The sequence below is a fragment of the Tsukamurella sputi genome, assembly GCF_007858445.1.
GTDB lineage: Bacteria > Actinomycetota > Actinomycetes > Mycobacteriales > Mycobacteriaceae > Tsukamurella > Tsukamurella sputi.
Genome location: NZ_VIGV01000008.1, coordinates 54,442 through 108,605 on the forward strand (window position 1 = coordinate 54,442; position 54,164 = coordinate 108,605).

The 54,164-nt window shown below is 70.8% G+C and carries 61 protein-coding genes, 2 pseudogenes and 1 riboswitch (2 of these 64 only partly in view); of the genes and pseudogenes, 23 read left to right on the plus strand and 40 right to left on the minus strand.

Annotation, left to right across the window (positions count from 1 at the left end; all coding sequences use genetic code 11):
• The 6 genes in view from FK268_RS18975 to ftsH are tightly spaced (at most 26 nt apart) and all read right to left on the minus strand, a layout consistent with a single transcriptional unit that may run on beyond the window.
• On the minus strand, positions 1-139 hold the start of the coding sequence (locus FK268_RS18975) for a DUF3180 domain-containing protein (protein WP_146436915.1). Its footprint begins 389 nt before the window's first position; only the first 139 of its 528 coding nucleotides appear in the window; it begins with the start codon at positions 137-139; its stop codon lies off the left edge, out of view.
• Entirely contained in the window at positions 136-624 is a 489-nt protein-coding gene (gene folK / locus FK268_RS18980; RefSeq protein WP_146436917.1) for a 2-amino-4-hydroxy-6-hydroxymethyldihydropteridine diphosphokinase, read from the minus strand. The genes FK268_RS18975 and folK overlap by 4 nt, the downstream gene beginning before the upstream one ends.
• Complete coding sequence (gene folB / locus FK268_RS18985; protein ID WP_146436919.1) at positions 621-1,001, minus strand: dihydroneopterin aldolase; 381 nt, start codon at positions 999-1,001, stop codon at positions 621-623. Before folB ends, folK begins: the two co-directional genes overlap by 4 nt.
• Positions 1,001-1,837 carry a dihydropteroate synthase gene (gene folP, locus FK268_RS18990; RefSeq protein ID WP_146437051.1) on the minus strand — a complete coding sequence of 279 codons (837 nt, stop codon included), beginning with the start codon at positions 1,835-1,837 and terminating at the stop codon, positions 1,001-1,003. Before folP ends, folB begins: the two co-directional genes overlap by 1 nt.
• A 26-nt stretch (positions 1,838-1,863) precedes the next feature.
• On the minus strand, positions 1,864-2,460 hold the full coding sequence (gene folE, locus FK268_RS18995; protein ID WP_146436920.1) for a GTP cyclohydrolase I FolE: 597 nt from the start codon (positions 2,458-2,460) through the stop codon (positions 1,864-1,866).
• Positions 2,460-4,895: an ATP-dependent zinc metalloprotease FtsH gene (ftsH, locus tag FK268_RS19000; RefSeq protein ID WP_146436922.1), complete on the minus strand. Its 2,436-nt coding sequence runs from the start codon at positions 4,893-4,895 to the stop codon at positions 2,460-2,462. Before ftsH ends, folE begins: the two co-directional genes overlap by 1 nt.
• Positions 4,896-5,054: 159 nt before the next feature.
• Here ftsH and FK268_RS19005 point away from each other — a divergent pair, with 159 nt between their 5' ends.
• Entirely contained in the window at positions 5,055-5,615 is a 561-nt protein-coding gene (locus tag FK268_RS19005) for a DUF2628 domain-containing protein (RefSeq protein ID WP_146436924.1), read from the plus strand.
• A gap of 20 nt (positions 5,616-5,635) precedes the next feature.
• Here FK268_RS19005 and FK268_RS19010 read toward each other — a convergent pair whose 3' ends face one another.
• The 5 genes from FK268_RS19010 to dacB are packed head-to-tail and all read right to left on the minus strand — an operon-like array spanning position 5,636 to position 10,857.
• Positions 5,636-6,949 carry an amidase gene (locus FK268_RS19010; RefSeq protein WP_146436925.1) on the minus strand — a complete coding sequence of 438 codons (1,314 nt, stop codon included), beginning with the start codon at positions 6,947-6,949 and terminating at the stop codon, positions 5,636-5,638.
• The gene (gene hpt / locus FK268_RS19015) at positions 6,946-7,518 is read right to left on the minus strand and encodes a hypoxanthine phosphoribosyltransferase (protein WP_438696007.1); all 573 of its coding nucleotides are present in this window, start codon (positions 7,516-7,518) and stop codon (positions 6,946-6,948) included. Before hpt ends, FK268_RS19010 begins: the two co-directional genes overlap by 4 nt.
• Positions 7,515-8,453: a tRNA lysidine(34) synthetase TilS gene (gene tilS / locus FK268_RS19020; protein ID WP_146436929.1), complete on the minus strand. Its 939-nt coding sequence runs from the start codon at positions 8,451-8,453 to the stop codon at positions 7,515-7,517. Before tilS ends, hpt begins: the two co-directional genes overlap by 4 nt.
• Positions 8,450-9,481, minus strand: coding sequence for a zinc-dependent metalloprotease (locus FK268_RS19025; protein ID WP_146436930.1), 1,032 nt, complete (start codon positions 9,479-9,481; stop codon positions 8,450-8,452). The genes tilS and FK268_RS19025 overlap by 4 nt, the downstream gene beginning before the upstream one ends.
• 5 nt (positions 9,482-9,486) lie before the next feature.
• Positions 9,487-10,857 (minus strand): D-alanyl-D-alanine carboxypeptidase/D-alanyl-D-alanine endopeptidase, encoded by a 1,371-nt coding sequence (gene dacB / locus FK268_RS19030; RefSeq protein ID WP_146436932.1) that lies wholly within the window; start codon positions 10,855-10,857, stop codon positions 9,487-9,489.
• A gap of 70 nt (positions 10,858-10,927) precedes the next feature.
• Between dacB and FK268_RS19035 the strand changes: the two genes are divergently transcribed.
• The gene (locus FK268_RS19035) at positions 10,928-11,431 is read left to right on the plus strand and encodes an inorganic diphosphatase (RefSeq protein ID WP_146436934.1); all 504 of its coding nucleotides are present in this window, start codon (positions 10,928-10,930) and stop codon (positions 11,429-11,431) included.
• A 65-nt stretch (positions 11,432-11,496) separates the two neighbouring features.
• Here FK268_RS19035 and FK268_RS19040 read toward each other — a convergent pair whose 3' ends face one another.
• The 7 genes and pseudogenes from FK268_RS19040 to FK268_RS19065 form a co-directional block, all read right to left on the minus strand.
• The gene (locus FK268_RS19040; RefSeq protein WP_146436935.1) at positions 11,497-12,138 is read right to left on the minus strand and encodes a hypothetical protein; all 642 of its coding nucleotides are present in this window, start codon (positions 12,136-12,138) and stop codon (positions 11,497-11,499) included.
• Positions 12,139-12,214: 76 nt separating this feature from the next.
• Positions 12,215-13,513, minus strand: a complete 1,299-nt coding sequence (locus tag FK268_RS25070) for a tRNA-ribosyltransferase family protein (protein WP_269434238.1) — start codon at positions 13,511-13,513, stop codon at positions 12,215-12,217.
• Positions 13,514-13,660: 147 nt separating this feature from the next.
• Positions 13,661-15,322, minus strand: a pseudogene (locus FK268_RS25075) (MDR family MFS transporter); the annotation flags it as partial.
• Complete coding sequence (locus tag FK268_RS19050) at positions 15,319-15,795, minus strand: MarR family winged helix-turn-helix transcriptional regulator (protein WP_146436939.1); 477 nt, start codon at positions 15,793-15,795, stop codon at positions 15,319-15,321. The gene FK268_RS19050 and the pseudogene FK268_RS25075, both read right to left, overlap by 4 nt.
• Positions 15,796-15,899: 104 nt before the next feature.
• Positions 15,900-16,382, minus strand: a complete 483-nt coding sequence (locus FK268_RS19055; RefSeq protein ID WP_166443505.1) for a YbaK/EbsC family protein — start codon at positions 16,380-16,382, stop codon at positions 15,900-15,902.
• A gap of 31 nt (positions 16,383-16,413) precedes the next feature.
• Positions 16,414-16,797: a hypothetical protein gene (locus FK268_RS19060; protein WP_146436942.1), complete on the minus strand. Its 384-nt coding sequence runs from the start codon at positions 16,795-16,797 to the stop codon at positions 16,414-16,416.
• Positions 16,798-16,824: 27 nt separating this feature from the next.
• A complete protein-coding gene (locus tag FK268_RS19065; RefSeq protein WP_146436944.1) occupies positions 16,825-18,108 on the minus strand; it encodes an aminotransferase class V-fold PLP-dependent enzyme in 1,284 nt (427 codons plus the stop codon).
• A 53-nt stretch (positions 18,109-18,161) separates the two neighbouring features.
• Positions 18,162-18,273, minus strand: a riboswitch (SAM riboswitch).
• Positions 18,274-18,444: 171 nt separating this feature from the next.
• On the opposite strand from FK268_RS19065, the gene FK268_RS19070 reads away from it, so the two are divergent.
• Positions 18,445-18,918, plus strand: a complete 474-nt coding sequence (locus tag FK268_RS19070) for a Dps family protein (protein ID WP_158636159.1) — start codon at positions 18,445-18,447, stop codon at positions 18,916-18,918.
• A gap of 57 nt (positions 18,919-18,975) precedes the next feature.
• Here the strand turns inward: FK268_RS19070 and FK268_RS19075 are convergent, their stop codons facing one another.
• The 3 genes from FK268_RS19075 to FK268_RS19085 all read right to left on the minus strand — a co-directional run bounded on the left by FK268_RS19075 (position 18,976) and on the right by FK268_RS19085 (position 21,450).
• Positions 18,976-20,142, minus strand: a complete 1,167-nt coding sequence (locus tag FK268_RS19075; protein ID WP_146436947.1) for an RtcB family protein — start codon at positions 20,140-20,142, stop codon at positions 18,976-18,978.
• A gap of 263 nt (positions 20,143-20,405) precedes the next feature.
• Positions 20,406-21,074 carry a DUF3885 domain-containing protein gene (locus FK268_RS19080; protein WP_146436948.1) on the minus strand — a complete coding sequence of 223 codons (669 nt, stop codon included), beginning with the start codon at positions 21,072-21,074 and terminating at the stop codon, positions 20,406-20,408.
• On the minus strand, positions 21,067-21,450 hold the full coding sequence (locus FK268_RS19085) for a hypothetical protein (protein ID WP_193560304.1): 384 nt from the start codon (positions 21,448-21,450) through the stop codon (positions 21,067-21,069). Before FK268_RS19085 ends, FK268_RS19080 begins: the two co-directional genes overlap by 8 nt.
• Before the next feature lie 97 nt (positions 21,451-21,547).
• On the opposite strand from FK268_RS19085, the gene FK268_RS19090 reads away from it, so the two are divergent.
• Both FK268_RS19090 and FK268_RS19095 read left to right on the plus strand, forming a co-directional pair.
• A complete protein-coding gene (locus tag FK268_RS19090; RefSeq protein ID WP_158636160.1) occupies positions 21,548-21,874 on the plus strand; it encodes a DUF4279 domain-containing protein in 327 nt (108 codons plus the stop codon).
• Positions 21,875-22,022: 148 nt separating this feature from the next.
• On the plus strand, positions 22,023-22,694 hold the full coding sequence (locus FK268_RS19095) for a copper homeostasis protein CutC (protein ID WP_146436952.1): 672 nt from the start codon (positions 22,023-22,025) through the stop codon (positions 22,692-22,694).
• Here the strand turns inward: FK268_RS19095 and FK268_RS19100 are convergent, their stop codons facing one another.
• From FK268_RS19100 to FK268_RS19110, 3 genes are read right to left on the minus strand one after another with little or no spacing between them, the layout of a single operon-like run.
• Positions 22,695-23,897, minus strand: coding sequence for an O-succinylhomoserine sulfhydrylase (locus tag FK268_RS19100; RefSeq protein WP_146436953.1), 1,203 nt, complete (start codon positions 23,895-23,897; stop codon positions 22,695-22,697).
• An 11-nt stretch (positions 23,898-23,908) separates the two neighbouring features.
• Positions 23,909-24,337 (minus strand): rhodanese-like domain-containing protein, encoded by a 429-nt coding sequence (locus FK268_RS19105; RefSeq protein ID WP_193560305.1) that lies wholly within the window; start codon positions 24,335-24,337, stop codon positions 23,909-23,911.
• A complete protein-coding gene (locus FK268_RS19110; RefSeq protein ID WP_146436957.1) occupies positions 24,319-24,786 on the minus strand; it encodes an Rv0361 family membrane protein in 468 nt (155 codons plus the stop codon). The genes FK268_RS19105 and FK268_RS19110 overlap by 19 nt, the downstream gene beginning before the upstream one ends.
• A gap of 145 nt (positions 24,787-24,931) precedes the next feature.
• Here FK268_RS19110 and FK268_RS19115 point away from each other — a divergent pair, with 145 nt between their 5' ends.
• A complete protein-coding gene (locus FK268_RS19115; RefSeq protein WP_146436958.1) occupies positions 24,932-26,320 on the plus strand; it encodes an FAD-dependent oxidoreductase in 1,389 nt (462 codons plus the stop codon).
• Positions 26,321-26,402: 82 nt separating this feature from the next.
• On the opposite strand, the gene FK268_RS19120 is transcribed toward FK268_RS19115, so the two are convergent.
• On the minus strand, positions 26,403-27,101 hold the full coding sequence (locus tag FK268_RS19120; RefSeq protein WP_146436960.1) for a hypothetical protein: 699 nt from the start codon (positions 27,099-27,101) through the stop codon (positions 26,403-26,405).
• A gap of 63 nt (positions 27,102-27,164) precedes the next feature.
• Here FK268_RS19120 and FK268_RS19125 point away from each other — a divergent pair, with 63 nt between their 5' ends.
• The gene (locus tag FK268_RS19125) at positions 27,165-27,566 is read left to right on the plus strand and encodes an ArsR/SmtB family transcription factor (RefSeq protein WP_146436962.1); all 402 of its coding nucleotides are present in this window, start codon (positions 27,165-27,167) and stop codon (positions 27,564-27,566) included.
• A gap of 56 nt (positions 27,567-27,622) precedes the next feature.
• On the opposite strand, the gene FK268_RS19130 is transcribed toward FK268_RS19125, so the two are convergent.
• The gene (locus FK268_RS19130) at positions 27,623-27,931 is read right to left on the minus strand and encodes a winged helix-turn-helix transcriptional regulator (protein ID WP_231707160.1); all 309 of its coding nucleotides are present in this window, start codon (positions 27,929-27,931) and stop codon (positions 27,623-27,625) included.
• Positions 27,932-28,006: 75 nt separating this feature from the next.
• Between FK268_RS19130 and FK268_RS19135 the strand changes: the two genes are divergently transcribed.
• On the plus strand, positions 28,007-28,744 hold the full coding sequence (locus tag FK268_RS19135; protein WP_231707161.1) for an SDR family oxidoreductase: 738 nt from the start codon (positions 28,007-28,009) through the stop codon (positions 28,742-28,744).
• Positions 28,729-29,451 (plus strand): siderophore-interacting protein, encoded by a 723-nt coding sequence (locus FK268_RS19140; protein WP_146436965.1) that lies wholly within the window; start codon positions 28,729-28,731, stop codon positions 29,449-29,451. Before FK268_RS19135 ends, FK268_RS19140 begins: the two co-directional genes overlap by 16 nt.
• A 16-nt stretch (positions 29,452-29,467) precedes the next feature.
• On the opposite strand, the gene purT is transcribed toward FK268_RS19140, so the two are convergent.
• Positions 29,468-31,183 carry a formate-dependent phosphoribosylglycinamide formyltransferase gene (gene purT / locus FK268_RS19145; RefSeq protein WP_146436967.1) on the minus strand — a complete coding sequence of 572 codons (1,716 nt, stop codon included), beginning with the start codon at positions 31,181-31,183 and terminating at the stop codon, positions 29,468-29,470.
• 140 nt (positions 31,184-31,323) lie between these two features.
• On the opposite strand from purT, the gene FK268_RS19150 reads away from it, so the two are divergent.
• The 3 genes from FK268_RS19150 to FK268_RS19160 all read left to right on the plus strand — a co-directional run bounded on the left by FK268_RS19150 (position 31,324) and on the right by FK268_RS19160 (position 34,151).
• Positions 31,324-32,736 (plus strand): sugar porter family MFS transporter, encoded by a 1,413-nt coding sequence (locus FK268_RS19150; protein WP_146436968.1) that lies wholly within the window; start codon positions 31,324-31,326, stop codon positions 32,734-32,736.
• 1 nt (position 32,737) lies between these two features.
• Positions 32,738-33,688 carry a PfkB family carbohydrate kinase gene (locus tag FK268_RS19155; protein WP_146436970.1) on the plus strand — a complete coding sequence of 317 codons (951 nt, stop codon included), beginning with the start codon at positions 32,738-32,740 and terminating at the stop codon, positions 33,686-33,688.
• A 115-nt stretch (positions 33,689-33,803) separates the two neighbouring features.
• Positions 33,804-34,151, plus strand: coding sequence for a hypothetical protein (locus tag FK268_RS19160; protein ID WP_146436972.1), 348 nt, complete (start codon positions 33,804-33,806; stop codon positions 34,149-34,151).
• 29 nt (positions 34,152-34,180) lie between these two features.
• On the opposite strand, the gene FK268_RS19165 is transcribed toward FK268_RS19160, so the two are convergent.
• On the minus strand, positions 34,181-35,467 hold the full coding sequence (locus FK268_RS19165; RefSeq protein ID WP_146436974.1) for an adenylosuccinate synthase: 1,287 nt from the start codon (positions 35,465-35,467) through the stop codon (positions 34,181-34,183).
• Positions 35,468-35,551: 84 nt separating this feature from the next.
• Between FK268_RS19165 and FK268_RS19170 the strand changes: the two genes are divergently transcribed.
• Complete coding sequence (locus tag FK268_RS19170) at positions 35,552-36,193, plus strand: hypothetical protein (RefSeq protein WP_146436975.1); 642 nt, start codon at positions 35,552-35,554, stop codon at positions 36,191-36,193.
• Here FK268_RS19170 and FK268_RS19175 read toward each other — a convergent pair.
• Entirely contained in the window at positions 36,186-37,394 is a 1,209-nt protein-coding gene (locus tag FK268_RS19175; RefSeq protein WP_193560306.1) for an FUSC family protein, read from the minus strand. The two genes, FK268_RS19170 and FK268_RS19175, sit on opposite strands and share 8 nt — an antisense overlap.
• Positions 37,354-37,773: a DUF3151 domain-containing protein gene (locus tag FK268_RS19180; RefSeq protein WP_146436977.1), complete on the minus strand. Its 420-nt coding sequence runs from the start codon at positions 37,771-37,773 to the stop codon at positions 37,354-37,356. Before FK268_RS19180 ends, FK268_RS19175 begins: the two co-directional genes overlap by 41 nt.
• 98 nt (positions 37,774-37,871) lie before the next feature.
• Here FK268_RS19180 and FK268_RS19185 point away from each other — a divergent pair, with 98 nt between their 5' ends.
• Both FK268_RS19185 and FK268_RS19190 read left to right on the plus strand, forming a co-directional pair.
• Positions 37,872-40,013: an Rv0361 family membrane protein gene (locus FK268_RS19185; protein WP_146436978.1), complete on the plus strand. Its 2,142-nt coding sequence runs from the start codon at positions 37,872-37,874 to the stop codon at positions 40,011-40,013.
• The gene (locus FK268_RS19190; protein ID WP_146436979.1) at positions 40,010-40,501 is read left to right on the plus strand and encodes a hypothetical protein; all 492 of its coding nucleotides are present in this window, start codon (positions 40,010-40,012) and stop codon (positions 40,499-40,501) included. The genes FK268_RS19185 and FK268_RS19190 overlap by 4 nt, the downstream gene beginning before the upstream one ends.
• 1 nt (position 40,502) lies before the next feature.
• Here FK268_RS19190 and fbaA read toward each other — a convergent pair whose 3' ends face one another.
• The gene (gene fbaA, locus FK268_RS19195) at positions 40,503-41,531 is read right to left on the minus strand and encodes a class II fructose-bisphosphate aldolase (protein WP_146436981.1); all 1,029 of its coding nucleotides are present in this window, start codon (positions 41,529-41,531) and stop codon (positions 40,503-40,505) included.
• A gap of 49 nt (positions 41,532-41,580) precedes the next feature.
• Here fbaA and FK268_RS19200 point away from each other — a divergent pair, with 49 nt between their 5' ends.
• From FK268_RS19200 to FK268_RS19215, 4 genes are all read left to right on the plus strand, one after another.
• Positions 41,581-43,452, plus strand: a complete 1,872-nt coding sequence (locus tag FK268_RS19200; protein ID WP_146436983.1) for a Na+/H+ antiporter — start codon at positions 41,581-41,583, stop codon at positions 43,450-43,452.
• A gap of 70 nt (positions 43,453-43,522) precedes the next feature.
• Entirely contained in the window at positions 43,523-44,206 is a 684-nt protein-coding gene (locus FK268_RS19205) for a DedA family protein (RefSeq protein WP_146437057.1), read from the plus strand.
• Between the two features lie 8 nt (positions 44,207-44,214).
• Positions 44,215-44,850: a DedA family protein gene (locus FK268_RS19210; RefSeq protein ID WP_193560307.1), complete on the plus strand. Its 636-nt coding sequence runs from the start codon at positions 44,215-44,217 to the stop codon at positions 44,848-44,850.
• A 24-nt stretch (positions 44,851-44,874) separates the two neighbouring features.
• On the plus strand, positions 44,875-46,521 hold the full coding sequence (locus tag FK268_RS19215; protein ID WP_146436984.1) for an ABC-F family ATP-binding cassette domain-containing protein: 1,647 nt from the start codon (positions 44,875-44,877) through the stop codon (positions 46,519-46,521).
• A gap of 7 nt (positions 46,522-46,528) precedes the next feature.
• Here the strand turns inward: FK268_RS19215 and FK268_RS25080 are convergent.
• Positions 46,529-46,654 (minus strand): annotated as a pseudogene (locus tag FK268_RS25080) (type II toxin-antitoxin system RelE/ParE family toxin); the annotation flags it as partial.
• 117 nt (positions 46,655-46,771) lie between these two features.
• On the opposite strand from FK268_RS25080, the gene FK268_RS19225 reads away from it, so the two are divergent.
• On the plus strand, positions 46,772-47,695 hold the full coding sequence (locus tag FK268_RS19225; protein WP_146436986.1) for an oxygenase MpaB family protein: 924 nt from the start codon (positions 46,772-46,774) through the stop codon (positions 47,693-47,695).
• Positions 47,696-47,700: 5 nt separating this feature from the next.
• On the opposite strand, the gene FK268_RS19230 is transcribed toward FK268_RS19225, so the two are convergent.
• Complete coding sequence (locus FK268_RS19230; RefSeq protein ID WP_146436988.1) at positions 47,701-48,549, minus strand: alpha/beta fold hydrolase; 849 nt, start codon at positions 48,547-48,549, stop codon at positions 47,701-47,703.
• 16 nt (positions 48,550-48,565) lie between these two features.
• Positions 48,566-49,681, minus strand: a complete 1,116-nt coding sequence (locus tag FK268_RS19235; protein ID WP_146436990.1) for a glycoside hydrolase family 76 protein — start codon at positions 49,679-49,681, stop codon at positions 48,566-48,568.
• A 1-nt stretch (position 49,682) separates the two neighbouring features.
• Between FK268_RS19235 and FK268_RS25235 the strand changes: the two genes are divergently transcribed.
• Positions 49,683-50,159: a type II toxin-antitoxin system VapC family toxin gene (locus tag FK268_RS25235; RefSeq protein ID WP_146437062.1), complete on the plus strand. Its 477-nt coding sequence runs from the start codon at positions 49,683-49,685 to the stop codon at positions 50,157-50,159.
• A gap of 9 nt (positions 50,160-50,168) precedes the next feature.
• Here the strand turns inward: FK268_RS25235 and FK268_RS19245 are convergent, their stop codons facing one another.
• From FK268_RS19245 to FK268_RS19260, 4 genes are read right to left on the minus strand one after another with little or no spacing between them, the layout of a single operon-like run.
• Positions 50,169-50,876, minus strand: coding sequence for a TrmH family RNA methyltransferase (locus tag FK268_RS19245; RefSeq protein ID WP_438696005.1), 708 nt, complete (start codon positions 50,874-50,876; stop codon positions 50,169-50,171).
• Entirely contained in the window at positions 50,873-51,421 is a 549-nt protein-coding gene (gene pyrE, locus FK268_RS19250) for an orotate phosphoribosyltransferase (protein WP_146436991.1), read from the minus strand. The genes FK268_RS19245 and pyrE overlap by 4 nt, the downstream gene beginning before the upstream one ends.
• On the minus strand, positions 51,418-52,113 hold the full coding sequence (locus FK268_RS19255) for a TtfA family protein (protein WP_146436993.1): 696 nt from the start codon (positions 52,111-52,113) through the stop codon (positions 51,418-51,420). The genes pyrE and FK268_RS19255 overlap by 4 nt, the downstream gene beginning before the upstream one ends.
• Before the next feature lie 32 nt (positions 52,114-52,145).
• Positions 52,146-52,589 carry a hypothetical protein gene (locus FK268_RS19260; RefSeq protein ID WP_146436994.1) on the minus strand — a complete coding sequence of 148 codons (444 nt, stop codon included), beginning with the start codon at positions 52,587-52,589 and terminating at the stop codon, positions 52,146-52,148.
• Positions 52,590-52,706: 117 nt separating this feature from the next.
• Between FK268_RS19260 and FK268_RS19265 the strand changes: the two genes are divergently transcribed.
• Together FK268_RS19265 and FK268_RS19270 are read left to right on the plus strand one after the other, a co-directional pair.
• Positions 52,707-53,093 carry a YidH family protein gene (locus FK268_RS19265; RefSeq protein WP_146436996.1) on the plus strand — a complete coding sequence of 129 codons (387 nt, stop codon included), beginning with the start codon at positions 52,707-52,709 and terminating at the stop codon, positions 53,091-53,093.
• Positions 53,090-53,353, plus strand: a complete 264-nt coding sequence (locus FK268_RS19270) for a DUF202 domain-containing protein (RefSeq protein WP_146436997.1) — start codon at positions 53,090-53,092, stop codon at positions 53,351-53,353. The genes FK268_RS19265 and FK268_RS19270 overlap by 4 nt, the downstream gene beginning before the upstream one ends.
• A gap of 148 nt (positions 53,354-53,501) precedes the next feature.
• Here the strand turns inward: FK268_RS19270 and FK268_RS19275 are convergent, their stop codons facing one another.
• A complete protein-coding gene (locus FK268_RS19275) occupies positions 53,502-53,891 on the minus strand; it encodes a PPOX class F420-dependent oxidoreductase (protein ID WP_146436999.1) in 390 nt (129 codons plus the stop codon).
• Positions 53,888-54,164, minus strand: partial view of an alpha/beta fold hydrolase gene (locus FK268_RS19280; protein ID WP_146437002.1) — the 3' end only. Its footprint extends 752 nt past the window's final position; 277 of the gene's 1,029 nt are visible here — the last part of the coding sequence; its start codon lies beyond the right edge, outside the window — the gene reads right to left on this strand; its stop codon occupies positions 53,888-53,890. The genes FK268_RS19275 and FK268_RS19280 overlap by 4 nt, the downstream gene beginning before the upstream one ends.

Below are 54,164 nucleotides of genomic sequence, written 5' to 3' on the forward strand. Positions count from 1 at the left end.
CGACGTTGCGCACCAGCAGGTAGGAGCCGAGCCCCACGCCCAGCACGATGACCAGCAGCTCCACCCAGCCGGTCGACCGCACGGTGGGGCCGCCCGGCTCCTCGGGGTCCCGGTTCGGGTCCTTCGACGGTCCGCTCACAGGCGCGCCACCTCCGCCGTCTCGTCGGTCGGCAGGTCGCGCAGCAGATCGGCGACGACGCCGTGCCCCGGCAGCTCCGCGCCCGGGTCGGCGTCGAGCCACGGGACGAGCACGAAGGCCCGCTGGTGCGCACGCGGGTGCGGCAGGGTCAGTTCGGGGTCGTCCGAGAGCACGGGCGCATCGCCCTGCCAGACGGCGATGACGTCGACGTCGAGCGTGCGCGGGCCCCAGCGGACCTCGCGGACCCGCTGGGCGGCGGCCTCCTGCTCGCGGGCGAAGGCGAGCCAGCCGGCGGCATCGCGGGCAGGATCGTCGACGAGCACCGTCGCATTGACGAAGTCGTCCTGCTCGACTCCGCCCCACGGTGGCGTGCGGTAGAGCGCGGATGCCCGCACGAGGGCCGGTCCGAGGGCGTCGATCGCGGCGCGCACGGCCACGTCGGCCGCACCGATGTTGGCGCCGAACGAGAGCACCGCGCGGCTCACTGCACGCTCCGGGTGCCGGACCGCGAGCGCCGGGCGACGACGGCCACATCGGCGAACGTGAGCGGGATGGGTGCGGCGGGCTTGTGCACCGTGACCTCGACGGCGTACACCTTCTCGTCGGCCGCGATGTCGTCGGCGATCTCCGCCGCGACGGTCTCGATGAGGTTGCGCGGCTCCCCCGCGACGATGTCGTGCGCGCGCTGCGCGAGCGCCCCGTAGTCGACGGTGTCGTTCAGGTCGTCGGAGGCGGCGGCGGGCCGCGAATCGACCCAGAGCACGAGATCGATGATGAACTCCTGCCCGTCCCGTCGCTCGTGGTCGAAGACGCCGTGGTTCCCGCGCACCCGCAGGCCCGTGAGCTCGATCCGGTCCGCCATCAGGCACCGCCCTTCTCGGTCGTGGCCGGCACCGCACCGGTGCGCCAGGCCTGGGTCACGGCGATCGCGTCCGCCGTCGACCGCACGTCGTGCACGCGCACGCCCCACACGCCGGCCTGCGCGGCGAGCGCGGAGACCGCGGCGGTCGCCACCTCGCGGCCCGCGGGTTCGCGGCCGCCGAGGAGTTCGCCGAGGAAGCGTTTGCGGGATGCGCCCACGAGGATCCGGAAGCCCGTCTCCTGCAGGGCCGGCAGCCCGCGCAGCAGCGCCCAGTTGTGGTTCGCGTTCTTGGCGAAGCCGAGGCCGGGGTCCAGCACGATCCGCTCGGGCGCGATGCCCGCGGCGATCGCGGCGTCGGCCTGATGCAGCAGTTCGTCGCGCACCTCGGTGACCACGTCGTCGTACTCGGTGATCTCGTGGTGGATCCCTGCCCACACCGGTCCGGGCGCGCCCGGCGACGGTCGCCAATGCATGAGGATCCACGGCGCCGTGGACTCGGCCACCACACCGGTCATGGCGGGATCGGCACGGCCGCCGGAGACGTCGTTGACGATGGCCGCGCCGGCCTCCAGGGCGGCGGCGGCCACCGAGGCGCGCATGGTGTCCACGGAGACGGCGATGCCTTCGGCGGCGAGCGCGGTGATCACCGGGACCACGCGGTCGCGTTCGACGTCGGCGGGCACGCGGTGCGCGCCGGGGCGGGTCGACTCCCCGCCCACGTCGACGATCGCGGCACCGTCGGCGACGAGGTCCCGCGCCCGCCCGACGGCGGCCTCGGGGTCGAGGTAGCGACCGCCGTCCGAGAAGGAATCGGCGGTCACGTTCACGACGCCCATGATGAGCGTGCGCCCGGGCTCGACCGTCACCGGCGCAGGATCAGCTCGAGCGCCTCGGCGCGCGAGGTCGCACTGTCCTTGAAGGCCCCCCGCACCGCGGAGGTGGTGGTGCTGGCGCCCGGCTTGCGGATGCCGCGCATCGCCATGCACAGGTGCTCGGCCTCGATCACCACGATCACGCCGCGCGGGTCGAGCTTGCGCACCAGCGCATCGGCGATCTGCGCGGTCAGCCGCTCCTGCACCTGCGGCCGCTTGGCGTAGAGGTCCACGACACGGGCCAGCTTGCTCAGGCCCGTGACCCGGCCGCTGGCGCCGGGCAGGTAGCCCACGTGCGCGACCCCGTGGAAGGAGACCAGGTGGTGCTCGCAGGTCGAGTACATCGGGATGTCCTTGACCAGCACCAGCTCGTCGTGATCCTCACCGAAGGTGGTGTTGAGCACCTCGTCCGGGTCGGTGTGCAACCCGCTGAAGACCTCCTGGAAGGCCTTCGCGACGCGCTCGGGAGTCTTCTGCAGACCCTCGCGATCGGGGTCCTCGCCGACGGCGATCAGCAGCTCGCGCACCGCGGCGACCGCGCGCTCATGGTCGAACGGGGCGATAGCCGCCCCGTTGTCGTGGGCCATCAGCTCTCGCTCGGTCGGTCGGTGCCGGACTGCTCCCCGCGCTGATCGGGAGCCTGCGGATCCGCGTTCTGCGGATCGGTGCCCTGCGTCGGCCGGCCCTGCGGGGGCCACCCGGGCGCCGACCAGCCGGCCGGGGCGCCGTAGTCCGGACGGCTCCCCTGCGGCGGCTGCTGACCGTACTGACCCTGCGGCTGTCCGTACTGCCCCTGGCCGTACGGCCCGGGCTGCGACGGGTACTGCGGGCCCGGGTAGGCCTGCTGCCCGCCCCACTGGTAGCCGGGCTGGCCATAGGCCGGCTGGGGCTGCTGCCCCTGCTGGCCGTAGCCCGACGGTGCGCCCGGCGCGGGCCACGGACCGCCGACCGGCGCGGGTGCGCCCCACTGACCGTTCTGGCCGTGCCCGTTCTGGCCGTTCTGCGCGGCCTGGGCGGACGCCTTCTCGAGCTCCAGCTTGCGGCGCTCGGCCTCCTCGTCGACCGGCGGCCAGGGCTCGCCGTTCTCGATCGCGATCTCCTTCGGGGTCTTGATCGGGGGCTTGGTCGACGGGATGCGGCTGCCGAAGTCGTCGAACTGCGTGATCCGGGGTCGCTTCTCGACGGACTCGAAGATCCGCTCCAGATCCTTGCGGACCAGCGTCTCCTTCTCGAGCAGCTCGCCGGCGAGCACGTCGAGGACGTCGCGGTACTCGTTGAGGATCGCCCAGGCCTCGGTGTGCGCCGCCTCGATGAGGGAACGCACCTCCTCGTCGATCTGCGCCGCCACGGCGTCGGAGTACTGCGCTCCCCCGCCCATGCCGCGCCCCAGGAACGGGTCGCCCTCGTCCTGGCCGTACTTCACGGCGCCGAGGCGGGCGCTCATGCCGTACTCGGTGACCATGGCGCGGGCGATCTTCGTGGCCTGGTCGATGTCGCTCGACGCGCCTGTGGTGGGCGAGGCGAAGACCAGTTCCTCGGCCGCGCGGCCGCCCATCGCGAAGATCAGCCTGCCGATCATCTCGTTGCGGGTGTACATGCCCTTGTCGTTCTCGGGCACGGCCAGCGCGTGACCGCCGGTGCGGCCGCGGGCGAGCACCGTCACCTTGTAGACCGGGTCCAGGCCGTCCGTGGCCCATGCGGCCAGGGTGTGCCCGCCCTCGTGGTAGGCGGTGACCTTCTTCTCGTGCTCGGAGATGATCCGGTTCTTGCGGCGCGGGCCGCCCACCACGCGATCCACGGCCTCCTCGAGGGTCGCGGCCGTGATGAGGTTGCCGTTCTCGCGGGCGGTGAGCAGCGCGGCCTCGTTGACCACGTTGGCCAGGTCGGCGCCGGACATGCCGGGGGTGCGCTTGGCGAGGCCGCCGAGGTCGGCGTCCTGCGCGAGGGGCTTGCCCTTCGCGTGGACCTCGAGGATCTGCTTGCGGCCGGCCATGTCCGGGTTCGAGACGGGGATCTGCCGGTCGAAGCGGCCCGGACGCAGCAGCGCCGGATCCAGGATGTCGGGCCGGTTGGTGGCCGCGATCAGGATGATGCCCTGCCGGTCGCCGAAACCGTCCATCTCGACGAGCAGCTGGTTGAGGGTCTGCTCGCGCTCGTCGTGTCCGCCGCCCAGGCCGGCGCCGCGCTGGCGTCCGACGGCGTCGATCTCGTCGACGAAGATGATGCAGGGGCTGTTCTCCTTGGCCTGCTCGAACAGGTCGCGCACGCGCGAGGCGCCGACGCCGACGAACATCTCGACGAAGTCGGAACCGGAGATGGTGAAGAAGGGCACGCCCGCTTCGCCGGCGACGGCGCGTGCGAGGAGCGTCTTACCGGTGCCGGGAGGGCCGTACAGCAGCACGCCCTTGGGGATCTTCGCGCCCAGGGCCTGGTAGCGGGCCGGGTTCTGCAGGAAGTCCTTGATCTCGTAGAGCTCCTCGACCGCCTCGTCCGCACCCGCGACGTCCGCGAAGGTGGTCTTCGGCATGTCCTTGGTGAGCTGCTTGGCCTTGCTCTTGCCGAAGCCCATGACGCCGCCGCGGCCGCCGCCCTGCATGCGATTCATGAGGAAGAAGAACAGGCCCACCAGCAGCAGGATCGGCAGCAGCGTGAACAGCAGCATGGAGATCCAGGGCGAATCCTGCGTCACGTTCGTGGTGTAGGCCTCGAGCGGCTTGCCGTCCGGGGTCTTCGCGTTCTGGATCTCACCAAGGATGTCGCGCGAGGTACCCGCCGGGTACTTGGCGAAGATCTTCTTGTCCTCGGTGCCGGCGATCGGCTTGTCCAGAGTGACGCGCAGGGTCTGCTCGCGGTCATCGATCTGAACGTCGGTGACGTTGCCCGCTTGAAGCTGGCTGATCACCTTGCCGGTGGACACCGGCTTGTACTCCTTGGTGCTTCCGCCGACCATGGTGAACGCCCAGACGAGCAGGACGAATGCGGCGATGATCGCCAGCGTGCGGATGAGTGATTTCCGTTTCATATGGCTTCGCCTCGCGGCTCGTCAGTCCTTCTTCTTCCGGCGCGCGGCGGGCCGCGCAGGGTCGATCTCCCAGGTTACCGTGCACCGACGGGGCCGGGCCGGTCGCGTGGGTGCGCCCTGAGCGAACAAGGTCCGTTTCGCGAAGAATATGCTGCTGTGATGACCGAGAACGGCGTCCCGCCCCAGTACCCGACCGATCCGCAGAACCCGTACGGGCAGCAGCCCTTCGGAGCGCCCGGTTTCGCGCCCGACCCGTACGCCGCAGCGCAGCCGGTTCCCGGCCAGGCCGGCTACCCCGGGCAGCCCGCCTATCCGGCCGACGTGCCGGAACGCTGGCGCAGCCGGTTCGACTTCTTCTCCCGGTACGGCCAGCCCGCGTCCTCGCCCGAGTCCACCGCGGCGTTCAAGCAGCTGTCCTTCGGTCAGCGCTTCCGCCTGGGCTTCAACGGACCGGCGTTCTTCTTCGGCCCCATCTATTACGCGATCAAGGGACCGTGGCGGAAGGGCCTGAGTCTGCTCGGCATCGCCGTCGCGATCTCCCTCCTGATCGGCGTGATCGAGATCGCCTTCGACTTCACCTTCCCCAGCGCCTCCTTCTCGGTCGTCATCGGCCTGCTGTACTCGAGCGTCGCGAACTGGGCCTACTTCCTGCACGTCACCCGCGGCAGCACCAGCTGGAACCCGTTCGAGGGCATGCCGATGTTCCGCAAGAAGGCGTAGTCGCCGGACCGTCGAGCCGGCTACTGCTCGATCTTCGCGGCCAGGGCCAGGAGGTCCGCCTCACCGCCGGGGCGGGCCACGAGCTGCACGCCCTCGCCGTTGAAGGGCACCGTCATCGCGGGCCAGCCGACGAAGTTCCACAGGCTCGGGTACGGCGCGTAGGCGAGGCTGGGGATCGCGCTCGCGGCCCAGGGCAGTTCCGCGTAGGGCCGGGCGGGCGCGGGCCGGCGGGCGAGAGTGGGCGTGACGAGAACGTCGATCGCCTCGGCCGCGAAGAACCGTTCCATCGCGGATTCGACCCGGGCCGCGTCGGACGGGCGGACGAGGCCGCGCCGGGCGGCGGCCCGCCCGATCGCGGCGTGCCGTCGGGTGCGGGCCTGCAGGAGCATCGGATTCGCGCCCCGCGCGACGATGTCGTCGGCGTCGGTCGCGGCGGCGGCCGCCCAGCGTGCCAGGAGCGGAAGCGGCGACGCGGGGTACGGAACGGTCACCTCGCGGACCGGCACTCCGCGCTCGGCGAGCCGGTCGGCCGCGCCGCGGACCGCGCGGACGATCCCGCGAGAGGTGAAAGTGAGCGCCGTCGGGCGGTTCAGCCCGAGCCCCACGCGCAGCCCGGCTCCGTCGCCGACAGCGGCGAGTTCCGGCCGCCCGGCGAGGACGGACAGCCCCAGCGCCGCATCCTCGACGGTGCGCGTCATGGGCCCGTTCTCGGACATGCCGAACCAGTTCGTCGGCCCGAGCTGCGCGGGTACGACGCCCCGGCCCGGTTTGATCGCGACGATGCCGGTGCACGCGGCCGGGCCGCGCAGCGAGCCGAGGCCGTCGTTGCCGTGCGCGAGCGCGACGTGCCCGGCCGCGACCACGGCGGCGCTGCCGCCGGAACTCCCGCCGGCGGTCCGCCCGGGACGGTGCGGATTGCCCACGACTTCGCGGGCGTCGTCGGTCATGGCCCACAGGCACAGCTCCGGCACCCGGGTCAGCCCCACCACCACGGCGCCGGCGGCGCGCAGCCGCTTCACGACGGGGTGGTCGGTCTGCTCGATCGGCAGGCCCGCACCGCAGGCCTCCGAGACGCCGTCGAGGACGCGATGACCGGAGACGGCCACGTTGTCCTTGATGGCGATCGGCACGCCGGCCAGCGGCAGCGAGTAGCGGTCGGGCCGCGCGTCCACGGCGGCGGCCTCGGCGAGGGCCTCGTCGGGCCGCAGCACGCGCCATCCGTGCACGGTGGAATCGTCACCGATGCGGGCCAGCGCCTCCCGGGTGGCCTCGACGGCGGTGAGCCGCCCCGATCGCACCCGGTCCGCGGTGGCCGCAGCGGTGAGCAGGGTCATTCGCTGTAGACCTTGGGCTCCAGAATGCCGATGTAGGGCAGGTCGCGGTAGCGCTCGGCGTAGTCCAGGCCGTAGCCGACGACGAACTCGTTGGGGATGTCGAAGCCGACCCACTTGACGTCGACGTCCACGCGCACGGCGTCGGGCTTGCGCAGCAACGTGACGACCTCGAGCGAGCGGGGCTGCCGCGTCGCGAGGTTGCGCAGCAGCCAGCTCAGCGTGAGCCCGGAGTCGATGATGTCCTCCACGATGAGCACGTCGCGCCCGTTGATGTCCCGGTCGAGGTCCTTGAGGATCCGCACCACACCGGAGCTGGAGGTCGACGAGCCGTAGCTGGAGACCGCCATGAACTCGAGCTGCGTGGGCACGGGCAGCGCCCGGGCCAGGTCGGTCACGAACATGACCGCGCCCTTGAGCACCGTGATCAGCAGGAGGTCGGAGTCGCCCTCCTGGGAGCCGTACCGCTCCGCGATCTCGGCGGCGAGCTCGGCCGTCCGCTCCCTGATCTGATCCTCGGTCAGTACCACCGAGGCGATGTCTCCCGCGTACAAGTCACCCGTGCCGTTCACCACGCTCTCAGAATGCCACCTGTCCGGTGCACCTGCAGCCGCCGCCCCGCACTTCCGCCCGGGATCGCCGTCGGCCCCTGCCCGTGCCAGTCGGTGACGAGGGCGTCCACGGCCGCGAGATGCGCGCCGGTCAGTGCCCGCGCGCCGCGGCCGGCCAGCCAGGTGCGGAGCGCCCGGAAACGCAGGGCCGCAGGCAGTTCCGCGATGTCCTTCACCGCCAGGTCGGGGCCCGACGGTGCCGGCGCGAGCCCGTCCAGGGCGTCGTTGTCGGCCCGCAGGGACGCGGCGGTGCGCGCCAGGGACTCGGCCACTCCCCCGCCGAGGACGTCCTCCAGCAGGGGCAGGACCTCGGTGCGCACTCGCACGCGGGTGTACCGCGGGTCGAGGTTGTGGGGGTCCTCCCACGGCGTCAGGCCGAGCTCGGCGCACGCGGCCCGGGTCTCGGCGCGGCGTACGCCCAGCAGTGGCCGGCCGTAGGGCGCGGCCCACGGCGCCATCCCCGCCAGCGACCGGGCGCCGCTGCCGCGCCCGAGGCCGAGCAGCACCGTCTCCGCCTGGTCGTCGAGGGTGTGGCCGAGCAGGACCGGCAGGCCCTCCCGCGCGGCGTCGAGGGCCGCGTACCGGGCGGTCCGGGCCGCACCTTCGGGACCGCCGTCCCCGTCGACGGTGACCGGCAGCACCGCCGCGTGCCGCGCGCCGACGTCCCGCGCGAGCGCCGCAGCGCGCTCGGCCACCTCGGCGGAGCCGTCCTGCAGGCCGTGGTCGACGACGAGCGCGACGGTGTCCAGGCCCGCGGCGAGCGCCCCGGTGAGCAGCGCGAGCGAGTCCGCCCCGCCGGAGAGCGCCACGGCCACCGTCGGGCCGGATCCGTGGTCGTCGTGCCAGGCCCGGACGGCCCGGCGCACGCGCAGCGCCGACCGGCCGGGGCGGTTCACAGGACCCGCGCGATCCAGCGCGACGGATCGTCCAGCTCGTCGGGCAGCGGGAGCGTCTCCGGGCCGGTCCACACCCGGTTGAACCGCTCCATGCCCACCTCGGCGATCACGGCGTCGACGAACTTCTTGCCGCGCACGTACTGCGCGATCTTGGCGTCCATGCCCATCAGGGCACGGAGCAGCCGCTGGAACGGGTTCGACGGTGCCGCACGCCGCCGGTCGAAGGCGGCGCGGATCGTGCCGACGGTGGGGATCACGTCCGGGCCCGCGGCGTCCATGACGTGGTCGGCGTGGCCCTCGAGGAGAGTGCCCAGCATGAGCAGCCGCTCGACGGCGGCGAACTGCTCGGCGGGGGCCGCGATCTCGAGTACGCCGATGATGCCGCTGTGCCGCGCTCCGCCGGACAGGGCCCGCTGGGTGCGGGCGAGGAGGTCTCCGACGGAGCCCGCGCCGCCGACGCCGGCGAGCGCCGCGACGTTCTCGCGCATGTAGTCCCGCAGCCACGGGTTGGCACCGAACTGCACGCGGTGGGTGACCTCGTGCAGGCATACCCACATGCGGAAATCGTCGGGACGCAGCCTCAGCGCGCGTTCGACGGCCAGGACGTTGGGCACCACGAGGAGCAGCTCGCCGCCGGCGACTCCGAACGGGTCGTATTGCCCCAGAACCGAACCGGAGACCATGCCGAGCATGGCCCCGGCCTGCACGCCCGCGAGGCGGGCGCCGACACCCGGATGTCCGGCGTCCTCAGGCTCGATCAGCGCCTCCATCGACCGGGCGGCCGCGGACACCCACTCGCGGCGATCCACGGTGCGGGCGGGCGGCACGGCCCCCGGGGTGAGCAGACCGGTGACGGCGCGGACATGCTCCTCCGCCTGCGCGGCGTAGCCGAGGAGCTGATCGGCAGCGCGGTCGCGGGTGTAGGCGGTGGTGGCGGGGCCGTCCCCGAGCACGCTCGCGACCCGCCGTCCGGAGGCGGCCGCCAGTGCCCAATCGACCTGCGCGCGTACCGGCTTCGATCCCCGCATGGCGATCAGCGGCACCCGCAGCCGCGCAGCGCGGCGGTCACGGCGTCCATGGCGGGACGGGCCACGTCGACCGGCGTGCCCGAGGACATCAGGGTGAAGGTGAGCACGGCACCGTCGCGCCCGGTGACGTACCCGGCGAGCGTGGAGACGCCCGAGAGGCTGCCGGTCTTGGCGCGCACGTACCCCGCGCCGGGCCGGTTGACGGTGACGTACCGATCGGCCAGGGTGCCGGTGGCGGCCGCCACCGGCAGCAGATCGAGCAGGGGCCGCAGCTGCGGCTTGCCGGATCCGGCGGCGGCCGTGACGATCCCGTCCAGCACCTTCGCCGGAATGCGGTTGAGGTTCGACAGTCCGTCGACGTCGGAGAGCTCCACGCCGGTCATGTCGAAGCCGGCGTTGCGCAGCGTGTCGATCACCGCACGGGTGGAGCCGTCGAAGGACAGCGGCTGACCGGCGGCGGCCGCCACCTCCCGGCCGATGCTCTCGGCGAGCACGTTGTCGGAGTGCACGAGGGCGTCGTGCAGGCGGGTGCTGAGCGGCGCACTGCGAACGGCGGCGAGCTGCGCGGCCCCCTGCGGCGCGCGTCCCGCGGCGACCGCGGTCGGCGGCAGGCCGAGGGCGGTGGCGAGCGCCTGACCGGCGGCGAGCGCGGGGTCGTCGACGCGCGGCGAGTAGTCCTCGCCGGGACGGATGCGGCCCGAGTCGGCGATGAGCGGGGAGAGGGGCGTGATGTCGCCGCCCGCGATGTCGGCGCGCTCCCAGCCCCGGGCGAAGTCCGGGCCGGTGAACAGCGAGGTGTCGACGACGATGCGGGTGACGGGCGGGACCGCCCGACGGAGCTGGGTCGCCAGATCGGCGATCTTCGGCGCATCGGTGAAGATCGAGCTGGTGCCGGCACGGAGCGTGGGATCTCCGGCGCCGACCAGGACCGCCTCCCCCGGCGCGGCGCCCGCGACGACGGTGGTGGTGATCCGCTTGTCGGCGGGGAGCGTCAGCAGCGCGGCGGCCGCCGTGAGCACCTTCGTCGTGGAGGCGGGGATCCGCGGGCGTGCCGCGTCGCGCTGCCACAGCACCTGCCCGGTACCGGCATCGGCGATCACCCCGGTGAAATCGCCCAGGTCGGGATTGCGCAGCGCGGCGGCGATCTGCGTGGTCACGCCGGCCGCAGTGGGGGCGTCCGCGGACGTCACCGCAGCGATCGCCGGCGTGTAGGCGACCTCCGCCGGACGCGGGGGCACCTTCTCCGCCAGGTCCTTGTGATCGCGGTAGACGCCCCAGCCGAGGGCGGCCGCGACGGCGCCGACGACGACCAACGCCAGCACGATCACGGTGATCGCGAGGCGCAGAAGAGTCCGTCGGATCCGCGAGCGTCGCACCGTACCACCCTAACGGCAACCCGACACGGGTATCCTCGGCGTGCATGGTTGACGCGAGCGAAGGGAAACAATGAGCGTCGAATTCGAGGTCACCGTCGAGATCGCCAAGGGCTCGCGGAACAAGTACGAGGTGGACCACAAGACCGGTCGCCTCAAGCTGGACCGCTACCTGTACACGTCGTTCGGCTACCCCACCGACTACGGCTACATCGAGGACACCCTGGGCGAGGACGGCGATCCGCTGGACGCGCTGGTCCTGCTGCAGGAATCGGTGATCCCCGGCGCCCTGGTCGACTGCCGCGCCATCGGCATGTTCAAGATGGAGGACGAGAAGGGCGGCGACGACAAGGTGCTCGTCGTTCCGGCCGGCGATCCCCGCTGGGACTCCGTGCAGGACATCGGCGACATCGACAAGTTCGAGCTGGACGCCATCGAGCACTTCTTCGTGCACTACAAGGACCTCGAGCCCGGCAAGTTCGTCAAGGGCTCGTCCTGGGTGGGCAAGAAGGAGGCCGAGGAGGAGATCGCTCGTTCGGTCGCCCGCGCCGAGACCGCAGGGTCCGACGCGCACTGACACCGGTACGACGAAGCGGCGGCGAGGTTCTCCTCGCCGCCGCTTCGTCCGTCTCGGGGTCCCGCCTACAGCTTGGCGGCCACCCGCTTGACGACCTCGTCGAAGGTCGCCGTGTCGACGGTGCCGTCGGCACCGGGGTTGGCGTTCACCATCGCCAGCACGCCGTTCTTGGTGAAATAGGCGGACGCCGAGTGCGCCGTCTGCCCGCCCGCAACGCGGGAGATCTCGAAGACGAAGCCCTGGGCCCCGTTGACTCCGGCGGGCAACTCCTTGCGGGTGGTGGTCTGCTTGAGCGAGTCACCGAACGTGATCGAGCCGCATTCGCCGGTCCCGGCGGCCTCGAACAGCGACAACCGCGCCGAGTTCGGCAGCAGCGTCACTCCGTACCGCACGGTCTTGTCCTTGGACAGGCTCTGCTGCGTGCCGAACTTGATGGTCTCGAGCATCTCCTGCTGCGCGGCGACGTTCTTGTCCTTACACGATGCAGGCGTGATCGCCGCCGCCTGGACCTGGCCGACCGCCTGCATCGCGGACTGGAAGGCGGCATCGTCCGGCACGGTGGCCACCGTCAACCCCGCCGGCGCGTCCGCCTGCGTGAGGGTCTTCGCGGGATCGACGGGCGGGGCCGACGGCTCCTGCGACGACGGCGCGGAATTCCCGGAGCCGCCACCGCACGCGGTGAGTGCGAGGCCCACCGCGGCGGTCACCGCAACGATGCTGAGAGAACGGGTCAGGTCACTGCGGCGCAACGGCTTTCTCCTGCCGATCGGGTACCGGATCGGGCTAGACCTTACCGAATCCCCGGAGGAACGCCGCGGCGAAGGCGGGGTAGTCGCCCGCGGCGATCGCCCGGCGCGCCGCGGCGGCCAGGGAGACGAAGAAGTGCTCGTTGTGCAGCGTGCACAGCGTCACCGCGAGGCCCTCGTTGGCGACGAGGAGGTGATGCACGTAGGCACGGGTGAAGGCGTCGGCACGGTTGGTTCCGCCCGGTCGGCTCGCCGACGGGTCCAGCGGCCGGAAGTCGGCGCGCAGGGCGGGATCCGTCATGTCCAGGACGCCCGTCGAGGTGTAGACGCGCCCCTCGGCGCCCGCGCGGGCCGGCACGGTGCCGTCGAGGAGGTCCACGCCCGCCTCGATCGCGGCCAGCAGGTCGGCGGGACCTTCGACGCCCGCGAGGTACCGCGGCCGGTCGGCGTCCAGCTCGCCGAGGGCGGCGCGCAGCGCCGAGGCGTCCCGCGCCGGCGTGCCGACGGCCTCGATCCGGTAGCCGCCGAAGCCCAGTCCGCCGGCCCGACGGTCCTCTGCTCCCAGGCTCCGCAGACCGCGCGCGGCGGACCGCCGGCGCTCGGGGTCCGAGCCACCCGTCACCACGGCCCACAGCGACAGCGCGTCGTGCCGGTCCGCGGTCTGCCAGGCGTGCTCGGCGAGCGCGCGGCGCGCCCAGCGCTCGGTGCGCGCGGGGTCGGCCGGATCGGCCAGTGCGAAGGTGATGTCGAAGCCCATGCGGTGCGCCAGGCGGACCGTCTCCTCGGGGTCCCAGCGGTGTGGCGAGCCGTCGAGGCGGCCGCGGAAGGCGATGCCCTCGTCGGTGATCCGCGTCTTGCGCTGCTCGGCGACGGCACCGATGCCGGTGTCGCCGATGGTGGGCGCGGACCACGCCATGGCCGCGCCGACACCGCCGGCGCCCTCGATCACGTCCGGTCCGGGCTGCAGGTACAGCTCGTGCAGGTCCACGACGAGCGCCGTGGCGCCGAGGTCCGTGAGCTCACGCGGGGTGAGTCCGGCGATCGCGCCGCGGCTCGCCACGGGCAGATATGCGGGCGTCTCGATCTCGCCGCGCGGCACCACCATCCGGCCCGCTCGCGAGCCGCCGGCGCCGGTGGCCTCGACGGAGAACCGCACGGGATCCGTGGTGCCGGAGGCGCGCAGGCGGGTGTTGCCCGCGATCGCGCGGTAACCGGTGCGCAGTTCGGCGAGCTCGGCGGCGAGAGCGGCGTTCTGTTCCCGCAGTTCGTCGATCTCGGAACGGGACGCCGCCACCGGTGCGGCCGGGGGAACCGCGGGTACCTCGGCCACGGGCATCCCGGCTGCGGGGGCCGAGGCCGCGGGGACGGGGCCCGTGGGCGGTTCGGTCACGATCTCCTCCGTGGGTACGGTGCCGGCCACCGATTCCGCGGCGGCACTGATCTCAGCGGCCTCGATCGTCTCAGGGCTCGCAGCCGCACCGGGTTCCGGGGTGGTCGCCTCGACCCCGGCCGCGGTGCGCAACGGCACCGATTTCCAGAACAGCACCAGCACCAGCCCGATGGCGGCCAGGATGGTCACGGCGAGGAAGACCACGTCCATCGAGTCGGCGAAGCCCGACTTGAGCGGATGGACGAGGGTGTCGGGGAGCTTCTGCAGCGCGGAGGTGTCGGACATGATGCCGCTCACGGCGCTCGAGTCGCCGTGGATGAGCTTCGCGGCGAAATCCTGTGCCGCGGGACCCTCGTGGCCGGCCGCGGCGCGCTGCAGGGCGGCGGTGTACTCCGGGTCCTTCGCGGCGTCGCTCATGCGGGTGGTCATCTTGTGCGGCATCTGCGAGAAGAGCACCGAGAGGAAGACCGCGACGCCGAGGGTGCCGCCGATCTGCCGGAAGAAGGTGGCTGCTGCGGTGGAGACGCCCATGTCGCGCGGCGGCAAGATGTTCTGCAGCGCCAGGGTCAGGGGCTGCATCAGGTTGCCGAGGCCGAAGCCGATCACGGCCGCGCCGCCCATGACCCAGCCGATCTCGACGTCGGCGCTGATGTAGTGCATGCCGAACATGCCCGCCGTGAGCAGCACCGCGCCGATGATCGGGAAGATCCGGTAGCGCCCCGTCCTCGAGATCATCTGGCCGGCCAGGATCGATCCGAGCATGAGGCCGGCCACCATCGGCAGCATGAGGAAACCCGCCTTGGTGGGGCTGGCGCCGCGGACCACCTGGAAGTACTGGGGCAGCAGCGAGATGCCGCCGAACATGGCGGCGCCGACGACCATCGAGATGAGCACGCCCTGCGCGAAGATGACGTTCTTGAAGATGCGCAGCGGGATGATCGCGTCCTCGCCCATCAGCTTCTCGATCCCGATGAACGCGAGGACGCCGACCGCGCCGATGGCGTAGCAGGCGATCGCCTTGGTGGAACCCCAGCCCCACTCCTGGCCCTGCTCGGCCACGATCAGCAGCGGGACCAGTCCGACGGACAGCGCGACGGCACCGAACCAGTCGATGCGCACCCCCTCGCGGCGCGTGTGCGGCAGCCGCAGGACGCGGAAGACCACGGCCAGCGCGACGATGCCGATCGGGACGTTCACCAGGAAGACCCAGCGCCAGCCGGAGATGCCGAGGATGCTGTCCGCGCCGGAGAAGAGGCCGCCGAGCACGGGGCCGAGCACGGAGCTGGTGCCGAAGACGGCCAGGAAGTAGCCCTGGTACTTGGCCCGCTCGCGCGGCGGCACGATGTCTCCGATGATGGTCAGCGCCAGCGACATCAGGCCGCCGGCGCCGAGGCCCTGCACCGCGCGGAAGGCGGCGAGTTCGTACATCGAGGTGGCGGTACTGCACAGCAGCGAGCCGATCACGAAGACCGTGATGGCGAACATGAAGAAGGGCTTGCGGCCGTAGATGTCCGAGAGCTTGCCGTACAGCGGGGTGACGATCGTCGACGTGATGAGGTACGCCGTGGTCACCCACGCTTGCAGCTTGTAGCCGTTGAGGTCGTCGGCGATGGTCCGGATCGCGGTGGAGACGATCGTCTGGTCCAGTGCCGCGAGGAACATGCCCGTCATCAGGCCGGACAGGATGTAGAGGATCTGCTTGTGCGTGAGGCCGGCGCCCGCTACTTCCTGCCGGTCCAGCGTCGCGGCGGTCATTCGCCGTCCCGCATCAGCTTGAGGGCCTGCTCGAACTGTTGGAGCGCCCGGTTCCCCAGGATCACGAACTGGTCGATCTCCTCGTCGGTCCACTCCTCCATGAGCGGCCGCAGCTTCTCGTTGCGCTGCCGGCGGATGAAGTCGACCTTCGCGCGGCCCGCATCGGTGGCCGAAACGAGCGCGGCGCGCCGATCGGACGGATCGGCGGTGCGCTCCGCGTAGCCCTGGTTGGTGAGGGTGGTGACGTACCGGCTCGCCGTCGACGGGTCCGTGTGGATCTGTTCGGCGAGGACCGACGAGCGCATCGGGCCGCCCTTCACGAGCGCGAACAACGCCGTGTACGCCGCCAGCTCGACGCCGTCCGGCGCCACCGCGTGCCGGGTCATCACCGCGTGCCGCTCCTTGAGCCGAGTGAGTTCGGCGATCACGCCGACGATCCCCTCGATCCGCTCCGCACGTTCCTCGTCCGTCATCACGCCTCCGCAGGTCCCGTCCGACCACAGCGCCGTGTTCGGACATGCAAAACTACGTGCAGCCTACAACTATTAGGATTGCGAGTCGACTCGGGCGAACCGGCCTATGCCGCCGATGTCGTGACGATTCTGGCACCCGTCAGCGCCACGAGCGCAGCGAAGTCCGTGCGGAAGAGGGTGTCGTGCGTGCCCGCCGCGGCGAACAGGTCCGGGTACGCGGCAAGCGACTCGTCGATCACCGTGACCAGCGGCGACGGGTGTCCCACGGGCGAGACCCCGCCGATGACCTGGCCGGTGGCGGCGAGCACCTCGTCGGGCGTCGCGCGGGAGATCCGGTCGTGACCGAGCCGCTCGGCGAGTCCTGCGGTGTCCACGCGATGACGTCCGCTGGACAGCACGAGCAGAGGTGCCCCGTCGGCCAGGAAGACGAGACTGTTGGCGATCGCGCCCACCTCGCATCCCAGCGCCGCCGCTGCCTCGGCGGCCGTCTTCGCACCGTCGGGCACGTGCCGGATGGTGTCGGGATGCCCGGCGGCGAGGAGCGCGGCGCGGACGGATTCGGTGCGGGCGGAGTACTGCTCGGTCACACCGCTCAGTATGCCCGGCGTCCCGTCCCGCTCAGGCCGCGAGGAGGCCCGCGATGAGGTCCTTGGTGCGGGCCCCGCCCACGGGGCGCAGCACGACGGCATCCGCGACCTCGGCCGCGTAGACATCCTCGATGAGGGAGCGCAGGCCCGACGGGGTGCCCACGTAGGTGATGCCCTGTGCCGCGGCCCCGCTCGGGGCGTAGCTCGCGCGGGCGTCCGCCGCCCGCTCGTCGATCACCACGTCGACCTCGAGCGCGACCGCGGCCGGCTCCCGCCCGGCACGCTCGGCCTCGGCCCGCAGGTAGCCGCGCTCGCGCTGCGCGAGGCGCAGGTCGGCGGCGCGCACCCGAGTCAGGTTCGCGGACGCGGGCTCACCGTCGACGGTGACCACGAGTGCGGGGCGGGAGACGGTCATGACGCTTCCTCTTTTCGGACGGTTGCACTACTTCTGGCGGGCAGAGAGGTCTTCCAGGGCGCGCACCAGGCGGCGCACGTCGTTCTCACCGGTGCCGAGGCCGATGCTGGCGCGGACGGCACCGTCGTAGCATCCCAACCGGTTAACGACGGGATGGGCGCAGAACTTCCCGTCGCGCACGCCGATCCCGTACTCGGACGACAGGAACTCCGCGACCTCGCGGGGCGCGCGGCCTTCGACGGTGAAGGCGACGATGCCCACGCGCTCGGTGGAATCGGCCCAGATCTTGAGGGTGCGGACACCGTCGATGCGCTCGAGCGAGGTCAGCAGCAGGTCGGTGAGGAATCGCTCGTGCCGGGCGATGGCGTCCTCGCCGAGGCGCGCGATGGCCTCGCACGCGGCGCCGATGGCGACAGCGCCCAGCACGTTGGGCGAGCCGGCCTCGTGCCGCGCGGGGCCCGTGTGCCACGCGACCTCCACCGTCTTCGCGACGGGCGTACCGATCACTTCGTAGCTGGCCCCGCCGCCGCAGCGCACGGGCTCGGCCTCGTCGAACCAATCGGCGCGGCCGACGAGCACACCGGAGCCGAAGGGCGCGTAGAGCTTGTGCCCGGAGAAGGCCAGGTAGTCGACGCCGCTCTCGCGCAGCGAGATCCGACGGTGCGGGACCAGCTGCGCGCCGTCGACCGCGATGCGCGCGCCGTGCCGGTGGGCCAGCGCCGCGAGCCGGCGGATCGGCAGCACCTCCCCCGTGACGTTGGACGCGCCGGTCACGCTGACCAGCGCGGCGGGGCGGCTGCTCAGCTCCTTCTCCAGCACCTCGAGGGTGCCCTCGATCGACAGCGGCGCGGAGATCACACGGGCGCCGATCTTCTTCCACGGCAGCAGGTTCGCATGGTGCTCGCAGTCGAGGACCACGACCTCGCCGGGCACGCAGGCCGCTAGGAGGTTGATCGAATCGGTGGTGTTGCCGGTGAAGATGACGTGGTCGTCGGCGCGCGCACCCACGAACTCGGCGACGATCTCGCGGGCCTGCTCGTAGCGGGAGGTGGAGCGCTGCGAGAGGTGGCCGGCGCCGCGGTGCACGCTCGCGTACTCGCCGAGCGCCTCCTGCACCGCGTTCTGCACCTCGATCAGGGCCGGAGCGCTGGCCGCGTAGTCGAAGTTGGCGTACCGGACGGTGGCCCCGTCGCGGAGCGGTGCGTACTCGTCGGCGCCGGTGACGGCGGCGAGGGGACCGAGGGCGACCGGCGTGCTGCGGACGGTGGGGGTGAGGCAGACGGCGGTGCGCTCGGTGGTGGCGATGCTCATGAGAGTCCTTCAACGTGTTGAGGACGCGCCACACCGACGACAGCGGTGCGGCGAATCCGCGCTTGCCGCACTCGTTCGGTGCGGCCAGGTCGTCACCCGGAGCACCCCACCGCGGAGGAGGGTTGCCGACCAGCGAGCCGGGGCTTGTCGCTGGCACTCATGACCTGCGTCGAGAATGCCCTGCCTCCCCGCCCGTCGTCAAGGTTCGAATCATCGTGCTGCCGAATTCCCGGTCGTGAGAACCCTCACCTTTTCTGGATCGAGTCCAGATTACGGCTAGGGTGGGTGGCGTTCGAGAGCGAAACGCCCTCGACAGTCGATCTCCAAGGAGGCACGATGTCGAACCCGATCACCAGTACCCTGTCCGAGGAGTCCCAGAAGATCGCCGGCGATGCGCTGCAGGCCTCGCTCGTCGACCTCATCGACCTGAGCCTGATCGCGAAGCAGGCGCACTGGAACGTCGTCGGGTCGCAGTTCCGCTCCGTCCACCTGCAGCTGGACGAGCTCGTCACCGATTCCCGCACCTTCGTCGACGAGGTCGCCGAACGCGCCGCCGCGATCGGCGTGAGCCCCGACGGCCGCGCCGAGACCGTCGCGAAGACCGCGTCGACCGTCGGCTTCGACGAGGGTTGGCAGAAGGACGGCAGGGTCGTCGGCGCGATCGTCGCCAACCTCGCCGCTGTGGTGAAAGCCCTGCGCGCCCGTATCGACGCCACCGAGTCGGCGGACCCCGTCACGCAGGACCTACTCATCGCCATCACGGCCCGACTCGAGCAACTGCACTGGATGTGGCAGGCACAGCAGGCCTGATTCCCCGGTGCACGAGTCCGCGGTGCGGCGCCGAATCGTTCGGCGCCGCACCGCGGCCTACTGCCCCTTCACGTTGACGATCTGGCGCAGGACTGCACGCACTGTGACGAGGTCGTCGGCATCGGCCATGACCCTGTCGATCGGCTTGTACGCCTGCGGGATCTCGTCGACGAAGTCGGCACTGTCGCGGAACTCGATGCCCACCATAGCCTCCCGCAGCTGCTCGTGCGTGAACGCCTTCCGTGCCGCGGACCGGGAGTACTCCCTGCCCGCGCCGTGCGGCGAACTGTTGAGCGACGGCGGGTAGCCCTTCCCCTCGACGATGTACGACGCCGTCCCCATCGAGCCGGGGATGAGGCCGAGCTTGCCCTCGGTGGCCTCGATCGCGCCTTTACGGGACACCCACACCTCCTTACCGAAGTGCTTCTCGCGCTTGGTGAAGTTGTGGTGACAGTTGATCCGCTCAGCCTCGACCACGGGCGTTCCCACCCACTCGCCGACCTGCCGGATCACCCGGTCCATCATCTCCTCACGATTGAGCAGTGCGAAGTGCTGAGCCCACTTCAGCTCCGCGATGTACCTGCGGAACTCGGGCGTGCCCTCCACGAGGTAGGCCAGATCCGGATCCGGCAGCTCGATCCACCACTGCTTGCAGAGGCGGGCCGCGACGGCGATGTGGTGCTGGGCGATCTTGTTGCCCACGCCACGGGAGCCGGAGTGCAAGAAGGCCCACACGGTGTCGTCCTCGTCGAGACTGATCTCGATGAAGTGGTTGCCGCCGCCGAGGGTGCCCAACTGCAGGGCCCAGTTGCCGGCGTACTGCACCGGGTCGAACTCCGCGCGCTCCGCGAGCGCTTCCAGCTCCGCGATCCGCGGCTCCGCCGTGGCCACGACCTTCTTGTTGTAACGGCCGGGCGACAACGGAATCGCTCGCTCGATCGCCTCGCGGACCGTCGAACGGTCCTCGGGCAGATCGTTCTTCGTGAACTGCGTACGGACCGCGATCATGCCGCAGCCGATATCGACGCCGACCGCCGCAGGGATCACGGCGCCGAGGCTCGGAATGACCGAGCCGACGGTCGCACCTTTACCCAAGTGAGCGTCAGGCATCAGCGCGATGTGCGGGTAGATGAACGGCAGCTTCGCCGTGGTGATCGCCTGCTCGCGGGTCTTCTCGTCCAGAATGGACGCCCACGAGACCAAGGACTTACTGATCTTCTCCATGTCTTTCTCGTCTCGATGTGATGGTCACCGGTCCGAGAAGCCATGCGCATGACGCATGGGCACCGGGCCGGCGGTGGAGCGACGGCCCGGGTTGCCGCAGGTTACGCGGGCACACCGAACCGGCGGCAGTAGCACTGCCGCAGCGATTCGGGGAGTTTCCGCATATCCATGTCCAGCAGGCTATTCGACTGCAATGAAGCCGTCCAGATGTTTTCCGGGCCGCGACTCCACCCTCGAGGCTCGTTCAACGACTGCCCCGACATCTACGCGCCGCGGTTCGCACCATCGCAGTCCGGAACCGCATCTTCGAGACAGGCGCCCGGAAAGCCCGGAGCCGGAAGCCAGTCGGCGAAGAGGGCCGCTATGCGGTCGCGCTCATCGGTCGTCGGCAATATCAGGTCGGCGCCACCGTCGTACGGATGATGCACCCAGGTCGCGTTCGCATCGGTGATCATGACGCCGCTGACCACCTCGTCGGCGACGAAGCGCAGCAGGCGCCGCACCTCATCGGCATCCCGCCGGACGATGGTGAGGTAGTGGTGGGTCCAGATCCGGTACTCCTCGCCCTCGTCGTCCTCGGTGAAGCTGCGCCACAGGCGCGGCCGCGGGAGCAGACCGACGAGGGCGGCGGACCGTCGAACCGGCCGGGCGATGGAGGAGTACGAGGACGTGATCACCCACAGGTCGTTCGCACCTGCCCGCAATGCGTCGAGTTCGGCCAGGTAGCGGGTGAGCATCACGGCGTACTCGGCCTCGGTGTCCGGGTACTGCTTGCTCTCCGGCAGGCTGTGCAGCCGCACCCAGCGCTCGTGGCACGTCGCCCGAAGCCAGTGTGCGTACGGCAGTCCGGTGCCCGTGTTCCGCGTCCAGGCCGCGTCGAACGCGGCGACCTCCGACGGAGTGGGGCGCCGGACGGCCCCGGGTTCACTCATCGGGTCCGCTCCAGTCGACGTCTTCGACCGCCGGCAGCTGGAGCGGGCCGCTGCCGTAGGAGTAGATCTCGAGGCTCGCGAGGTAGCCGTCGAGCAGGAACACGATCATTCCGCCCAACGGTACGTCCCCGTCGCCGGGGATCTCTGCGCCCACCGGGAGCGGACTCGGCGCGGCGGCGGGCGACAACACACGGTCCGCCACAAGATCGACCGTGCCGCAGCCACAGCCGCAGGAGTGCTCCGGGTTCACACGGAGGGTCGCAAACTGGGCGCGGAGCTCGTCGACGCCGGGAAAGTCGAAGGACAGGAAACCGTCGAGGATCGCCCGCTCACGATCGGTGAGCGGACGCAGACTCGTGGGCGCGGGCGGTTCCATGAGCTGCACGGTAGATCGGCCCGTGATTGCGGCGCCAGTGGTTTCACCGGCGAATACCCCGTTGATCTCGCGCGCGCAGCGACCTAGCCTCGACCACATGCCGCTCGTACACCGCGCTGTCGCTTCTCTGCAGCTCAGCGGGGATACCCTCGACCCGCTGGTTATCACCCGGATACTCGGCACCCCGCCGACGCAGTCCTACGCGCGGGGTGGCCTCGTCCCGACCGGACACGGAGCCCGGAACGCCCGGTTCGGCCTGTGCTCCCTCGGAGCCGAGGACACCGAGCCCGCCGACATCGATACGCAAGTGGCACAGCTGCTGAGCGGACTCCCCGCCGATCTCGGCGCCTGGCGCGAGCTGTCCGATCGATACGCCCCCGCCTGTTCTGCGGATGGTTCCTACACGGCGGGAACGAGAGCGTAGTCCTCTCCGCGACCACGCTCGGCGCACTCGGCGAACGAGGCATCTCCCTCGACCTCGACATCTACAGTGCGCCGCAGCGATTCAACAACCCCGGGTGATTCGTCAGCAGTGCCGATCGGCTCGTGCCGAGCACGTCTAGGGTGGGCGAATGGCATTGCTGGAGGTCATCGCGCTCGACGCCCGGGACGCCGTCGCCGCGCAGGAGGGCGGGGCGGACCGGCTGGAACTCGTCGCCGACATGGCGGCCGACGGGCTGAGCCCGTTGCCCGGCGTTGTGGCCGAGGTACTCGCGGCGACGGATCTGCCCGTGCGCGTGATGATCCGGCTCGCCGACGGGTTCCGCCCAGGAGACCTGAACGCACTGGTGCGGCGCACCGTCGAGCTGAGAAACGCAGGGGCACAGGAGTTCGTCTTCGGCTTCCTCATGCCTGACGGCGCCGTTGACCTGCCGGTAGTCACACGCATCGTCGACGAGCTGGACGGCGCCCCGTGGACCTTTCACCGCGCGATCGATCACTGCGCGGACCGGGCGGCGCTGCGGGCCGCGGTGGCGGAGCTGCCGGGGCTCGACGGATTCCTCACCGCGGGCGCAGCCTCCGGGGTCGATGACGGCATCGCCACGCTGATCGCGGAAGCTACCGGACCGCAACGGGTCCTGGCCGGCGGCGGCCTGCGACTGACTCACGTGCCGAGACTCCGGGCCGCAGGCATCGACGCCTTCCACATCGGCAGCGGCGCCCGGCCGCACGGCTGGGAATCGCCGGTCTCGGCGGAGGCGGTCCGTCTGTGGCACACCGCCGTCGACGTGCCGATCCGCTGATCAGCCGAGGGCGCGGTCCAGGTCGGCGATGAGGTCGTCGACGTTCTCCAGTCCCACGGACAGGCGCAGCATCGAGTCGGTGAGCCCGATCTTCGCGCGACCCTCCGGCCCCGTGGCGCGGTGTGTCGTGGTGGCGGGGTGCGTGATGAGCGACTTGGCATCGCCGAAGTTGTTGGAGATGTCGATGACCTGCAGGCGGTTGAGGAATTCGAAGGCACGCGCCTTGCCGGACGCCGACGCGGAATCCGCCAGCTCCAGCGTGATCACGGTGCCACCGGCCTTCATCTGCCGCTTGGCGAGCTCGTGCTGTGGATGCGAGGGCAGGAAGGGGAAGAGCACCTTCGACACCCGCGGGTCGGCGTCCAGGAACTCGGCGACCTTCTGCGCGTTGGCGCTCACCCGCTCCGCCCGCAGATCCAGCGTCTCGAGCGCCTTGAGCAGCACCCAGGCGTTGAACGGCGCCATCGCCGGGCCGGTGTGTCGCATCAGCTGCTTCACGGGGCCGTCGATGTAGTCCTCGCGGCCGAGGATGGCCCCGCCCATGACCCGGCCCTGGCCGTCCATGGTCTTGGTGGACGAGTGCACGATCACGTCGGCGCCCATGCCGAACGAATCCTGGTAGCCGACCGGCGTGAATCCCGCGTCGAGCACGACCTGCGCGCCGGCGGCGTGCGCCAGGTCGGCGACGGCCCGCACATCGACAAGGCCCTGCATGGGGTTCGCGGGGGTCTCGAAGAACACCGCTTGAGTCGGCTGCGACAGCGCCGCCTCCCACTGGGCCAGGTCCTCGCCGTCCACGAAGACGGTTTCGATCCCCCAGCGCGGCAGGATCTCGTTGCACACCACGTAGCAGGAGCCGAACAGCGAACGCGCGGCGACGAGCCGATCCCCCGCCTGCAGCAGCGCGCCGAGCGCGGTGAACACGGCCGACATGCCGGAGGCTGTCGCGAAGCACGCCTCGGCGCCCTCCAGGAGACGGAGGCGCTCCTGGAACATGGCCACCGTCGGGTTGCCGTAGCGCGAGTAGACGAACCGGTCGATGTCGCCGTTGAAGGCGGCTTCGGCGGCCTCGGCGTTCTCGTAGGTGTAACCCGAGTTGAGGAAGAGGGCCTCGGAGGTCTCCTCGTAGTTCGTGCGCAGGACCCCGCCGCGCACGGCGTAGGTCTCGGGCCGCAGACCGTCGGGCAGGTGGCTGAACTCCATGGGACGAAAGTCTAGAACTGCCGCCAGGGCAGGCCGTCGGCGCGCCAGCCCGCGACGCCGCGATGCCCGAATGCGTCGATCGGCCCCTCGAAGCCGTCGAGCACGTTGTAGGCGCGCGCCACACCCGCCGCGGTGGCGGCCTCCGCGGCGCCGATCGACCGCTGTCCGGACCGGCAGATGAACGCGACGGGGGTCTCGTCGGTGACCCCCTTGGACCGCAACTGATCGACGAAGTGGGGGTTGAGCGCACCGTCGGGGTAGCGCTGCCACTCGACGAGCACCGGATTGCGCCCGACCTGGGACAGTTCGGGGATGCCGACGTAGTTCCACTCGGCCTCGGTCCGGCAGTCGACGAGGATCGCGGCGGGGTCCTGCTGGAGCAGTTCCCAGGCCTCGCGCGGGGTCAGGTCTCCTGCGTAGCTCACGAGCACTTCTTCCATTTGCCGTCTTCGCGGACGAACTTCGCCTGCTCGGTGCGCTCGCCCGCCTTCTCGTACTTCACCGTCAGCTCGGCGGACGCGGAGTCGCCGTTCACGGTGAGGTTCTTCACGCCCTTCTCGTCGAGCGATGCCTCGCCGTCCTTCTCGACGGCAGCCTTGCGCGCGTCGGTGAAGCCCGCCTCCTTCGGGAAGTCGGCGGCGGCGCGGTCCTTCGCACAGGTGTTGGCGACCAGGTCCGAATACCGCCCCTTGTTCAGGGCGCCGTAGTACTGGCCGATGGTGACCTGCACCTGCGCGGAGTCGCTGAGCCGCTCGTCCGATGGGCGGATGGCGTTCCACGTGAGAACGCCGCCGATCAGCAGGACCGCGACCACGAGGGCGATGATGAACGGCGTGGCCGTGGTGCGGCGCTCGGGCGGCGGTCCGGCGGGGCTCTTGTCTGCGCTCACTGAAGTCTCTACCCTCTGCTACTAGAACACGTTCCAGTTCCTGGGGCGGGTGGAATCCGCCACCCGCACTAGGAACAGTTGATAAGTCCGCACTAACCTGGTGGGGAACTTCAACCGCGTATGCAGACAAGGTAGCCGACTTCACATGACCGAACAGAACCGCCCGTTGCGCGTCGCGATCGTGGGCGCGGGCCCCGCAGGTATCTATGCGGCAGACGCACTCATGAAGTCCGACGAGGCGAAGGACCCCGGCGTCAGCATCGATCTCTTCGAGAAGATGCCCGCCCCGTTCGGCCTGATCCGGTACGGCGTCGCGCCTGATCATCCGCGGATCAAGGGCATCATCACGGCCCTGCACAAGGTGCTCGACAAGCCGCAGGTCCGCCTGCTGGGCAACCTCGATTTCGGCAAGGACTTCACCCTCGAGGACGTCCGCCGCCACTACGACGCGGTGATCTTCTCCACCGGCGCCGTCGCGGACCGCAATCTGGAGATCCCCGGCATTGACCTGGACGGCAGCTACGGCGCCGCCGAGTTCGTGGCCTGGTACGACGGGCATCCGGACTTCTCCCGCGAGTGGCCGCTCACCGAGGAGAAGGTCGCGGTCCTGGGTGTGGGCAACGTCGGCCTGGACGTCGCCCGCGTGCTGGCCAAGACCGCCGACGAGCTGCTCCCGACGGAGATCCCGCCGAACGTCTACGAGGGCCTCAAGCTCAACAAGGCCAAGGAGGTGCACGTCTTCGGCCGCCGCGGTCCCGCACAGGTGAAGTTCACCCCGCTGGAGCTCAAGGAGCTGGACCACTCGCAGACCATCGAGGTGGTCGTGAACCCCGAGGACATCGAGTACGACGAGGGTTCGGCCAAGGCCCGCCGCGAGTCGAAGATCACCGATCAGGTCGCCACGATCCTCGAGAACTACGCGATCCGCGAGCCCAACAACCGGCCGCACAAGCTCTTCATCCACCTCTTCGAGTCGCCCGTCGAGATCCTGGGCGAGAACGGCAAGGTCACGGGCCTGCGCACCGAGCGCACCGAGCTCGACGGCACGGGCAACGTCCGCGGCACCGGCAAGTTCACCGACTGGGAGATCGGCGCCGTCTACCGCGCCGTCGGCTACCTCTCGAACGACCTGCCGGAGATCCCCTTCGACGACCAGGCCGGCGTCATCCCCAACGAGGCCGGCCGCGTCATCGACGCAGGTCAGCACATCACCGGCGTGTACACCACCGGATGGATCAAGCGCGGCCCCGTCGGTCTCATCGGCCACACCAAGGGCGACGCCAACGAGACCATCGCCTGCCTCCTGGAGGACTTCCACGCCGGCAAGCTCAACGCCCCGTCGGACCCGTCCACCGAGGGCGTCACCAACTGGCTGGACGACCACGACACCCCGTACACCACCTGGGACGGCTGGTACCGCCTCGACGAGCACGAGCGCAGCCTGGGCGAGGCCGAGGGCCGCGAGCGCGTGAAGGTCGTCGAGCGCGACGACATGCTCGCCGCTTCGGAGCCCCACAAGGTCGCGCAGGACTAGTTCCGCTCCCCCGTACGACAGTGCCGCCGTCCCGACTTTCGGGGCGGCGGCGCTTTTCGCTCAGGGTGATTGTAATTCCGGCTCAGAGCATCTCAGTCGCGATGAGTACGCCGATGACGATCAGGACCGCAGCGGTGAGCAGGTTCGCGAAACGGTCGACCCACGCGCCGCGCAGCCGTTGTGCCGCGGCCGCGCCGACCATCGTGAGGCAGACCATTGTCACGATCGTGCCGACCGAGAACGTGACGAGCGTGCCGACCGCGGCGGTGACGCCGAGCGCACTCGCAGCGAGGAACACGGGCAGGATCGTCAGGTCCGGTGACGCCGCCGCCGCGAACGACGCGAGACCCGCGAATCGCGCCCACCGAGACCCCGCCGACCCGTGCGCGTGACCGTCGTGAGGGTGATCGTGGTCGTCGTGATCGTGCTCGTGCTCGTGCTCGTGCTCGTGGGCATGCGAGTGCCCGTGGCCACGCCCCACCAACTCCACGACGACGAAGGCCAGGCCCGTCGCGATCAGAATCCCGCCGACGACGAGGGACTGGTTCCGCTCGACGACGGATCTGAACTGCACGCCCACGGCGATCACGATGCCGCCCAACAGGAGTGACAACGCGACGTGGACGACCCCCGCCGTCGCGGCGGTCCGCAGGACGCGGCCGCGCGAGTGGTCCTGCGCCCGCGCGGTGACGGACAACGGCACCCAATGATCGGGCAGGGCCGCATGCCCGGCACCGACACCGGCGGCCGCGAGGAGGAGTGCGGGTGCAGCGAGGCTCATGCCGCCGAACCTTACCTCAATACCTTCATATATACGAAGATAGATTGATGGTAAGGTTCGGCGATGCCCCGCGAACACCTCTCGTCCGTCGACACAACGGCCGCCACGGAGCCGACGGTTCCGTCCGAGCCGATCGGCGGCCGTCACGCAGAGGAACTGTCTCCGGATCGCGTCGACCAGGCCGCCGCGATCCACGCGATGCTCGCGGACCCCACGCGGATCCGCATCCTCTGGGCGCTCCGGGACGCGGAAGCCGGCGTCGGCGCTCTCGCCGAATCCGCCGGGTGCTCCCCCACCGCCGCCAGCCAGCACTTGAGCAAGCTACGCCTGGCGGGCCTCGTCCAATCCCGCGCCGAGGGCACGGCGCGCATCTACCGCCTCGTCGGCGGGCATGTCGTGCGCCTCCTGACGGAATCCTTGGCCCAGGCCGATCACACCGTGAACGGCCAGCCGCACCACGGCTGACCGACTCACTCCCAGCTGAACTCGAACATCCGACACTCGGGTTATCCGGGCTCCGGCTACTCGCGAGCCCAGTCCCAGACCGGCCAGAGGGCGCGACCGAGCGCCTCACCACGCGCGGTCAGTTCGTACTGCTTGTCGGGGAGCTTGCGGGCGATGCCCTTGTCGACCAGTTGCGCGAGCCGGGTGGCGAGCACACTGGAGCTGCAATTGCCCATGCGCCTGCGCAATTCGAGGAATCCGAGCGAACCCGGCTCGAGCTCCCAGACGATCCGCAGCACCCAGCGCTGGCCGAGCATGTCCATCGCCGCGACGACCTCGTCGTCCGGGTCCTCGCGCCGCTGGGGCACCACATCGCGCACTGACACGAGACAGAGCCTACTTGCGCTTCTGAAATCGAAGCGGCATGCTGGCCGCAGTTCGAAATCAGAAGCATGGAGGCGATGATGGCAGTCGTTGTGGTGACCGGGGCGTCGCGCGGCGTGGGCGCGGAGACGGCGGTGGCGCTCGGCGCGCGCGGACACGACGTGGTGGTGAACTACCGCGAGAAGGAACGGCGCGCCGAGAAGGTCTGCGACCTGGTCCGCGAGGCGGGCGGGCGCGCGATCGCCGTGGGCGCGGACGTCACCTCGCCCGACGGTCCCGCATCCCTGCTCGACGCGGCGGTCGCCGCATTCGGCGCCGTCGACGTGGTGATTCTCAACGCATCCGGCGGGCTCGAGCTCGGCGCCGACGAGGACTACGCCATGCGGCTGAACCGGGATGCGCAGGTCGCGGCGGCCCGCGCCGCAGCGGACCGCCTGCGCCCGGGAGGGCGCATCGTCTTCGTCACCAGCCATCAGGCACACTTCTCCGAGTCCCGGCCGGTCCCCGCCGGCTACGAGCCGATCGCGGCCAGCAAGCTCGCCGGAGAGCGCGCTCTCCGCGCGCTGGCCGCGGAACTCGACCTCGACCTGCGCGTCGTCTCGGGCGACATGATCGAGGGCACGATCATCGTCCGCCTCCTCGAGCGCCGCGATCCCGCCGCCGTCGAAGCCCGGCGGGCGCACGGCCCTCTGCCGACCGTGACCGAGTTCGCCGCCGCGATCGCCGGCGCCGTCGACTCCGAGGGACCCGACACGACCTACGTGGGCGGTCACGACTATTTTGGGGTAGCCTCACTTGCATGGGTAGAGGAGTGACGGGCCTGATCCTCAAAGCGATGCGGGCCGACGACTACGTGTTCACCGTGCTCGCGACGGAAGCCGTCAGCGCGCACTACCACCGCATCCGCTTCGACGGCGGCGACTTCCTGCAGCAGAACCCCTGGTTCCCCACCATGTGGGTGCGCCTGTGGGTCCCCAAGAGCGGCGCCGCCACCACCGACGAGGACGAGGGCACGCTCGTGCAGCGCGGCTACACGATCATCGACCCGCAGGGCTCCGAGTTCAGCATCGAGTTCGCCATGCACGAGGGCCCGGCGCCGCGCTGGGCCCTCGACGCCGAACCGGGCGACCGCATCGCCGCCACCATGATGGGCGCCGATCTGACGGTCCCGGAGGACCCCGCACCGTCGGAGTACGTGCTCGTGGGCGACGCGGCCTCGATCCCTGCGATCAACAGCATCCTCGACACCGCGCAGGCACCGTGCCGTGTCTTCCTCGAGTACCAGCACGACGTCGAGCGCGACCTACCCGTGCGGTCGGAGACCGTCACGTGGGTGCCCCGCGAGAACCGTGGTGCAACGCTGGTCTCGACGGTGATCGGCGCCGGAATCGCCTCGTCGGCTTTCCTGTTCGTCGCCGCCGAGACCAGGGCGACGCGCGAGATCACCAAGGCCGCCAAGCGCGACTTCGGGCTGCCCAAGGAGCGCATCAAATCGCAGGCGTACTGGCTCCAGCGCGGATGACGCCGCGCGCGCCGGCCTAGTCCTGGGGACGCTGCGGCGGCAGCCCGATCGACGTGGCCGGGTTGTGGTCGTACTCCTCCGTCTCCGGGGGCTTCGGACGCGTCGGGGTCTCCCCCGTGGCCGGCCGCGGAGCGGGCTGGATCGGGCGGGGCGGCGCAGGACGCCGCGCGGCGACGGGATGCATGCTCGTCGGCCCCACGGGCGGCGCGGCGGTCGGCGGCACCGGGGGGACGACCGGAGCGGCCGCGGTCGGCGGGGCGGGCGGCACCGGGGGCTGTCCCTGGGCCGGCTGAGCGGGACGCGGCGGCGGCCCCTGCGGAGGCTGGGCGGCCGGCGCGGGCGGAGCGGCCGGCGCGGGCCCGGGCTGCGCAGGGCCCGCCTGCGCGGGACGCTGGACCGGCATCGCGCGAGTGGACAGGTCCTCGGGCGGCTGTGGCCGCTGGATCGGGACGGCGGTGGTCTCGGGCGCGCCCTGCTGCACCGGATCGGCGCTGTCGACCACGACGACCCGGCCCGCTGCCTCCGCGGCGTTGGCGCGAGCGACCTCGACGGTGTCGGCGGTCGCGACCGCGACGCCGAGCCTGCGCTTGGCGTAGCCCTCGGGCTTGCCGAACAGGCGAAGGTCGCTCTCGGGGACGTCCAGCGCCCGGGCCACGCTGTCGAAGGCCACGGAGCTGCTGTCCTTGGTCCCGTAGATCACGGCGGACGCGGCCGGCGACATCAGCGAGGTGTCCACCGGCAGGCCGAGGATCGCCCGGGCGTGCAGCTCGAACTCGGAGAGCCGCTGCGAGCCCAGCGTCACCAGGCCGGTGTCGTGCGGCCGCGGTGAGACCTCGGAGAAGTACACGTCGTCGCCCTTGACGAACAGTTCCACGCCGAAGACGCCCCGGCCGCCCGTGCCACCGTCGCCGAGGGCGGTCGTGATGCGACCGGCGACGGAGGTCGCCGCGTCGTACGCGGCCTGGCTCATCGCCTGGGGCTGCCAGGACTCGACGTAGTCACCGTCGGACTGACGGTGCCCGATCGGCTCGCAGAAGCGCGTGACCACCTTGCCCCGCTCCGCGTCGTAGACGCGGACCGTGAGCAGGGTGATCTCGTAGTCGAAATCGATGAAGCCCTCGACGATGACCCGCTCGTTGCGGACGCGCGCGCCCTCCACGGCGTACTCCCAGGCACCGTCGATCTCCTCGAGGGAGCGGACCACGGACTGGCCCTTGCCCGAGCTCGACATCACCGGCTTGATCACGCAGGGGAAGCCGACCTCGCGGGCACCGGCGCGCACCTCCTCGAGCGTCGAGGCGAAGGCGTACGGCGAACAGGGCAGGCCGAGCTCCTCCGCGGCGAGCTTGCGGATGCCCTCGCGATTCATCGTGAGCGACACGGCCCGCGCAGTGGGGATGACCTCGGCGAGCCCCTCCTCGTCGATGGCGACCAGCGCATCGGTGGCGAGCGCCTCGATCTCGGGGACGACGAAGTCGGGCTTCTCCTCCTCGATGACGCGGCGGACCTCGGCGGCGTCCGTCATGTCGATGACGTGGCTGCGGTGCGCCACCTGCATCGCCGGGGCGTTCTCGTACCGGTCGACGGCGATCGTCTCGACGCCGAGGCGTTGGAAGGCGATCACGACCTCCTTGCCCAGCTCGCCCGAACCCAGCATCAGCGCCTTCGTGGCACCGGGGGTGAGCGCAGTGCCGATCCGCGGGTTGCCGCCGGTCTCGCTGAGGTTCGTCATGGGTCCATTCTGGCAAACCGCAGCGCCGTGCGGTGCGCCTGCCGACCCGCGGATTCGTGTTTGTTTCCGATCGTTCTGCGGTGGTGAACGTTTCGGTCGTTATGACGCGGCCCGCCCCGGGGAGCGCCTACGTTCGGACCATGAAGGCACTCGTGGTCAGGAGCGCCGTGGTCGCGGCGACCGGCGGACTCATCTTCGGATTCGACACCGCGGTGATCTCCGGCGCCGAGAAGCAGATCCAGGAGCAGTTCGGCCTGTCCGACGCGGCCCTCGGCTTCACCGTCACCACCGCGCTCATCGGCACCATCGTCGGAGCGATCGTGTCCGGCCGGCTCGCCGACCGGTTCGGCCGGAAGAAGGTGCTGTACGCCGTCGGCGTGCTGTACGTCGTGAGCGCCCTGGGCTGTGCGTTCGCACCCACATCGTCGGTCGAGGTACTGCAGGCCTTCCGATTCCTCGGCGGACTCGGCATCGGCGCGTCGAGCGTGTGCGCCCCGATCTACACGGCCGAGATCGCGCCGCCGAAGTTCCGCGGGCGGCTCGTGGGCCTGGTCCAGTTCAACATCGTGCTGGGCATCCTCGTGGCCTACGCGTCGAACGCGATCATCCGCGGGATCCTGGGCGACGACCCGAACGCCTGGCGCTGGATGCTCGGGGTCATGGTCGTCCCGGCCGCGCTGTTCCTGGTCATGCTCCCGACGGTGCCGGAGACGCCGCGCTGGCTCGCCGGGCACGGCGACCTCGCCGCGGCGCGCGCCACGTCCGAGCGGCTCTGCTCCACGCCGGCGGAGGCGGACGCGCAGATGGCCGAGATCCAGGAGTCGCTCGCCGCCGAGCAGGGCGGCGAACGGACGAAGTTCTACACCCGCGGTCACCGGAAGGTGATCCTCCTGGCCGTCGCCATCGCCTTCTTCAATCAGATGTCCGGCATCAACGCGATCCTCTACTACGCACCGCGCGTGATGCAGGACGCCGGCGCCAGCACTGACGCGGCGTACCTGATGTCGGTGGCGGTCGGCGTGATGAACCTGATCGCGACGATGGCCGCCCTCACCGTGATCGACCGGCTGGGCCGCCGGCGGCTCATGCTGATCGGCTCGGTGGGCTACCTGATCTCGCTGGGCTTCATGGCCGCCGTGATGTACTACTACGAGAGCGACGGCCGCTCGTTCGACAGCACCTCATCGGTCCTGGTCCTGCTCGGGCTCATGGTCTTCATCGCCTCGCACGCCTTCGGCCAGGGCGCGGTGATCTGGGTCTTCCTGTCGGAGATCTTCCCCAACAGCATCCGCGGCCGCGGACAGGCCCTCGGTAGTCTCACGCACTGGGTGTGGGCCGCGATCACGAGTTTCGCGTTCCCGCCCATCATCGGCGCCTTCGGCGGCGGCGTCGCCTTCTCGATCTTCTTCGGGTTCATGGTGCTGCAGCTGCTGTGGGTGATCAAGGTGATGCCCGAGACCAAGGGCATCCCACTCGAGGAGATGGCCGAGCGACTGGGCCTGGACGAGGACGCCGGCGGCACCCCGGACCCGCTGGCCGCGAAGGGACATTGAGATGACCGATCGGACGCTGTGCCTGGGCGAGGCACTCGTCGACGTCGTACTGCGCGACGGTGCCGAGCCGTCCGAGCACGTGGGCGGCAGCCTGTTCAACGTCGCGTGCGGGCTGGCCTCGCTGGGCGATCCGACGTCGATCCTGTCGTGGTGGGGGCGGGACGTGCGCGGGCACCGCATCGCCGAGACCGCATCGCGGGCGGGGGTCGAGGTCGTCGCCGGGTCCGACGGTGCCGCCAACACCCCGCTCGCGTACGCGCACGTCGACGCCGAGGGACGCGCGACGTACGAGTTCGACCTGGCCTGGGAGGTGCCCGACATCGGCTCCCTGGAGCGCTACGGTCACCTGCACACCGGCAGCTTCGCCGCGACACTCGCGCCGGGCGCCGACGGTGTGCGCGACGTGGTCTCCCGGATCCGGGACCACGCCACCGTCTCCTACGACCCCAACATCCGCCCGGCGCTGATGGGCACGCCCGCGGAGGTGCTGCCGCGGGTCACGGAGATGATCGGCCTGGCCGATGTGGTCAAGGCCAGCGACGAGGACGTCGCCTGGCTCTACCCGGACGAACCCGTCGAGGACGTGATGCGCCGCTGGATCGCGGCGGGTCCCGCGATGGTGGTTCTCACCCGCGGGCCGTGGGGCGCGTACGCGCTGCTCGCGGGGAACCGCGACATGCTGCACGTCGACCAGCTGACCGTCGAAGTGGGCGACACCGTCGGCGCGGGCGACTCGTTCATGGCCGGTCTGGTCTCCGGGCTGCTCGATGCCGGCTACCTGGGCTCGCGCTACGCGGCCCGACGGCTGCGCTCCGCCCAGTGGAGCGACGTCCAGCCAGCTCTGCACCGCGCCGTGATCACCTCGGCGCTCACCGTCAGCCGCGCGGGCGCCTACGCACCGTCGATGGACGAGGTAGCCGCCGTACGCGCGCAGGATCCGACGCTGCGCTGAGCGCGCGGCGTCACCGGTCGGATTCGCAGCGGTCTGCCAGCGGATCCCCAGCTTGCACCCGCACCATCGGTCCCAACGCGGTCGCAGTGACCGCACCGACCGAAGCGAGAAGCCCATGACCGAGCCCACCGACCCGCAGGCGACGCCGACCGCGCCTATCCCGCCGACCACCGCGAACCCGGCCGCGGACGCAGCACCGTCGAAGACCGGACCGTCGAGGAAGCTTCTGATCGCGGCGATCGTCTTCGGGCTCATCGGGATCAGCGGCGTGAGCTTCACCGCCGGCTACTGGACCAACGAGGTCACGGGCAAGCACAAGGGCCATTCGATGCAGCAGCGCGGAGCGGGCGGACACGAGGCGCAGTGGCGCGGACCCGGCCGCGGCGAGGGGCCGCGGATGCACCGCACGACCCCGGCGCCCGCCGCACCGTCCACCCCGGCCAGCCCTGCACCGACGTCGTAGCCCCGTCCGAAACCGGGTTTCAGAACATCTCAGACGATGGCGCGGCGCACGATGGTCTCGTCGCGGCCGGGGCCCACGCCGATGCACGAGATGTGCGCGCCGGAGAGCTCCTCGAGCCGCAGCACGTAGTCCTGCGCGTTCTTCGGCAGATCCTCGAAGGTGCGGCAGCCGGAGATGTCCTCCCACCAGCCGGGCATCGTCTCGTAGATCGGCTTCGCGTGGTGGAAATCGGTCTGGTTGGGCGGCATCTCGTCGTACCGCACACCGTCGATCTCGTAGGCCACGCAGATCGGCACGTTCTCGATGGAGCTGAGCACGTCGAGCTTGGTGAGGAAGTAGTCGGTGATGCCGTTGACGCGGGTCGCGTAGCGGGCGATCACGGCGTCGAACCAGCCGCAGCGGCGCGCACGGCCGGTGGTGACGCCCACCTCGCCGCCGTGCTTGGCGAGGTACTCGCCCCACTCGTCGAAGAGCTCCGTCGGGAACGGACCCGAGCCGACGCGGGTGGTGTACGCCTTGAGGATGCCCAGCACCGTCGTGATGCGGGTGGGGCCGATGCCCGAGCCCACCGAGGCGCCGCCCGACGTGGGGTTCGACGAGGTGACGTACGGGTAGGTGCCGTGGTCGACGTCGAGCAGGGTGCCCTGCGAGCCCTCCAGCAGCACCGTCTCGCCGCGCTCCAGCGCGAGGTTGAGCTCGAGCCGGGTGTCGGCGATGCGGTGCTTGAAGCTCTCCGCGAGCTCCAGCGTCTCGTCGACCACCTGGCGCGGGTCGAGCGCACGACGGTTGTAGATCTTGGTGAGCACCTGGTTCTTGAACTCCAGCGCCGCCTCGACCTTCTGCGTGAGGATCGACTCGTCCAGCACGTCCTGCGCCCGGACGCCGACGCGGGCGATCTTGTCCTGGTAGCAGGGGCCGATGCCGCGGCCGGTGGTGCCGATCTTCTTGTTGCCGAGGAAGCGCTCGGTGACCTTGTCGATGGCCACGTGGTACGGCATGAGCAGGTGCGCATCGGCCGAGAGCAGCAGGTTCGACGTGTCGACGTCGCGCGCCTCGAGGCCGTCGAGCTCGGCGAGCAGGACCGACGGGTCCACCACGACGCCGTTACCGATGACGTTCTTCACACCCGGGGTCAGAATGCCCGACGGGATGAGATGCAGAGCGAACTTGTCGCCGTTCGGCAGGACCACCGTGTGGCCGGCGTTGTTGCCGCCCTGGTAGCGGACCACCCACTGGAGCTTCTCCCCCAGCAGATCGGTGGCCTTTCCCTTACCTTCATCGCCCCACTGGGCGCCGATCAGCACGATCGCAGGCATGGACGATCTCCTTCCGGCCCGCACTCACCTCGATGGATTCCCCTGGATAACGTCGAGCCGTGCCGCAACCTTACAGTAGGTGCGGTGAGCTCCGTGACCCAGAGCACCGTCGTGGTGCGTGCACCCGATGTCCGAATCCCGGGCAGCCTCCGCGACCTCGAAACGATCACCGTCGACCTCGACTCCGCCAAGGCCGAACTGAAGCAGAAGCTGACGTTCCCCAAGCGGATCGTCGTCGCGGGGCCCGATGACCTGCTCGCGGCGGTGATCGCCCGGCTGATGGCATCGGAACGGCTGGACGTCGAAGTGGCGTACGCGCCCACCCAGAACTCGCACGCCTCGGCGATCTATCCGCCGGGCGATCCGCTCACCGGCACGCCCCGCGCCGTGCCGCTGATCCGTGACGACCGCGGTTTCGTGCTCGTGGGCAAGGCCAAGATCACCGGCCCCGACGGTGGGCCGCTCACCGGCGAGACCTTCGTCGACTCGGACAAGCTGTTCACCGGGCAGGCCAAGGCCGTGATCGTGGAGCCGACCGGCTCGAACGACGGAGGCGGGGTGCGCGCCCGGCTCGCCAAGGGCGTCCGTCGACGGTGGCTGTCCGGCCGCGCCGCGCAGACCGGCGGGCTCGAGCTCGTCGTGACCCGCGACGGCCGCACCGACCCCAGCGTCGTGACCCGCGCGACCTTCTACCGCAACACCGACGACTGGCTGCTCATCAGCTGACGTCCGGGTCGGCCTCGATCACGGGCTGCGGCTTCGTCACGGCGCGCGTGTCGCGCATCTGCGCGACGGCCGACGTGCGGGAGAGGCCCGCGACCTGCAGCAGGTCGACGATCGTCGAGCGCAGCTGCCCGTAGATCATCACCTCGTTGAGCGACTCGCTCTCGGAGATCTCGTCGTGCATCGGCAGCGCGTTCGCGCGTCGCGCGGCGGACCGGAGAACCCGCGCACCGTCGGCCTGGTCGGGGTGCGTGCCGGGTTCGGCGAGCACCACGTCACGCATGATCTTGAAGGACTCGGCCAGGCGGCCGACCTCGGTGACCAGCGCCGGGTCGATCCGCTCGCCGTTCTGATTCGAGGCGAGGGCCCGGCGGGCGAGCACGCGCACGTTGCGCACGGCGTTGTCGAGCGGATCCGCGATCGCCTGCAGCTTGTCCATCCGGGGCCGCGAGCTCCAGAACAGCGGCGAGACCTTCGCGATCTCGAGGCCGCCGGCGAGGTCGCTGGTGAGCTGGTCCAGGTCGGGCTGGGTGGCGCGGGCGGTCTCGAGTGCCCACTCGAGCGAGGAGATGTCGCGGTCGGTCAGGCCCGCCGCGATCGAGGCGACGACGCGGCGCATGGTGTCGAGCACCTTGGCCGCGTCCTTGCGCGGCCGCCGGGCGGGGTTGTTGGGGATGAGCGCCGCGATCACGACGCCGACGAGGCCGCCGATGAGCGCGTCGAGCATCCGCGTCCAGCCGCCCGTCGAACCGGGCGGGATCAGGGTCGCGACGAGCACGGCCGAGGACGCGGCCTGCATCGGCACCAACGGGCCGCGATCGGCGAGTATGGCGACGGACATCGCGATCGCCACGACGAGTGCCAGCTGCCACGGCCCGGTGCCGATCACGGAGATGATCAGGTCACCCACGCCGATGCCGACGGTGACACCGCCGACGAGTTCCAGCGAGCGGCGCAGCCGCTGTTGCAGGGACAGCCCCAGCGAGATGATCGCGGCGATCGGCGCGAAGAAGGGCGAGACGTGACCGATCACGTCGTTCGCGACGAACCACGCGATCCCGGCGGCGACCGCGCACTGCAGGATGGGCAGCTTGGCGTTCCAGAGCCGCTTCGTGCGGCTCTGGATCACCTGCGGCAGCGCATTGTGCCGCCGGACGAGTCGGCTACGCGCCGAGTCCGAGAGCGCCGGCGGCTTCGGGGTCACAGTCGTTCAACAGGTCCAGGCACCGGAGGTACTCGTCCTCCTCGCCGATCGTCTTCGCGGCGCGGGCCAGGGCGGCCACGGCCCGCAGGAAGCCGCGATTGTTCTCGTGGCTGTAGGGCACCGGGCCGAAGCCCCGCCATCCCTGGCGGCGCAGCTGGTCGAGGCCGCGGTGGTAGCCGGTCCGTGCGTAGGCGTAGGCGGTGACCGCCTGATCCGCATCCAGCGCGGCTTCCGCCAGCACCGCCCACGCCAACGACGACGTGGGGGTGGCCGCCGCCACCTCGGCTGCCGGGCGGCCCTGGTTCAGCTGCAGTTCCGGCTCTTCGTCGATGTCGAGCAGGACCGGGGGCGGGCCGAGGAGATCTCCGAAGGACGTCATTGCTCCAGTCTTCCACGCGGCGCGCGAAGAAGGGCGAAGGACGTGCGCGGCCGGACAACACGCGGGTCGCCGCGGGTGCGCGCCCGCTAGGGTGTCAGGTGTTCCGCGTGCGGCTCGCCGCCGCGGAGAAGGAACGGCACTCGATCGAGGGGATGACGGAAGCGATGGCGCGGGATGACAACCGGGGACCCCTGTCGCGGCTGCGTGACCTGCGCGGACGGCTCGCCTCATGGCCCGCGGCACCGCTGCACGAGCACTCCGAGACCGCCGGCACGCTCGGCAGCGCGCCCTCCGACGCCGTGACTCCCTCGCATTCCGATTCCCTCGCGCAGCTCGTCGAGCAGGCCGCGCCCACTCCGACCCCCGGGGAGGCCGAGACCACCGCCTTCCGGGTCGACGGTGCCGCATCCGCTCCGTCGGGTGCCTCCGACGCGACGCCGTCCGGCGCCGAGACCCGCGTTCTGCCCGCCGCCGGTCGCGCGCTGGTCGACGAGACCGCCGCTGACGACGCCACCGTCGACGAGGACGGTGGCGACGAGGACGGTGGCGACGAGGACGGTGGCGACGAGGCCGCACCCGACGAGTCGGACAGTGCAGACGCCGAGAGCGTCGAGGAGAGCAGCGACGCTGCCGAGCGCGACGAGTCCGACGACGAAGACGACACTGCCGACGACGAAGACACTGGGGACGCCGGCGCAGAGGACGCACAGGCTCCGGCGTCGCCGCTGCGCACCGTCGGGCCGGTAGTGACCACGTCGCCCGCCGCCGAGGGCGCGGACGCCGAGACCGAAGTGCTGCCCGTCGTGCAGCGTCCCAGCGACGCCGAGACCACGGCCTTCGCGGCACAGGCCCGGCCGTCGGAGGAAACGCAGAGCAACGAGCCCGAGGACGCGGCGGAACGCGCGGACGAGGAGACTCCCGACGACGCGGGCGCGGACGAGACCCCGACCGACGAGGCCGAAGCCGGGACCGACCGCGGCGACGTCGATTCCGAGGAGACGGACGACGAGGCCGAGGCGGCCGAGGCCGACGAGGCCGAGCCGGCCGACGCAGCGGACGGCGAGAGCGAGGCGTCGACCACGACGCCAGCCGTGGCCGCCGGGATCGCCGGCGTCGCCGGTGCTGCAGCCGTCGCGGCGGCGGTCGGCGACGAGGACGACGAGACCGAGTCGGGCGAGGGACCGGCGGAGGAGTCCGGCGAGGAGGACGTCGCCGAGGCGCCTGCATCCGAGGCTGCTTCTTCCGATGCTGCGGTTGAGGATGCCGAGGCCGGCGACCCCGACACCGCTGATGCGGACGGCGATGATGCGGACGGCGACGTCGAGGCCGCCGAGGAGCAGAGCAGCGAGGGCAAGGACCCGTCGGACGAGACCGGGTCGGAGGCGGAGGCGATCGCGTCGCCGCTGCGCACCGTCGGACCGGTCGAGACCGACGCCCCGGACACGGAGGCGACCGAGGTCGACGCGGCCGACGACGTCGCCGATGCGGACGAGACCGCCGAGGACGACCAGGACGCCGACGAGGCTGCGACCACCGCGATCCCGGTCGCCCCGCGCCCCGACCAGGCGACGATCGACACCGAGAAGAACGAACTGCCCGACGCGACGCCCGAGACCGAGGTCCTCCCCCTGTCTCCGCTGGCGGCGCCTGCCGCAGCCGAGCAGACCCTGCCCGCGACTCCGGTGCCGGATCCATCGGAGTCCGCACCCGCAGAGCCGACGCAGGAGGCCGCGGAACGCCAGGCGCCCGCGTACTTCGCACCGACGGGTGACCAGAGCGCCCCACCGAAGAGCCGGCGCACACTGTGGATCGTCGCGGCCGCGGTGGTGGCGGTCGTGGTGATCGTCGCCGCGATCCTGCTGCTCGTCCCGAAGTCGGGCTCGGGGTCGGGCTCGTCGCAGGATCCGCGGCAGCAGGCCGCCAATGCCACCACGTCCTTCATCGACGCCGTGAACCGCGGTGATCTCGCCGCGCTGCGCCAGCAGACCTGCGGCGGCGCGAAGAACTACTACGACCGTATCGACGACGCGCAGTGGCAGCGCGCCTACGGCAACGCCAAGGACGACGGCCTCCTCCCCGAGCTCGACGGGCTGCAGGCCATCGACGTTCGCGACGACAAGGCCGAGGTCCAGGTCGAGGTGCACTACGCGAACAACCCGAACGCGAAGGTGCGCAACACCCTCACCCTCGAGAAGGACGCGGACACCTGGAAGGTGTGCACCCGCGTCGGCGCGCGATGACCGGGCCGTCGGAGGACCCCACGCTCCGCAACCCGCGCCCCGCGTCGGAGCCCAAACTGGCGTACTCCGAGGTCCCGACCCCGCCCCCGCCGCGGACCGACCGGATCGCACGCGGCGCGGGTCGCGTGACCCCGCCACGGCGCACCGCCACGCCGCCGGCGGCGGCGCCGCACCCTATGGCGCCGCGACCGCACTCCCCGCACGGTGCGCAGCAGCACCGGCCGCAGAACCAGCCCGCGCGACCCCAGGCCCGCGCGCACCAGCCCGCGGCACCGCAGGCACCGGCCCGTCGCGCACCCGCACCGCAGGCCCGTCCGGCAGCGCCCGCGGCAGCGGGCCTGCCCGCACCGTCGAACCCGGCGCCCCCGCCGGAGCAGCCCACGGCCCGGAAACGCGCACGGCCGCAGCTCACCGCCCCGGAATGGGCGGCGGCCGCGGCCATGATCGTGCTGGTCCTGGCAGTCCTCCTCGGACTGGCCCTCGCCTGAGCTACTTCGTGCTGATGGACTTGCCGGCGGAGTGCAGGTCGTTGCAGGCCTCCACCACACGCTCGGCCATCGCGGTCTCGGCCTTCTTCAGATAGGACCGCGGATCGTAGGTCTTCTTGTTACCGACCTCACCGTCGATCTTGAGCACACCGTCGTAATTGGCGAACATGTGCCCCGCGACCGGACGGGTGAACGCGTACTGGGTATCGGTGTCGACGTTCATCTTCACCACGCCGTAGCTCAACGACTCCTCGATCTCACTCTTCAACGACCCCGAACCACCGTGGAAAACGAAATCGAAAGGCTTACTCCCCGCGGGCAGACCCAACTTCTCCGACGCGACCGCCTGACCATCACGCAGCACCTCCGGGCGCAGCTTCACATTCCCCGGCTTGTACACACCGTGAACGTTGCCGAACGTCGCAGCCAGCAGGTAGCCCTCCGCCCCCAAAGCGTCGACGGTCTTCGCGAAATCCTCATCACTGGTGAACAGCTTGTCGTTGATCTCATTCTCAACACCGTCCTCCTCACCACCGACCACACCGATCTCGATCTCCAAGATGATCTTCGCCGCCTTCGCCTTCGCCAACAGCTCCCGGGCGATCTCCAAGTTCTCATCCAGCGGCACCGCCGAGCCGTCCCACATGTGCGACTGGAACAACGGATTCAGCCCCTTGTCCACCCGCTCCTGCGAGACCGCCAACAACGGCCGCACATAACTGTCGAGCTTGTCCTTCGGGCAATGATCGGTATGCAAGGCGACCGTCACGTCGTACTGCGCGGCCACCACATGCGCGAACTCCGCCAGCGCCACCGCACCGACCACCATGTCCTTGACCGCCAAGCCCGAGCCGAACTCGGCACCACCGGTCGAGAACTGAATGATCCCGTCACTGCCCGCATCGGCGAAACCCTTGATCGCCGCATTGATCGTCTCGCTCGACGTGCAGTTGATCGCCGGAAAGGCGTATCCGCCCTCACGAGCGCGGTCCAGCATCTCCCGGTAGGCCTCGGGGGTTGCGATGGGCATGTCTGTCCTCCTGAGCGGTTCGACGTTTCCAGGTGAAAGACTATCGCCCATGGAGCTCGCTGTTGGGCTGGTCGCCCTCGTCGCCACGGTTCTGGTGGTCAGTGCATTCTGTGACCGCCTCGGTCTCGCCGCCCCGCTGGTGCTCACGGTGGTCGGCATCGGCGCGTCGTTCATCCCCGCGGTGCCCGACGTCCCGCTCAATCCCGACGTGGTGCTCCTCGGCCTGCTGCCGCCGCTGTTGTACGCGGCGGCGTCGAAGGCCTCGCTCGTCGACTTCAAGGAGAACATCCGGCCGATCGGCATGCTCTCGGTCGGGCTGGTGCTGTTCACAGCTGCGGCCGTCGGCGTGGTCGCCTCCTACCTGCTCGATATTCCGTTCGCCGCGGGCCTCGCGCTGGGCGCCATCGTCGGCCCTCCCGACGCTGTCGCCGCGACCGCCGTGGGCCGGCGCATCGGCCTGCCCCGCCGGGTGACCACGCTGCTCGAGGGCGAGTCCCTGTTCAACGACGCGACGTCGATCGTGCTGCTCCGCACCGCCATCGCCGCGGTCGCGGGCACCGTCGGGTTCTGGGAGGTGCTGGGCTCCTTCGCGCTGAGCGCCGTGGGCGGTGTGGTCGTGGGCGTGCTCGCGGCGCTGCTGCTGCGCTTCCTGCTGCGGCGGCTGACGGACCCGGTCCTCACCACCGGCATCACCCTGATCAGCCCGTGGGTCTCCTACCTGCCCGCCGAACACATCCATGGATCCGGCGTCGTCGCGACCGTCGTCACCGGCCTCATCGTCGCGTACCGCGCGCCCACGGATCAGACGGCGATCGGCCGGATGTCGGCGCGGATCAACTGGAACACCATCCAGTTCCTCCTCGAGAACTCCGTCTTCCTCCTCATCGGCCTGCAGATGCGGACCATCTTCGAGGGCGCGGACCGCTCCCCCATCGGCTGGCCGCTCATCATCACCACCTGCCTCGCGGTGATGCTCACGGTGATCCTCGCGCGCATGGTGTGGTGCGCACCGTCGGCCCTGATCTCGATCAAGGTCGACGACGCGAGCGAGCGGATCAGCGCCGGCGAGACGACTGTGCTGTCGTGGGCGGGCATGCGCGGAGTGGTCACGTTGGCCGCGGCGTTCATCCTCCCGCTCGACTTCCCGGACCGCGAGGTCCTCGTCTTCGCAGCCATGGTCGTGGTGGCGGGCAGCCTCCTGATCCAAGGCTCGACGCTGCCCGCGCTCGCCAAGCTGCTGCGCGTCCAGGGGCCGAACGCCCGCACCGACGCCCTGCAGCAAGCCGTCGTCATGCGATCCGCGCTCAACGCGGGCCTCGCCCGGCTCGACGAGATCGCGGCGAGCCCGGAGAACACCGTGCCGGCCACCGTCCTCGACGGAGTCCGCGAGCACACGATCAACCGGGAGCGCGCGTTCTGGGAGCGGCTCGGCCCGGACTCCGCGAACACCCCGGCCGCGCAGCTGCGCGCGGTCCGGCTGCAGATGATCGCCGCCGAGCGCGACGAGGTCCTGCGCATGCGCGACGCCGGCCAGGGCGATCACGAGGTGCTCGAGCAGGTGCTCTCCAACTTCGACGTGGAGGAGGCGATGCTCGAGGTCTCGGCCGTGCGCAGCGAGCGCATCGCCGTCGCCGAACTGCTCACGCCGCCGTGGGCGCAGGACGAATGTGACCATCTCCGCGTGTCCGACGAGTTCGCCGACCCGGTGCCGCTGAGCTCGGACTGCCTCGAATGCGTCGAATCCGGGCAGAACCCTGTGGCCCTGCGACTGTGCCTGACCTGCGGACACGTCGGATGCTGCGACTCCTCCGAGGGCAAGCACGCGACGGTCCACCACGAACTCACCAACCACCCGGTGATCCGCAGTTTCCAGCCCGGGGAGTCGTGGCGCTGGTGCTACATCGACGAACTGTTGAAGTAGAACCCGCGTCCGGGCCGGTATCCTGGTCGGCGTGCCTCTCCACGACCTGACTCTGGCCGCCTCGACCACCATGCAGGCGTTCGCCCTCAAGGACATCACCGATCCGGTGGCGGTCCTCAACGCCTTCGGCGGCATCGCCCTCGTCGGGCTGCTGCTGGTGGTGTTCATCGAATCCGGCGTGCTCTTCCCGGTGCTCCCGGGTGACTCGCTGCTGTTCGTCGCCGGCCTGCTCACCGCCGCCGGCACCGGCACCGCGGTCGGTGAGGCCACGTACACGGGCTCGGCGATGTCGCTGCCGGTGCTGTTGATCGCGACGCCCATCGCGGCGATCCTCGGCTCCCAGGTCGGCTACTTCATCGGCCGCTTCGGCGGGGAGAAGTTCTTCAAGCCCGACGCGCGCTTCCTCAAGACCAAGTACCTCGACGAGTCGCACGAGTTCTTCGAGAAGTACGGCCCGGCCACGCTGATCCTCGCCCGCTTCGTGCCCTTCGTGCGCACCTTCGCGCCGATCGCCGCCGGCGCAGCGCAGATGAAGTACGTCAAGTTCGTCATCTGGAACGCGATCGGTGCTGTGATCTGGGCCGACGGCATCATCCTGTTGGGCGTGTGGCTCGGCAAGATCGACTGGGTCCGCACCAACATCGACACGATCTTCATCGGCATCGTGCTGGTCTCGGTCCTGCCGATTCTGTGGGGCGTCGTGAAGAAGTACCTCGCGGGGCGGCGCGCCTCCGCCACTGACTCCGGCGCCTAGGCCCGTCGGTGCTCGACTTCGTCCAGACCGCGGGGCCGGTGATGATCTGGCTCGTCGTGGCCGGATTCGTCTTCTGCGAGTGCGCCTTCATCGTCGGGCTGTTCCTGCCCGGCGATTCGCTGCTGCTGACCGCGGGACTCGCGATGGCCACCACCGGCCACTCGGCGTTGTCCGTCTGGAGTCTCGCCCTGGCGGCGTTCATCGCCGCGATCGCCGGTAACCACGTCGGCTACGGGATCGGCGTGAAGATGGGCGATCACGTGCTCGCGAAGCAGGACGGCCGCTACCTCAACGCGCACAACCTGCACCGCGTCAAGCAACTGATGGACAAGCACGGATTCTTCTCCGTGCTCATCGCCCGCTGGATCCCGTGGGTCCGCACGCTGTGCCCGCTGGTGGCCGGCGCGGTCGGCATGGACAAGCGCAAGTTCACCGTCGCCTCCGTACTGGGCTCGCTGATCTGGGCCCCGTTCCTGCTGCTCGTGGGCTACTACGCCTCCTCGGCGCTGCAGGACTACAAGTGGGTTCTCGACTGGGCGTTGCGCGGCATGATCGTCATGCTCGTCGTGGGCACGGTCATCGGGATCATCGGCTACCGGCGTGAGATGTCCAAGCCGAACGTCTCCGTCGACCTCGATGACTGACGGCGCGCCGTCGGGAGGACTGACATGACCGTGCTGCAGACCCGCGACCTGTCCGTGGCGTACGCCGATCGCACCCTGTTCACCGGCCTCGACCTGGTGATCGCCCCGGGCGATGTCGTCGGTCTCGTCGGCGCGAACGGCGCCGGGAAGTCGACGCTGCTCAAGCTCCTGGCGGGCGTGGGCGCGGAAGGCGGTCCGGACGTCACCGGCACCGTCGACCTCTCCCCCGCCGATGCGACCGTCGGGTACCTGGCGCAGGAGCACGAACGCCGGCCCGGCGAGACCGTCGCGCAATTCGTCGCCCGACGGACCGGTGTTGCCGCGGCGCAGGCCGCGATGGACGACGCCGCGCTCGCGCTCGCCGACGATCCCGACACGGATCTCTACACGCCCGCGCTGGACCGCTGGCTCACGCTCGGCGGCGCGGACCTGGAGCAGCGGCTCGCCGCGATCCTGTCCGACGTGGGGCTGGACGACCCGGACGCCGTGATGACGGGGCTCTCGGGTGGGCAGGCGGCTCGTGCCGGGCTCGCCGCGGTGCTCGCCTCGCGCTACGACGTTCTCCTGCTCGACGAGCCCACGAACGACCTGGACCTGGCGGGCCTCGAGTTGCTGGAGCGGTTCGTCGACGAGGCCGCCACCGCGATCGTCGTGGTCTCGCACGACCGCGAGTTCCTGGCCCGCACGGTGACCACCGTGGTCGAGCTGGATCTCGCGCAGCAGCAGATCGGCGTCTACGGCGGCGGCTACGAGGCCTACCTCGTCGAGCGGGAGGTCGCGCGGCGCCACGCCCGCGAGGAGTACGACGAGTACGCGGGCAGGCTCTCCGACCTGCAGGATCGCGCGCAGATGCAGCGCAATTGGATGGAGCACGGCGTCCGTAATGCGCGCCGGAAGATGCGCAGCGGCTCCGATCCCGACAAGGCCGGGCGCAAAGCGCGGCTCGAATCGACGGAGAAGCAGGCGTCGAAGGCACGGCAGACCGAGCGCGCCATCGAGCGACTCGAGGTGGTGGCCGAGCCGCGCAAGGAGTGGGAGCTGCGGATGGAGATCGCGGCCGCCCCGCGCAGCGGCACGGTCGTGGTGACCGCGTCCGGGGCCACCGCCGGGTATCCGGGCCTGACCGTCGGGCCGGTGTCGGTGAGCGTCGAGTACGGCGACCGGATCCTGCTCACCGGTCCGAACGGGGCCGGCAAGTCCACGCTGCTGGGACTGCTGCTCGGGCGGGTGACGCCCTCCTCCGGGTCGGTCACGCTCGGTTCCGGGGTCGAGGTGGGCGAGGTCGACCAGGCCCGCGGGCGCTTCCTGTCCGACGGTCCGCTGCTGGACGCCTTCTGCGCCGAGGTGCCGGAGACGCCGCCCGCCGACGTCCGGACGTTGCTCGCGAAGTTCGGGCTGCGCGGGCACCACGTGCTGCGTCCCGCCTCGTCGCTCTCCCCCGGCGAGCGGACCCGCGCCGCGCTCGCTCTGCTCCAGGCCCGCGGCGTGAACCTGCTGGTCCTCGACGAGCCGACCAACCACCTCGACCTGCCCGCGATCGAGCAGCTGGAGCAGGCCGTCGAGTCCTTCGACGGCACCGTCATCCTCGTCACGCACGATCGTCGCATGCTCGACACCGTCCGCGCGACGCGTCGCTGGCGCATGGCCGACGGTGTCCTGACCGAGGACTGACGTTCCGTCAGAGGTGCCGCGTGGGGTCCATGCGCTGATGCAGGACGCGGACGACGTCGACTCCTTCGCTACGTGCCCGATAGAAGATCAGGTGGCTCCCGACGGTGTATCGCCGATAGCCGTCACGGATCTCGACCAGGTACGCCTGTCGCTATCAGGTCGCACCGGAGCGCATCGACCCAGGCGATGTGACCTCTTGCACATCTGTATAAGTCAACTTACAGTGTGATCAGCCCACGGAGGAGACCTCATGCACACCCGTCCGGCCCGATCGCTGCGCCCCTGGAAGATCGACCGCAACCGCGGACTGAACCCGGAGACCGACTTCGTCGAGATCTCGCGAAACCTGGGGACGTACGAGTTCCCATGGGACATCACGCAGGCCCTGAGCTTCGCGCTGTTCCGCACGTACGCCGTCCCGAGCATCGGCCGCCTCCTCGCGGACACGGGCGAGTTCACCGAGCGGGTGCAAAAGCGCTACGACGACACGGCGCTGCTCCTCGAAGTGCCGCTGCTCAAGGGATTCGCCAGCGCCGACGGCAGGGCCGCCATCCGCCGCATCAACCAGATGCACAAGATGTACGACATCTCCGACGACGACATGCGCTACGTGCTGTGCACGTTCGTCGTGGTGCCGGTGCGCTGGATCGCCGACTACGGCTGGCGCGATCTCACCGAGGCGGAGAAGCTGGCGACGGTCCGCTACTACCAGACGCTCGGCAAGCACATGGCGATCCCGGACATCCCCGCCGACTACGACGCCTTCGCCGACTACATGGACCGCTACGAGGCCGAGCACTTCGCCTTCGACGAGGGCGCTCGCCGGGTCGCCGATTCGACGCTGGACCTGCTGGGGAGCTTCTACCTCGCGCCCGTCCGTCCGGTGATCGGCGTCTTCAGCCGTGCGCTCATGGATCCACCGCTGCTGCAAGCCTTCCACTACGACGATCCAGGCCCGCTGGTGCGGCGGGTCTCGACGGCCGCGATGAAGCTGCGCGCCCGGCTCCTCGCCGTCCTGCCGTCACGCCGCACCCCCGCACTGGTGCGGGACAATCACCGGATCCGCAGCTACCCGAAGGGCTTCCGCCCCGAGGCGCTCGGCACCTTCGCCCCGGGCTGCCCCGTGCACCGCGGCACGTCCGCCACCGACGCAGCGAGCCTCGAAGCACACTAGGCCGCTCACGCTCGCCCGCCGAGCACGTGGCGTCGGAGCGCGGGGATCACCACGTCCCACGTCGCGGGCGGCGGGATCTCGTGGCCCGGGCCGTGCAGCGCGAGCAGAACCGCGCGCGGGATCAGGCGTGCCAGTGCCTCGCCGTGTGCGAGTGGGAACAGCGGGTCGTCGGCGCTGTGGACCACCAGAGTCGGAGCGGTGATCGCCGCGGGATCGACGGGCGACGCCGGCGACGCGAGGAAGTGGTTGCGCAGCGACGACTCCATGTTCCGCGTCCGGCGCACCTCGCGCGTCGCGATCGTCCGCGTCCGCTCCTCGTCGAGACCGCCGGAGCCGGCGTAGGGCCGCTCGACGTCCACGCGGTAGTCGATGACGGCGGCCTCGTCGGACCAGTCGACCGCGGGCGGCGTCTCCTCGAAGCTCGCCGCCACCGCGGGCGCCGGACCCGGCAGCGGGCCGTGTTGGCCGCCGGCCGGGCTGGACTCGATCAGTGTCAGCGACAGCACCCGCCCGGGGGACCGGACCGCCAGCGTCTGGCCGATCCCGGCACCCATCGACATCCCGACGACGTGCGCAGCGTCGATGCCCAGGGCATCGAGGATCCGCACGGGGTCGGCCGCGAGCTCGGCGCCCGTGTAGTCAGGCGCGCCCGGCGGCGAGGCCGCGGACTCCCCGGTGTCGCGGTGGTCGTAGCGGATCACCTGCAGGTCGTCGCCCGCGAGCAGCGCGCAGAACTCCGGCGTCCACCAGTCCATGGACTGCCCGCCACCGGCGATGAGCAGCACCGACGGACTCTGGTCGCGCCCGAGGACGTCCACCGCGAGGGCTGCCCCGTCGACATCGATGACCTGCACGGCGACCTCCTCGGTCTCAGTGTCGCGCCAGCGCCGCGGCGGCCTCCATCGCCATCCAGCCGCCGATCTGCACCGACAGGTCGCGCTCCGGCGTCTGGCTGGACCGGACGGTGCCGCCCGTGAAGTAGGCGGGCGCGTCGGTGGTTCCGGGGATCCGGGCGTCGCGGGTCCAGTCCGCGGAGAACAGCACGCGACCGTCCAGCTCGCGCGTCCCGTGCCAGGCCGCCTCCGCGGAGGCGAAGACGATCTCCGAGGCCGCAGTGCGCGCGTCGTCCGCACCGGGGCCGCGTAGCGCGAGCGCGGCGAGGGCGAGGTAGCGGATGAGGATGCCGTTGAACAGGCCGCCGTCGCCCCCGTCGCCGCCGGTGATGACGCCGTCCTCGGTCATGTGCTCGGCGACGGCCGCGATGAGCCCCGCGGCACGGACCGCGTGCGTGGGGGCCAGGTCCGAGGAGAGCTCCGTGTCCAGCCCGATCGTGACGCCCTGGTTGTAGGAGTACTTCTCCGGGTAGATCTTCCCACCGTCGGGGTGCTCGGGGTCACCGTCGACGCCGTCGTTGATCAGGCCCGTCTCGAGATCGAGCAGGCGTCGGTACAGCCAGTCCGAGGTCTCCTCCGCGCGCTCGAACCGGCCCATCCTGGCCAGGAAGATGCCCGCCGGACCGTTGGCCGGCGCGTTGAGGAAGGCGCCCTTCGTGCGCCACGTGATGCCACCGCCGATCTCGGGCACCCAGGCGTCGTAGAGGACGTCCCGCAGCACCCGCAGCCGACGGTGCGCATTGAGCCCCGCGTGCCGCTGCGCCCGCTCCAGCGCCAGCCCCATCCACGCCATGTCGTCGTAGTAGGAATTCGTGACGCGGAACAGATTGCGCAGCCTGTGGCCGCGGGCGATGCGCAACACCAGTTTCCGGGTCGACGGTGCTCCGTCCCGGACGTAGGCGTCCACGGCCACGTCGAGCAGGTGGGCCTGCCACCAGTAGTTCCACCTGACGAACAGTGAATCGCGCCGCGTAGCGGGGTATGCCGGCGTGCCGAGCAGGGTCCCGGGGATGCCCCAGACGGGTTTGAGATGCCGCTCCACGACCGCGGCCTGTGCCGAGGCCGCGCGCTGATTCCACTCGACCGAACTCATGATGACATCACATCACGGGTCACCGACGTGTGCACGTCGCTGCAGGTCAGAGACATGCCGCGTGAGAGAAGACCGCACAGTCACGATCAGTTGGTCAGACCTGACCAATCCAGGTGACCTCGGATCATGGGCAGCGCCGAGTTCAACATCTACGCCTCGAAGTCGCAGTTCTCGCGGCTGGTCGCTGATCCACGACGCGGATAACGATGCGCTCGTGTCGGCGGTCACCGTCGCCGAGGTCGCTATCAAGGCCTCATGGGGGAAGCTGGAAGCCCCGGAACTGACCGAGCAGTTCCTCCGCAATGAGGGCTTCATGCCGGTGCCGTTCGACGCCCGCCACGCAGCGGCGCTCCGCGACCTGCCGTGGCACCACCGCGACCCGTTCGACCGCATGCTGGTCACGCAGTGCATGGTCGAGGACCTTACGTTCCTCACCGTCGACGAACGGATCCGCGCGTACGCGATCGGAACTCGCTGAGCCCAGCCGTCACCACGCGCCGTCGAGGTCGGCGTGCTCCCGGATCCAGGCGTGCATGGCGATGCCCGCCGCCACACCGACGTTGATCGAGCGGGTCGAACCGAACTGGGCGACCGACACCGTCGACCCTGCGACGTGCCGCGCATCGCCCGAGACGCCCGGTCCCTCCTGCCCGAAGAGGAGCAGACAGCGCCGGGGCAGCGATGCCCGCTCGAGGGGCACCGAGCCCGGCAGGTTGTCGACGGCGACGATCGGCAGGTCGCGCTCGGCGCACCAGGCCGCCAGGGCGTCGGTGTCCGGGTGATGGTGCAGGTGCTGGTAGCGGTCGGTGACCATCGCGCCCCGCCGATTCCACCGGCGTCGCCCGACGATGTGCACGGCCTCCGCACCGAAGGCGTTGGCCGTGCGCACGACGGTGCCGATGTTGGCGTCGTGGCCGAGGTTCTCGATCGCCACGTGGAAGGGGTGCCGGCGGGCGTCGAGGTCGGCGACGATCGCCTCCCGCGTCCAGTAGCGGTAGGCGTCCACCACGTTGCGCCGGTCGCCCTCGGCGAGCAACTGCGGGTCGTAGCGGGGATCCTCCGGGGCCGGGACGCCAGGATGCTCCGCGGCCCACGGCCCCAGCCCGACGGTGTGCGGTCCGGGCAGGCCCGTGACCCACTCGGTCGGCCCGAGTTGCTCGTCCGGGTCGCCCGCGGCGTCGGACGAGGAGGTCACAGCCCCAGGTCGGCGAGGCCGAGCACCGAGCGGTACTCGAGGCCCTCGGCGGCGATGACATCGGCGGCACCGGTGGCGCGGTCGACGACCGTCGCGACGCCCACGACCTCGGCGCCGATGTCGCGGAGCGCCCGCACCGCGGTGAGCGGCGAGTTGCCGGTGGTCGTGGTGTCCTCGACGACCAGGACGCGCTTACCCACCACGTCGGGCCCCTCGACCTGGCGCTGCATGCCGTGCGCCTTGGCGGCCTTGCGGACGACGAAGGCGTCGATCGGCCGGCCGGGCGCGTGCATGACCGCAGTGGCGACGGGGTCCGCGCCCAGGGTCAGGCCGCCGACGGCGTCGAAGTCCCAATCGGCGGTGAGCTCGCGGAGCAGCGCTCCGATCAGCGGCGACGCCTCGTGGTGCAAGGTCGCGCGACGCAGGTCGACGTAGTAGTCGGCTTCGCGGCCACTGGACAGCGTGACCTTGCCGTGGACGACGGCCAGCTCGCGCACGAGCTCGGCCAGCCGGGCCTTGGCGGTCGGGTCGAGCGGTGCGGTCACCGTCCGGACTCCTTGCCCGAGCGGACCGGCACCGGCTGGCCCGGATCGCGGGGGCCGCCGGCGGTGACGACGCGCGCGTGGCCCTCGGGTGGGAGGACGCGCAGCAGGTCGCCGAAGCGGCGCACGGCCTCCAGCGCCTCGTCGAGGTCGTCGGGATCATCGGTGGCGGACATGGACGCCAGCGTCCACTCGCCCTCGTTCCACAGCGACTGGATGTAGTCGGGCACCTGCTCGGCGAAGGCGATCATCCGGCGGTCCGCGACGCGGCGCGCCACCTCGGCGTTGTTGGTGTAGAGCACGCGGGGTCCCAGGGCGCCCAGCGCCTCCATGCCGGGCTCGGTCGGGGCGTGCCGGCCTTCGGGGCGCAGGTCCAGCAGCGCGCCGGACGTCGCCCCGCGGCTCACGGCCGCGACCGTGGCGACACCCTCCAGGTCGAAGACGTAGGCGGCGGCGCCGAAGTAGCTGCCGAAGGCCACGTCGACGATCTCGGGATCACCGGAGACCACCATGCCGCCGCGGTGGAACTCGTCGCGCAACGACGGGTCCGTCCGGCTGTAGACGAACTCCCGCTCCGCGGCCCAGTCGGCGCGCTCGGAGTGCATGTTGGGCGAGTGGTTGCGCTCATACCAGATGAGCGCGGCGGCCAGCGCCGCGCAGACCACCGCGAGGATCAGGAAGACTACGTACGACATCGCCACCTACAGTAGCGCGTCGACCGGCGACTTCACCCGACAGACGGGGTACCGGCGACGGAGATCTGACCGGCGTAGATCGCGAGGGCCGCTTTCCCGTCGGCGCTCACCTGGATCATGACCACGTCGCCGACGGCGAGATCGGACAGCGTGTTGCCGTGCGTGGTGGTCACCTGGGTGGTCGGTCCCGTGTGCAGGACGACGGTGCCGCCGTCGGGGGCGGAGCGCACCGTGATGGCCCCGTCGCGCAGGGAGGTCACCGCCCCGATCACCTCGCGACCAGGGGTGATGGCGACGGACCGCTGGTCGCTGACGGAGACGCCCGCCGATTGCGCCGCAGGGAGGACGCGCCGGGTACTGCCCAGGTCGGCCGACATCTGCAGTGCGTACGCGATGCCCGCGCCCACCACGCCGATCCCGAGGAGACAGAGGAGAACGGCGGGCCACGGGCCACGCGCGCGGGAGTCACCACCCACGGCGACCACCTCCTCGTGTCACGTCCCTGCCTTCATCGTGCGCCTCATCGATCGCGCCCTGCGCGAAACTATTCGTCGTGTCTGAGACGGGCCTGTGAATGTGGCGGGCGAATGTCTATGCACCCCGCTAGCGTTGTCGGCGTGGGACGTCTCTGGCCGCCGCGCGCCCTCACCGACGGTGAGGCGCCGGACGCACGGTTCACCCTGGCCAACGAGCGCACCTTCCTCGCGTGGATCCGCACATCGCTGGGGCTGGTCGCGGCCGCCGTGGGCCTGGAGGCCTTCGCGCCGCACGTCGTGCCCGCGCCGGTGCGCACGCCGCTCGTCGTGGTGCTGCTGCTCGTCGCCGCCGGGCTGGCGGGGTACGCCTTCACGCGCTGGGTGTCGGTCGAGGGCGCGATGCGCACCGGCCGTGACTTGCGCGGCTCCCCCGCGACGATCGTCCTGGCGGGGCTGATCGTGCTCGCGGGCGTCGTGCTGGCCGTCTCGCTCCTGGTGACGTGAGCGCACCGTCGACCCTCGCTGCGGAGCGGACCCAACTGGCCCGGGTGCGCACCGTGGTCGCGGCGCTGCTGACCTCGACGATCGTCGCCCGCGCCGCACTGCCGCACTGGCCCGCCGCGGCGCTGACGTGCCTGGCCGTGGCCGTGGTCGCCGTCGGCTCGCGCCTGCACCGCGCTCCGCTCGGGCCCGGCCGCGCGGCCGTCCTCGTCGCCATCGTGGTGGCACTCGCCGTGGCGGGCCTGGTCACGACGGTGCGTTGACGCGCCCGCAATTCCGTCGACAGGCCGGTGTGAATCGGACATCATGGCCTCCGCGCGGACGCGCCGCATCACGCTGATAGAAACCGCGCTCGAACTCAGCCACGATGGAAATACGTCGTCGTGACCGAATATCAGTGAGGTTTCGGAATCACTCCGCGTCGCGCACCCGGATCCCGACGGTCCCGCCCGCGCCCCGTCGGATCTTGGAACCGGTCACGGTGAGCCATCCGAGGATCCCGTACTTCTTCGCGATCCTCGACGCCGCGTCATCACCGTCGACGATCTCGCCCGTGCCCGCGACCTCGGGGCCGGAGGTCTTCCTGCCGCGGGCGTCGCAGGCCTGGACCAGCACAGACGGGTTACGCCGGAGGCGCTTGACCTTCCACGAGTCGGCGACGGTCCACACCAGGAGGTCGGCGCCGTCGCGCACGGCCCAGAGCGGAGTCGCCACGGGGGTGCCGTCCTTGCGGAAGGTGGTCAGGAGGACGTACTTGGCATCCGCCACCTGCGCGACCGAGCCGGCGATTCCTTCAGTCATGGGCCCAGCGTAACCGGCCAGGACGCCGGAACGCTGCGGGCGATCCAGCCGGCGATCGCGGCGCTGACCTCGGCGGGTTTCTCCTCGCCCATCCAGTGCCCGGAGTCGACGATCACCTCGGTGAGGTCGCTGCACGCCTCCCGCATCGGATCGGCCAGACGGGTGCCGACGGTGTCGAGGATCGCGTCGTAGCGGCCGTGCAGGAACAGGGCGGGCAACTCGATCCGCCCCCCGTTCAGTTCGGTCTTCGCGTACTCGGTGTCAGCGGGGGTG

Bases quoted from the DNA above. Each gene is read 5' to 3' on its own strand.
- fbaA (WP_146436981.1), bottom strand. From the start codon at position 41,531: ATGCCCATCGCAACCCCCGAGGCCTACCGGGAGATGCTGGACCGCGCT.
- FK268_RS19255 (WP_146436993.1), bottom strand. From the start codon at position 52,113: ATGTCGTACGTAGTCTTCCTGATCCTCGCGGTGGTCTGCGCGGCGCTG.
- FK268_RS19205 (WP_146437057.1), top strand. From the start codon at position 43,523: ATGCAGGCGTTCGCCCTCAAGGACATCACCGATCCGGTGGCGGTCCTC.
- FK268_RS19075 (WP_146436947.1), bottom strand. From the start codon at position 20,142: ATGGAGAAGATCAGTAAGTCCTTGGTCTCGTGGGCGTCCATTCTGGAC.
- FK268_RS19070 (WP_158636159.1), top strand. From the start codon at position 18,445: ATGTCGAACCCGATCACCAGTACCCTGTCCGAGGAGTCCCAGAAGATC.
- FK268_RS19225 (WP_146436986.1), top strand. From the start codon at position 46,772: ATGCACACCCGTCCGGCCCGATCGCTGCGCCCCTGGAAGATCGACCGC.
- FK268_RS19165 (WP_146436974.1), bottom strand. From the start codon at position 35,467: ATGCCTGCGATCGTGCTGATCGGCGCCCAGTGGGGCGATGAAGGTAAG.
- FK268_RS19085 (WP_193560304.1), bottom strand. From the start codon at position 21,450: ATGGAACCGCCCGCGCCCACGAGTCTGCGTCCGCTCACCGATCGTGAG.
- FK268_RS19200 (WP_146436983.1), top strand. From the start codon at position 41,581: ATGGAGCTCGCTGTTGGGCTGGTCGCCCTCGTCGCCACGGTTCTGGTG.
- FK268_RS19155 (WP_146436970.1), top strand. From the start codon at position 32,738: ATGACCGATCGGACGCTGTGCCTGGGCGAGGCACTCGTCGACGTCGTA.
- FK268_RS19035 (WP_146436934.1), top strand. From the start codon at position 10,928: ATGAGCGTCGAATTCGAGGTCACCGTCGAGATCGCCAAGGGCTCGCGG.
- FK268_RS19140 (WP_146436965.1), top strand. From the start codon at position 28,729: ATGGGTAGAGGAGTGACGGGCCTGATCCTCAAAGCGATGCGGGCCGAC.
- FK268_RS19215 (WP_146436984.1), top strand. From the start codon at position 44,875: ATGACCGTGCTGCAGACCCGCGACCTGTCCGTGGCGTACGCCGATCGC.
- purT (WP_146436967.1), bottom strand. From the start codon at position 31,183: ATGACGAACCTCAGCGAGACCGGCGGCAACCCGCGGATCGGCACTGCG.
- FK268_RS19120 (WP_146436960.1), bottom strand. From the start codon at position 27,101: ATGAGCCTCGCTGCACCCGCACTCCTCCTCGCGGCCGCCGGTGTCGGT.
- FK268_RS19150 (WP_146436968.1), top strand. From the start codon at position 31,324: ATGAAGGCACTCGTGGTCAGGAGCGCCGTGGTCGCGGCGACCGGCGGA.
- FK268_RS19050 (WP_146436939.1), bottom strand. From the start codon at position 15,795: ATGACGGACGAGGAACGTGCGGAGCGGATCGAGGGGATCGTCGGCGTG.
- FK268_RS25235 (WP_146437062.1), top strand. From the start codon at position 49,683: ATGACATCACATCACGGGTCACCGACGTGTGCACGTCGCTGCAGGTCA.
- FK268_RS19180 (WP_146436977.1), bottom strand. From the start codon at position 37,773: ATGACGTCCTTCGGAGATCTCCTCGGCCCGCCCCCGGTCCTGCTCGAC.
- FK268_RS19160 (WP_146436972.1), top strand. From the start codon at position 33,804: ATGACCGAGCCCACCGACCCGCAGGCGACGCCGACCGCGCCTATCCCG.
- FK268_RS19265 (WP_146436996.1), top strand. From the start codon at position 52,707: ATGCACCCCGCTAGCGTTGTCGGCGTGGGACGTCTCTGGCCGCCGCGC.
- FK268_RS25070 (WP_269434238.1), bottom strand. From the start codon at position 13,513: ATGCCCGTGGCCGAGGTACCCGCGGTTCCCCCGGCCGCACCGGTGGCG.
- ftsH (WP_146436922.1), bottom strand. From the start codon at position 4,895: ATGAAACGGAAATCACTCATCCGCACGCTGGCGATCATCGCCGCATTC.
- FK268_RS19125 (WP_146436962.1), top strand. From the start codon at position 27,165: ATGCCCCGCGAACACCTCTCGTCCGTCGACACAACGGCCGCCACGGAG.
- FK268_RS19275 (WP_146436999.1), bottom strand. From the start codon at position 53,891: ATGACTGAAGGAATCGCCGGCTCGGTCGCGCAGGTGGCGGATGCCAAG.
- FK268_RS19190 (WP_146436979.1), top strand. From the start codon at position 40,010: ATGACCGGGCCGTCGGAGGACCCCACGCTCCGCAACCCGCGCCCCGCG.
- FK268_RS19080 (WP_146436948.1), bottom strand. From the start codon at position 21,074: ATGAGTGAACCCGGGGCCGTCCGGCGCCCCACTCCGTCGGAGGTCGCC.
- FK268_RS19065 (WP_146436944.1), bottom strand. From the start codon at position 18,108: ATGAGCATCGCCACCACCGAGCGCACCGCCGTCTGCCTCACCCCCACC.
- FK268_RS19025 (WP_146436930.1), bottom strand. From the start codon at position 9,481: ATGCGGGGATCGAAGCCGGTACGCGCGCAGGTCGATTGGGCACTGGCG.
- folP (WP_146437051.1), bottom strand. From the start codon at position 1,837: ATGGGCGTCGTGAACGTGACCGCCGATTCCTTCTCGGACGGCGGTCGC.
- FK268_RS19095 (WP_146436952.1), top strand. From the start codon at position 22,023: ATGGCATTGCTGGAGGTCATCGCGCTCGACGCCCGGGACGCCGTCGCC.
- FK268_RS19105 (WP_193560305.1), bottom strand. From the start codon at position 24,337: ATGGAAGAAGTGCTCGTGAGCTACGCAGGAGACCTGACCCCGCGCGAG.
- FK268_RS19135 (WP_231707161.1), top strand. From the start codon at position 28,007: ATGATGGCAGTCGTTGTGGTGACCGGGGCGTCGCGCGGCGTGGGCGCG.
- FK268_RS19115 (WP_146436958.1), top strand. From the start codon at position 24,932: ATGACCGAACAGAACCGCCCGTTGCGCGTCGCGATCGTGGGCGCGGGC.
- FK268_RS19100 (WP_146436953.1), bottom strand. From the start codon at position 23,897: ATGGAGTTCAGCCACCTGCCCGACGGTCTGCGGCCCGAGACCTACGCC.
- FK268_RS19010 (WP_146436925.1), bottom strand. From the start codon at position 6,949: ATGACCCTGCTCACCGCTGCGGCCACCGCGGACCGGGTGCGATCGGGG.
- FK268_RS19060 (WP_146436942.1), bottom strand. From the start codon at position 16,797: ATGACCGTCTCCCGCCCCGCACTCGTGGTCACCGTCGACGGTGAGCCC.
- folB (WP_146436919.1), bottom strand. From the start codon at position 1,001: ATGGCGGACCGGATCGAGCTCACGGGCCTGCGGGTGCGCGGGAACCAC.
- FK268_RS19235 (WP_146436990.1), bottom strand. From the start codon at position 49,681: ATGAGTTCGGTCGAGTGGAATCAGCGCGCGGCCTCGGCACAGGCCGCG.
- folE (WP_146436920.1), bottom strand. From the start codon at position 2,460: ATGGCCCACGACAACGGGGCGGCTATCGCCCCGTTCGACCATGAGCGC.
- FK268_RS19005 (WP_146436924.1), top strand. From the start codon at position 5,055: ATGACCGAGAACGGCGTCCCGCCCCAGTACCCGACCGATCCGCAGAAC.
- FK268_RS19090 (WP_158636160.1), top strand. From the start codon at position 21,548: ATGCCGCTCGTACACCGCGCTGTCGCTTCTCTGCAGCTCAGCGGGGAT.